Raw genomic sequence first — 56,503 nt, 5'->3', positions numbered from 1 at the left:
GCGCGGGTGGTGTAGCGCGCGACCATCGCGACGAGCGCGGCGGCCTGCGCGGCGTGCAGCGCGGCCACCGCGCCGCCGCCCGGTGCGGGAATCTTGGCGGCCAGATCGCTCAGGTACTGCGCCAGGGCGGCCCCGCCGAAGGACGGCGCAGTTTCCGTGGACGACGAGCTGGTCTGCGACACGAGGGTGTTGCCTTTCGTTTACGGCGAGGATGGTCTACGAGTAGACGCTACCCCGTGCCGCCGGTCGTACGGTCGTGACCACGCCTTGCCGGGCCTTCCCCTGTGGCCGGTGCGCGGCCCCAGCGTACCCGCCGTTATGTTGAGTGCCATGCGCATCGGATTGAGCATCAACTACTCGGGGGGCTTCAAAGAGGCGGCGGCCGAAGTCGCCGACCTCGAGCGGGCGGGCCTGGACATCGTGTTCGTGCCCGAGGCGTACTCGTTCGACGCGGTGAGCGCGCTCGGTTACCTGGCCGCGAAGACCACGCGCCTGCAGTTGGCCTCCGGCATCCTGCAGCTCTACACGCGTACCCCGAGCCTGACCGCCATGACCGCGGCGGGCCTGGACTTCGTCTCCGACGGACGCTACGTGCTCGGGCTGGGCGCGTCGGGTCCGCAGGTGATCGAGGGCTTCCACGGCGTGCCCTATGACGCGCCGATCGGCCGGACCAGGGAACTGGTCGAGATCTGCCGGAAGGTCTGGCGGCGCGAGCGGCTGGAATACCAGGGCAAGTACTACCAGATCCCGCTGCCCGCCGAACAGGGCACCGGTCTCGGCAAGCCGCTCAAGCTGATCAACCACCCGGTGCGTGAGCGCATTCCGGTGCTGCTGGCCGCGCTCGGGCCGAAGAACGTGGAACTGGCCGCCGAGATCGCCGAGGGCTGGCAGCCGATTTTCTTCCTGCCGGAGAAGGCGAAGGATGTGTGGGCGGACTCGCTCACCGCGGGTCTGGCCAAGCGCGACCCCGCCTTGGGCGACCTGGACGTGTACGCGGGTCCGGCCCTGGCCATCGGGGACAACGTCGAACCGCTGCTGCAGTTCGTGAAGCCGCATCTGGCGCTCTACATCGGCGGCATGGGCGCCAAGGGCAAGAACTTCTACCACACCCTGGCCACCAAGTACGGCTACGGCGCCGAGGCCGACCGCATCCAGGAGCTGTACCTGGCGGGGGAGAAGGAGGCCGCGACGAAGGCGGTCCCGGACCAGCTGGTCCGGGACATCTCCCTGGTCGGCTCGGCCGGATACGTCAAGGAGCGGGTCGCGGCCTTCAAGGAAGCCGGCGTGACGGTCCTGAACGTCGTTCCAATGGCGGCCACCGCCGCCGAGCGCGTCAAGCTGATCGAACAGCTGCGCGAACTGGTCTGAGAAAGGCGCTGCCGCCGTCGACGGGTGCGACGGCGGCAGCGGCGCGTCATCTCTGCCGGAGCGCCGCCAGCGCGGCGTCCAACGTCGAATGCAGCGCGAAGACCTGATCCAAACTGGTCATCTTCAGTTGCCGACTGGTCGCCGGGCCCTCGGCGACGACGGCGATCGCGGTGGTCGAGCCGGCGCGCTGGTGGGCCGCGACGAGCGTCGCCATGCCCGCCGAGGCGAGGAAGCTGACCGCGGTGAGGTCGATGATCAGGGCCGCGGGCTTGCCGCTGAGAATGGCATCGATCGCATTCTCCAGTGCGGGCGCCGTCGCGAGATCGACCTCGCCGGCCACCGTCAGCACCGTGGCGCCGTCGTGGGCCGCGACCGTGGTGGTCATCGTGTCCGCGAGGGGGTACGCGTCTCCGGAAGTGTTGGTCACAACTTCACAACACACAAATCGCGGCGGATTCGCAACCTTTGGGTGTTCATAGAGCTAACCATACCCCGTTCCGCCGATCGGCCTGCCGAGGCGACGGCTACGGTCGCAGCGCTCGCACGCCATCAGCTGGGCAGCCCCAGCCGATCGGCGATCGTGCCGAGGATGCGATGCAGATCGGCACGCTCGGCGGCGGTGAGATCCGTGGTGGTCTCGGCGTCGATCGCCCGCGCGGCGTCGAGGCATTTGCGCAGTAGTGCGCGGCCGTGCGGGGTCAGGTTCAGATTCTGACGGCGGCGATCCTTCGGGTCTCGCAACCGTTCGATGGCCCCGAGGGACTCGAGGTGGTCGGCCAGCGCGACGACCAGACTCGGCGCGACGCGCAGTAGCTGTGCCATCTCCATCTGCGATGTCGGTCCGTTGGCCGCCAACACATTCAACATCCCGGCGTGCTTCGGCTTGAGCTCGAGACCCGACACATCGGCGCTGAAGCGGTCGGTCAGGAACGCGCCCAGCAGTCCGAGCCGGAAGCTGAGGGTCTCCGGCAGCTTTTCCGCCTTGACGTTCTTCATGGCGAGCATAATACTGAACCTAAATCAGTCACGGTCTGAATGATTCTTGGAGTGAAAAATGCAGGACGAGAAGCTCAGTCGAACCGCGGTCGTTGTCAATGCGATCGGCGCGGCCACCGCCGTGGCATTCAGCGTCGCGGCACTGGTCGATCCGACCGCCGCGATCTCGATCGGCGCGGACTCGCCCGGGATCGATCTGTATGCCCAGGCGTACGCGGCCCGGGCGATCCCGCTGGGTGCCGCGCTGCTGTTCAGCCTGGCCGGCCGCCGCAAGAGGGCACTTCTACCGCTGCTCACCGTGTCCGGCGCGGTACAGCTCGGTGACGTCGCCATCGGCGCCGCGCAGGGAATTCCGGGCATGATGGCAGGCGGAAGCGCGCTCGCGCTCGTTCACCTCGCCACCGCGGGGCATTTGGTTCTCCGCAGGAGCCGCTTCGCCACAGCCGCAGCCTGAGCCGAGACTTCGGCGTGAGTCGGACATGCTCGGCGAAGCCGAGGTCGGCGACGACGGAAATCTCGGTTCGGATGGCTCGTGTCAGCAATCTCCGAGGAAACTTCTGTGGCAGGGTGGTCGGCTGTGCAGACAATCCTGATCACGGGGGCGACATCGGGTATCGGGCTGGAGTCGGCTCAGCAGCTGGCGGCGCAAGGGAATCGGCTCGTGTTGGTGGGGCGGAATCCGGAGAAGCTCTCCGCCGCGGCGAAGCTGGTCCGAGGCGCGGGGGCGGCGGGAGTCGACACGCTGGAGTGCGATTTCGCGTCGCAGTCGTCGGTCCGTCAGCTGGCGAAGGAGGTTTCGTCCGCCTACGACCGGCTGGATGTGCTGGCCAACAACGCAGGTGGCTACCACAAGGCCAGGAGCGAGACCGTGGACGGCATCGAGGCCACGTTCGCCGTCAACCATCTCGGTGGTTTCCTGCTCACCGAACTGCTGACGGATCTGATGGTGCGCAGCGCCCCGTCGCGCATCGTGTTCACCTCATCGGTCATGCAATTCGGCGCCACCATGGATTTCGCCGATCTGGAGTTCCGGGAGAGTTATTCGGGAGAAAGGGCATACAGCCGGTCCAAGCTGGCGAACGTCCTGTACGCCCGGGCGCTGGCGCGGCGTCTGGAGGGAACCGGCGTAACGGTCAACGCCTTTCACCCCGGTGCGGTGGCAACCGGGATCTGGGATTCGATGCCGTGGTTCGGGCAACCCTTCGTGGCGCTCGCCAAGCGATTGTTCATGATCTCCGCCGCGGAAGGAGGACGAGCGCTGACCTACCTGGCCGCCGACCCGGAAGTCGCCGCGGTCAGCGGCTGCTACTTCCAGAACAACCGCGTCAAGGCGCCGTCCCGCCTCGCGCAGGACGACGCACTCGGGCAGCAGTTGTGTGAAGTCAGCGCCGCTCTGGTCGGACTCACCGGGTAGGCGCACACGACCAGCGACACCGTTATCGCTGAGCAACACGACAATCGACGCCGACTGAAGCGGAAGGCAGGGGAGCATGATCCGTACTCGTTTCGAGTCGATCGGCGCGTACACGCCGACGACTGTCCGCTCCACCGAGGATCTGATCGCCGAGCTGGCCGTGCCGCGGTCGCTGGACCTGGAGCGCATCACCGGGATCAAGAACCGTCGTGTCTACGACTCGGATCCGGACCGGTACGAATCTTCCTTCGAGCTGGCGTTGCACGCGATCGAGGACTGTCTGTGGCATTCCGGGTATCGGGCCGACGAATTGGACGTCGTCATCTCGGCCTCCATCACGCGTACTCGCGGCGCGGGAATCTTCTGCTACGCACCGTCTTTCGCGCTCATGCTCGGCAATGCGATCGGCGCGAACGCGGCTCGGCACTTCGATGTCTCCAATGCCTGCGCCGGGATGATCACCGGAGTGATGGTGCTCGATCGCATGATCAAGGCCGGTGCGGTGCGCAACGGCCTGGTGGTCAGCGGCGAGCAGATCACGCCGATCGCCGAGACGGCGCTGCGCGAGATCAGCCGCCCCTACGACCCGCAATTCGCGGCGTTGACGGTCGGTGACGCCGCGGTCGCGGTTGTGCTCGACGACCGGGGCGACGACGAGGACGAACTGCACTATGTCGAGCTGATGACCGCGGCCGACGGCGCCGAGCACTGCATCGGAATGCCCAGCGACCGCACCGGCGGCATCGCGATGTACACCGACAACCGCGCCATGCAGAACGAAGCCCGGTATCGGCAGGGCATCGACCGTATGGCCGACTTCCTCGCCGAGACCGGACGCACCTGGGAGAGCGAGAAATACGACTACTGGATCCATCATCAATTCAGCGCGCCGGCCATCGAGTACATCTCGGACCTGACCGAACGGCATTTCGGCACGCCGATGCCGCAGGCCCTCAACGTGCTGCACGACTACGGCAATACCGCTTCGACCTCTCACTTCCTGGTCCTGCACGAGCATCTCGCACAACAGAAGGTTCCGAAGGGATCCAAGATTCTGATGATCCCCGCGGCATCGGGCATCGTCTCCGGGTATCTCGCCGCGACCATCTCGCGTTTGGCGGCATGAGCATGGCGACGACGATCGTCTCGGCCGCGACGAACCGCGACCTCGACACCGGCAGCTACCTCGAACTGGCCACTCGCGCGGCACTGGCCTGCGTCGAGCGCTCGGAGGTCGGCCTGCACGAGATCGGGATGCTGATCAACGGGGGCGTCTTCCGGGACAGCAATATCTCCGAGCCGGCGGTGTCGGCCCTCATCCAGAAGCGGATCGGCCTCGGGCTCACGTATGCGGCCGGGCGCGTCCCGGTTCTGTCCTTCGACCTGATGCACGGGGCCTGCGGCCTGCTGCACGCCATCGCGACCGCCGACACCTTCCTCGCCACCGGCACGGTTCGGTACGCGTTGCTCGTCGCGGGCGACACCCACCCCTCGACCGAGCGCCACGTCGCCGATTTCCCCTACAGCGCCAGCGGCGCCGCCCTGTTGCTCGGAACCTCGCCTGCCACAGGAGGATTCGGGCGGCTGCACACGCGCGACACCACCGGCCCGGTCGGCCCCATCGCCTGGGTGCCGCTGAACGATGTCGGCGCCGACGGTCGCAGCGCGATCCGCGTTCGTACCGGTGCGGAGGACCGGGTGGATTCGGCGGCCGAGGTGGTGCGTGCCTGTCTGGACTCCGAAGGGCTCGACGGCCGCCACTTCGCCGAAGGACACGCGCTGCTGCTGGCGCCCGACCAGGCCGCCGACTTCCGCGTCCGCTTGGCCGGCGCGCTCGCCATTCCGTCGCGGTCGGTCGTCGGTTTCGACGCCTCGATCGGAGATCCCTACACCGCGGGGCCGGTACACGCCTACCTCCATGCGCGGGAAACGGGCCTGCTCGACACCGCGCGCATAGTGGTCTTCCTGGCAGTGGACGGAGCATCGGCAGCCTGTCTGACCTACAGACCGCGGTCGGCGTCGCCCACGTGCGGCGAATCGGGCGGTGGAACCGCGCAGGCCGGGACACCGACCGGCTCCGGTACCGAGCCGGTTGTAGTCGCTCGGCAGTAGGACGCACATGAGCGGGTGCCGCGCCGAGCAGCGTTCGAGCGTGGGCGACGGTCGCATCCGATGCGCGGGTGTCCATGCCGTGGACGCGAGGGCGCGAACCGCTACATCCGAGGCTCGCGACGCTCGTGGGCCGCGACGGGCTCACGAATCCGCCATGCGGTGCGTCGGTGCGGCCGTCACTCCAGCCGACAGCAGTTTCTCGGCCAGCGTGCGGGCGCGGTGCGCGAGCTCGGGCGGGTCGAGTATCTCGAAGTCGTGCCCCAGCAACAGCACATGCATGAGCACGAAGTCCAGGCTGTGGTCGGCTCCGCTGCGGACCTCGCAACGCCCGCTGCCGCACGGCCGTACGACGGCCGCCGACGCCGGAATCTGCGCGCGCACCGTGTCGGCGGAGGCGTGCACGAGGAATCGGGCCCGCAGTGGGTAGACCCGGTTCGCCACGCCTTCCTGCACGTAGGCCGCCGCCTCGGGCGCCGCGCGTGGTCGGAAGCGCCACGTCCGCGCGGCCACCTCGGTCATCCGGTCGACACGGAAGCTGCGCCAGTCCGCACGATCGAGGTCGAAGGCCAGCAGGTACCAGCGCCGGTCGGAGGCGACCAAGCGGTAGGGCTCGACCCGCCGCCGGCGCACCCGGTCTCCGGCGGGATAGTCGAAACCGGCCTCGACCTCGTCGCGGCAGGCTCTGGCCAGCGTCATCAGCACGTCGGGGTCGACCGGCGGGTGACCTCCGCCGAAGGACTCCACCGAGCCGGAGAGTGCCTGCACTTCGTGCCGCAAACGGGTGGGCAGCACCCGGTCGAGTTTGGCCAGCGCCCGGAGCGCGACATCCCCGGCGCCCGCGACCGCGGCGCCCGCGCCGCCGAGGAGCGAGACCGCGGTGACGATCGCTTCCTCGTCGTCGAGCAGCAGCGGCGGCAGCTCCTGTCCCCGGCCGAGCTGATAGCCGCCGCCGACGCCGTGACAGGCGTGCACCGGATAGCCGAGCGTACGCAGGCGCTCGACATCGCGCCGTACCGTGCGCGGCGTGACGCCCAGCCGCTCCGCGAGCTCGCGCGCGGTCCAGACCTGGCGTTGCTGCAGCAGTCCGAGCAGGGTCAGCACCCGCTCGGTCGTGCCCCGCTCGGTACCGCTCGCCGCTTCCATGTCGCTCAGCCTGCCAGAAATAGCGGACCGATTCTGTCCGCTAGGGGTGCCAGGGTGGGCGGCATGAACGCAGACGCACTCGACTGGAACAGGACACTGCGCGAGCAGTGGGAAGCCCACTGGAACGATCAGCTACGCGACCGGCTCCACGGTCTCACCGACGACGAGTACTTCTGGTCTCCGGTACCGGACGCCTGGAGCGTGCGACCGCGCGGCAGTTCGACGGCGCCCGTGCAGGCGGGGGCCGGGGACTTCACGATCGACTACGCCTTCCCGAATCCGGTCCCCGCGCCGTTCACCACGATCGCCTGGCGGCTCGGTCACGTCATCGTCGGCGTGCTCGCCGCGCGCAACGCGACCCATTTCGGCGCGCCGGCGGCCGCGTACGAGACATGGGAATACGCGGGCGACGCGGCCACGGCGCTCGACCAGCTCGAAGCCCAGCTCGACGTCTGGCTGACCGGAGTGCGTGGTCTCGGCGACGCCGGACTCCGGGTCCCGATCGGCCCGAACGAGCCCTTCCCCGAGGCGCCCATGGCCGATCTGGTGCTGCACATCCACCGTGAGCTGATCCACCACCTGTCCGAGGTCTGCCTGATCCGCGATCTCTATACGCACTCCGAGGCTGTCAGGAAACCCATGATCACGAAGACGACCCACCTCGACCCCGAAGAACTGCATCACAACCCCGCCTTCACACAGGGCGTGATCGCGCCCGCTGCCCAGACGGTCTATGTCGGCGGTCAGCTCGGCACCGACAGCACGGGAGAACTGCTGGACGGCTTGGAAGCGCAGACCATCCAGGCCATGCGCAACGTACTGACCGTGCTGGCGTCTGCGAATACCGGTCCCGAACACGTCGTCAAACTCACGATCTACCTTGTCGCCGGGGTCGACGCACAGGCGGGATACGCGGCGGCGCGAAAAGTGTGGGGCGACCACCGCACCGCCATCACGGTCGTCTCCACCGCGGGACACGCTCGCCCCGGCGCGCTGGTGGAGATCGATGCGATAGCGACCATCCCCGAATAGCCGCGCCTGTGGCCGATTCGCCGCGCGGTCGGGCATCGCCGCGCGGTCTCGGGTGCCGAACCGGGTCGGGCCGGTTCGGAGAGATGGGCGGCTTCGCGGACTCCGGCGTTCAGCGGTGCGCGGCGCGGTCGGCGCTGATCTGGGACGCGACGATGCGGACCAGATCGCCCAGTGCGATCTCCACGTCCGCGAGGTGCAGGCCCCAGGTCGCGTCCGGGACGGCGTACAGCTCGGCGCTGCCGGGTTCCGGCGTCGCCAGTAGCGCCGTCGCGTCGCCGTCGCGGACGCATTGGAGCCGGTACTTCTCGGCGGGGACCAGCCACGGAGTCGGCGCGGCGACGGCGGACGGCCCGTGGCGCAGCGCCAGTTCGGCGGCGAGTGGGCTGGGCACGGGACCGGTGCGGAGCACGGTGGCCGCGGTGCGGGACTCGTTGCCGCTCAACGAAGTCGGATTGGTGCAGGCGACCTCGTAGTCCGGGCCGTACGGACGCGGCAGCGGCTCAGGGGTCGTCGGGTTGCGGCCGAATCGGCTGTCCGGGGGCGGGGTCGCGCCGAAGGTCTGCCAGGCCAGGACGCACCGTGTCTGCTGTTCGCCGCGGCACAGCGGAAGGTGCTGGAAGTCGCCGCCGACGTCACCGTTCTTCGGCACCACCACATTGCCACCCAGCAGGATCGCCGACAGGATCCGCTCGCGCACCGCCTGCTGCGGGTCGATCTCCTCCCGGATCAGTTGGCGCAGCATGCGCGCACCCTGCGAATGCCCGAGAAGGACGATCGGCCTTCCGCTTTCGCGCTCCGCGAGGAACTGCCGCCACGCGCGCAGGACGTCCTCGTACGCGATACGCGCCATCTCGGCGCGCTCGTCGGGGGAGTACGCCCGTTCCCGCGCCAGCGCGGTGAGGGTCCGCTGCCGGTACACCGGCGCGAAGACCTGACAGACCTGGGAGAATCGGGCGGCCTGCTGTTCGGCCACCGCCCGCACCTCTCGGGTCACCGCAGTGTCGGAGTTGGGTGTGGGCTCCAACGACACCGTCGGATACACATAGAAGCAGTCCACCCCGGAATCCTCAGCAGGCGTAGGGTCTTCCCGCACATCGGGTTGCCCCGCCTGCCGCACCGTGGTCGCCGAGCTGCCTCGGCAGGGGTCGTCCGCTCGATCCGGCCTGCACAACCACACGACACCGGTGTCACCGGCCGGGTCCGCCACCGCGCCGACCGACGATCCCGCCAGCACTCCGACTCCGCACACGACGGATGCGACCACCCGCCGCCACCGACTGTCCCGCATAGCGCATACCTCGCTTTTCCGCGCCCGACCGTTGAGGACGGCCTCGCCACACCGGGATCGGCCGTTCGGTCACCTTCGACGGCGTCAGCCTAATGGCGAACGCGTCGGTTCACGCACGCATCACCTCGGACGGCGGAGATCTCGCTCGCCGTGGCGGATGGCTCCGACAGCGGTCAGGCCCGCCGGGTAAGTCGGCCGCCGCCGTTGCGGAAACGCGCTCGGCCGTCACGGATGTCGTGGAAGGAGACGAGCAGCAGTCGCAGGTATCCGTCGAACGTCTCGAACGGGTATCCGGCGGGCGCGAAAAGGCCGGGCCGGATCGGCACGTACCGCTGCGGAGGGGCGGCGGTCGTGCCCCCGGCGAACTCGGTGAAGATCCGCTCCTGCGATGCGTCCGCCGGTTCGTAGGTCACGCGCTCCTCGAGTTGGCCGTCGACGACGCCGACCTCGACGCGCAGCTGATCGGAACGGTAGGTGCCCACGTAGGGTGTGAGATCGATGTCCTGCGCCGATTCGTTGATGAGGGTGGGGATCCGAACGCCGAGGTGTTCGCTCAGCAGCCAGCGCAGGATCTGGTCGTGCAGCATGATCGCCCCCGCGGTGTTGCCGAAGGCGGTGAACACGAGGTCGTGCTCGGGCACGACGCACAGAATGGACACGCCGCCGGGTGACGCGCCCGACATCGCGAGGACGATCGTGTCGCCGAACGGATACCGCACCCAACCCAGGCCCATCGGGGGGACGTTCGGGGTGGCCATGTCGTGCGAGACCTGTTGCATCAGTGCGGTCGACCCGGCCGAGAGGACGCGCGTTCCGGAAGGGGACACACCGCCCGCGAGATGGGTGCGTCCGAAGGCGAGCAGGTCGGCGACGGTGCCGATCGGCGTGCCGCCCGCCGGTCCCCAGGTGTCGGGCAGTGTGAACATTCCGGTGGGCTCGGCCGCCATGGTCTCGGGGTCCGGGAAGTGCCCGATGGCGGTGCTGCGCAGGATCGCCCGTTCGGCCGACGTGCTGGAGTCGGTCATGCCGACAGGTGCGTAGACATCGCGCTCGAGCAGGTCGGGGAAGGACAGACCGGTCACCACCTCCAGCAGGCGGCCCGCGACGATCATGCCGCCGTTGGAGTAGCTGAGCTGCTCGCCGGGCTCGAACAGGACACCGCAATTGCGCGCGAGACCCTCGACATAAGTTTTCAGGGAGTCGCGCCCTTTCGCATCGGGGAAGAACAAGTCCGCATCGATGCCGTTGGTATGCGAAATGAGGTGGCGAACCAGGATCTTCTCCGCGGCGCCCGGCGCGGTCAGGGCGAACTCGGGCAGGTACCGCACCACCGGCGCGTCCAGATCGAGCAGCCCGCGCTCGACCTGTTGGAGGACCAGCGTGGTGGTCAGCACCTTGGTCACCGAGCCGAAGAGGAACCCGGTGTCCGCGCGCATCGGCGCCCCGGTGGCGACGTTCGCGGTGCCGTGGGCGACGACGATCTGCTCGCCCGCACGGTAGACGCCCGCGACGAATCCGGGGACTTCGTTGGACAGGCAGTAGGCGGCGATCTGCTCGCGAATCCGGGCTTCGGCGGTGTGCAGTGCGTTGTTGTTCATGCGGACCACCGTCCAACCTTGCCCCAGGGGCAAGGTCAAGCCCGTGCGACGGAGTCCATTCCCGCCTCGGCCTTACGTGGCGGCGTGGCGGGGTGCGGGGCGCAGATGGCGAGGCGCTCGCGCCGGTGGTCGACGTAATCGACGACATGTGCGCCGTGTCGAAACCGAACGCCGCCAACGTAGACGTGCGTGTCGTGGCGCATCTGGTGCGGGCGCAGTGTTGCACGTCCAGAAGAATGTCCATCAACATGATCCGGGCGACAGGCTGCTCATATGGAGCTATTACCTGCTGATATCCAAGTTGCCGGTCCGCATCTCTCGATACCCCTTCCATATATGGAAGAATATCGACTAACATACGGCGCGGATCTCGTTGACTGGCGCGTGCGGCCGGACGCCGCTTCCGGTGGTGTCCGATGCGTGTGCGGAGGCGTGGATCGAATCGAAAGGATGCATCGACGCATGCTCAAGAAGCTGGACCGAATACTCGGTTACGAGATGAAGGTCTCCGAGTTCCTCGGCACTCTCATCATCATTGGCGTTCCCTACGGCCTGGCCGGGGTGATCTGGACGCTCACGCACACCGGTCATCTGCGCGATATGCACGGCATCGATCTGCTGATGTCGTTCCTGGGATCGATCGTGTGCTGGCCCGTGCTGACCTTCTCGAATGTGTGCATGACCTGATGATGGCTTTGGTGTGGCTCATCGACGTTCTCGTGATCGTGGTCAAGGTCCTCGGTGGGCGGATGAAGGTCAATCCCGTGCTCCGCTTCGGGCTGTGGGTGGCCGTACTCGGTCTTTTCCTGGCCGGCTGCGCGGTGCTCGCCGCACTCGCGGTGCTGCTGCAACGTTGGCTGGAGGCCATCGCCTAGCGGCTTCGCCGACTCGGCTCTGGTCGTCCGAGTGCAGAATAGAGGATTACTTACCATCGGGAGTCGCTTTCCGAAGCGGTCATCTATGTGCAGTGGTCGCACGTATGAGCAGGATAAAGGCGGTATCTGCCGAGGTCCTTGATATGGACCGTGCGCTTCGGCGGATGCCGATGACTGGAATAATGAATCACTTGTAACTTGTCTGACGTCTGTGAGGTGTGCAACACTTCACCCGCTCCGCGCCATCGAAGGGGCGGCCGCCGGCGCGGTGGACGAGAAATCGGAAAGGAACGGCTACCGGTGACTGCCTCGTTGCGAACGCCAGCCGACAAGCAACCGCCACTGGAACCGGGCGAGCTCGGGAAGATGATCGACAGCGCTTCGGGCTTGTGGCGGCGCCACCCCCAGCGGTCGCTGGAAACACTGGGCAGGCAGGTCACTCTGGGCCGCGAAGCCTTCGTCCAGCTGTTCGTCTCACTGGTGCGGGGACGATTCCCGTACCGGGAATTCATCAAGCAGTGCGCCTTCATGGCCAACGTGTCGGCGGCGCCGACGGTATTCGTGGCCATCCCGATCGCCGTCGTGGTCTCCATCCAGGTCGGCGCGCTCGTGAATCAAGTCGGCGCAACGACATTCATCGGCGCGGTCGCCGGATTGGGCATCATCCGCCAGGGCGCTCCGCTGGTGTCGGCGTTGATGGTCGCCGGTGCGGTCGGTTCGGCGATCTGTGCCGATCTGGGATCGCGAACCATCCGGGAAGAGATCGACGCGATGATGGTGATGGGCGTCGATCCGGTACGCCGCCTGGTCGCGCCCCGGCTCGCGGCGGCGGTGCTGGTGAGCGTCCTGCTCTGCGGATTCGTCGTGTTCGTCGGATTCGCCACCGCGTACATGTTCAACGTGTACGCCCAATCCGGTACGCCGGGCTCGTTCATCAGCTCGTTCGCGTCCTTCGCGGTGGCGGACGATCTGATCATCGCCTTGGTCAAGGCCGCGATCTTCGGGGTGCTGACCGCGGTCATCGCCTGTGATATCGGCTTGCACGCGCACGGCGGCCCTGGCGGTGTCGCCAACGCGGTGAATTCGGCGGTGGTCAGCTCGGCGCTGATGTTGTTCGCCACCAACATCATTCTCACTCAGCTGTACAACACGCTCTTCCCGGCGAAGGTGGTGTGAGCATGGCGAGCAGCTACACGCCTCCGGCGCTGCGGCCCCTGCATGCCGCCGGGAAAGTCGCGCTGGCGCCTGTGCACGCCAATCGGCGTGTGGGGCATCAGGCCATCACGTTCTTCCAGGCGCTGATCGCCATCCCGTTCGTCCTGAAGCACTATCGCCGTGAGGTGGCCCGGCTGACGGCCGATGTCGGCTGGGGCAACGGCTCGCTCATCGTGGGCGGCGGCACGATCGGTGTGGTCGTCATCCTGTGCGCGTTCGGCGGCATCATCGTCGGCATGGAGTCGTTCACGGCTCTTAATCTGCTGACGATGTCTCCGCTCACCGGAGCGATCTCCGGATTCGCGACCACTCGCGAACTCGCGCCGATCCTCGCGACCTTGGCTTTCGCCATCCAGGCGGGATGCCGGTTCACCGCTCAACTGGGCTCGATGCGCATCTCCGAGGAGATCGACGCGCTGGAATCCATCGCCATCCGCCCGCTGCCGTATCTGATCAGCACCCGCATGATCGCCGCGACCCTGACCATCATCCCGCTCTACAGCATCGGGCTCGCCACCGCCTACCTGGCCACCAAGATCACGGTGCTGTTCTTGGGCGGCACGGCGGCGGGCACCTACGATCACTACTTCTTCCAGTTCCTGATCGGCCCGGACGTCTTCTTGTCGCTGCTCAAAGTAGTGGTGTTCGTGCTGCTTTCGACGTTCATCCAGTGTTACCACGGCTACGTCGCCACCGGTGGCCCGGAAGGCGTCGGGGTCGCGGCCGGGCGCGCCATCAAGATGGTGATCGTCGTGATGGTGTTCGCGAATCTCTTTCTCACGCTGACGATCTGGGGCATCGATCCCGGATTCCGGATCTCGGGGTAAGGCCGACGATGATTCTTGACCCCAGTGGTCGCGGACCGACCGCGAGACAGCTCACCCTCGCCGGGTTGGCGGTGCTGACGACGGTCGCGGTCCTGCTGTACCTGCTCGCGCTGCGCTACACCGGCTACTTCGAGGACAAGGTCCCGGTGACCGTGGAGCTCACCAGCACCGGCGACGGCTTGCCCGGGCGGGCGGACGTCAAATTCCGCGGCATGGTCGTCGGCCGGGTGGCCGCGGTGGACGTGGTGGCCCGCGGCGCCCGGCAGCAGGCGCGCGTGGATCTGAAACCGGGTGTCGCCTCGACCATTCCGGTGAACGTGACGGCCAGGGTGATCCCGAACAACCTGTTCGGCGTCACGGCGATCGAATTCGTCGACAACGGCCCTGAACCGGAAACGCTGCGCGCAGGCGCCACCATCGCGGAGGACACCAGCAGCGAGACGGTGGCGTTGCAGACGACGTTGAATGTGCTGCGGAACGTGCTCGAGAACATCCAACCGGAGAAATTGGGCCGGGTGCTGGCCACTCTCGCGGCCGCGCTGGATCCCGCGGCGCGTGCGCCCGGCTCGACGGTGGAGCGCCTGGACAACTGGCTGACCGAAATTCGGGCGACGCCCGGCATCGACGCGCTGCTCGGTGACCTCGGGCGGGCATCGATCGCGTTGAGCCAGTCGGCTCCCGAACTGGTCGGGGTGCTGTCGGAGTCGGTGACCACCGCCCGCACGCTGGCCGAACGACGGTCGAAGCTCATCGACTTGCTGGCCACCGGTAACGCGACGGTCGACTCGGTCAACGCACTGTTCGCCCGCAACCCCGACGCGGGCAAGTTCCTCGTGTCCGGTCTGGACGATCTGTTCGGCGGGTTGGCCAAGGATCCCGAGGCCATCCCGTACACGGCCGCGAATCTGAACGTGGCCCTGCGACGGCTGGCGACCACGTTCCACTTCGGTCCGTCCAAACAGATGGTGTGGCAGATGGATGTCTCGTTCACGCCGTTCCAGCAGTACACGGCGAAGGACTGCCCGCACTACGGCGACCAGTACGGTCCCCGCTGCGGAGGCGCCACGGTGCCCGAGGTGGCGCCGGAGCAGAACTACCCGCCGCAGCTGATGCCGAAGTGGCTCGACGCGGCGGGGCCCGCACCCGTGCCGGTCGCGCCCGCGCCGCTGGGCGCAATGGGGCTGGTGCTGCCGGGCCTGCCCGCGATTCCCGGTCTCCCGTTCATCCCGGGTCTGCCGTCCGTCCCCGGCCTTTCGCCGAGCGCCGTGGCACCCGGCGAGCCCGGCCCGCGGAGTCCGGGCCCCGAGGCGCGGCCCATCGCGCTGCGCGGTTCCGACGCCGTGGCGGCGATCGTGGGAGCGCGGCCGACCGTGGCCCAGTACCTGCTGCTGACTCCGGTGCTGGCGGGCGGATCGGTCACCGTGACCGCCGCCGACGAGGGAGGGGCGCGCCGATGAGATCAGGCAAGGCGCTGGCGGGATTCAGCTTGTTCGCGGTGCTGGCGATCGCGCTCACCGTCACCATCTGGTCCACGTTGCAGCGATCGGTCACCGGGGATACCCAGCGCTACTCGGCGGTCTTCTCCGACGTGCTCGGCCTGCGCGTCGGGGACGACGTACGCATGGCAGGCGTGCGGGTCGGTCGCGTGGACAAGATCGACTTCACCGACGGCTACCGCGCCGAGGTGGAGTTCCGGATCGATGCGCGCCAGCATCTCACCACCACGACGAAGGCACTGGTGCGCTACCAGAATCTGATCGGTCAGCGCTATATCGCCCTGGCGCCGGGCAAGGAAGCCGGCGCCGTCGTCGCGGCGGGCGCGCGGATTCCGCTGGAGCGAACCGAACCGTCGTTCGACGTGTCCGCGTTGTTGTCCGGCTTCGAGCCGTTGTTCAGCGTGCTGCAACCCGATCAGGTCAATTCCCTGTCCGAGACGTTGATCCAGGCCCTGCAAGGCAACCAGGTGTCGCTCAGCAGCCTGATCACCCAAGCCGCGGATCTGGCGGGCACTTTCGGGCAGCGGGACAAGATCCTGGGGGAGGTCCTGAGCAACCTGAGCTCCGTGATCGGCGGCCTGGCCAATCGCAGCGGCGAGCTGGAGACGCTGCTCACCCAGGCCAGGGCGCTGGTCGAGGCGCTCTACTCGCAAGGCGAGAGTCTGAAGCAGTCGGTGGACCGCGTCGCGCACACGACCGACTCGCTGACCCAGCTGATCATGCAGGTCAAGCCAGGTTTGTCGAAGGCGCAGAACGATGCCACCACAGGTGTGGCGTTGCTGCTGCTCAACGGCGCTTCCTTGGACCGGGCTGCGGTCGAACTGCCCGCCGTACTCAACGGCGTCGCGCGCTTCACCAGCAACGGCGCCTACGGCAACGCGTATTTGTGCAGCCTCGACGTGTCGTTGTGGGGCGTGCTGTTGCCTCCTGGACTGTTCTCCCAGGTGGGCGGCAACTCGCATTCGGAGGTGTGCCGATGAGCAAGCGCATTCCGTGGCCGGGATTCCTGCGGAACCGGTATCTGCGACTCGGCCTGGTCGCCGCCGCGACGGTGGCCGCTCTGTTGATCGGCTCCAGTGTCCTGACCCAGGCCCGGTTGGGCGACAAGACGATTCACGCCGAATTCGCCCAGGCCGCGGGTTTGCGTCCGGGCGCGACGGTGGACGTGTCGGGGATCGAAGTGGGTGCGGTGCGCGCGGTCCGGCTCGAAGGCACCAAGGTCGTGGTCGATCTCAAAGTGCGTCGCGATCTCCGTCTCGGCCCCGACGCGCGTGCGGCGATCAAGATGTCGACGATTCTGGGCCGCCTGCACGTGGACCTGGTGCCAGGAGACGGAAAGGGCCTGCCGGGCAATCGCATCCGCATCGAGAACACGTCGGTGCCGTACAACCTGAGCAAGGTCATCCAGGACCCGAAGTACAAGAACTCCTTCGAACGCATCGAACGCCTCGATCCGCAGAAGCTACGCCAGGCGCTCGACCTGGTCGACCAGCAGATGGGGGATTCCCCGCAGCTGGCGGTCCAGGCGCTCGACAGCATCGGCGCGCTCGCCAAGGTCGTGACCGATCGCCGCGACGAAGTGGACTCGCTGCTGAAGAGCATGGACCAGGTGTCCCAGCTGGTCTCGGACAACCAGAACAGCGTGCTGTTGCTGCTGACCCGCGGCGAGGCGATCGGCAACGCCGTTCAGCAGCGACAGGAGCTGTTGAAACAGTTGCTCGACAACGTCGCGGCCCTGTCGAGATTGCTCCAGGAGATGGGTCTGGAGAACAACGGCCAGCTCGGGCCGCTGATCCACAACCTGAACACCATGTCCGAGGGATTGGTCAAGAACCGCGACAATCTGGACCGGCTCTACGAGAACATGCCGATCGCTCTGCGGCAGTTCAACAACGCCGTCGGCAACGGTCCGTACGGCGACGTCTGGGCGCCGTGGTTCTTCCCGGACAACTGGCTGTGCTTCGCTCGAGCCGTACAGGGGTGCAATTGATGAGAACACGACGATTCGCGCAGCTCGGCGTGCTGATCGTGGCCGCGCTGGTCACCGCGAGTTGCGCGCTCGTACCGGACAGCCTGACCGCGCTGCCGCGGCAGTACCTCGGCGAGCGCATCCGCATCAGCGCCGATTTCGAGAACGTCGCCGGGCTGTACGCGGGCAACGAGGTCGCGGTGCTGGGCGTTCCGGTCGGCCGGGTCGACACCGTGGAGGCCAAGGGCAGCTACGTCCAGGTCACCATGAGCCTGGAACAGGGAACCAAAGTCCCGGCCGATGCCATCGCCGCCTTGGTGTCGCCGCAGCTGATCACCAATCGGCATGTCGAACTCGCCCCCGCGTACAGCGGGGACGGGCCGCTGCTCACCGACGGGACGCACATCCCGCTGGCCAGGACGCGCACACCGGTCGAACTCGACCGCATCCTGCAGAATTTCGACCAGCTCGGCGCCGCGCTCAAAGGCGACGACCGGAACGGTCCGATGGCCAGCCGTGTCCTGTTCCCGCTCTTGGACGGCAACGGCGACAGACTGCGCGCGACCCTGGACGCGCTGTCCTCGGCGTTCGAGGTGACCTTCGCCAACAAGGACCAGATCTCGAACACGATCATCAAACTCAACGAGATCACGCAGATCATCGCCCAGAACGACCAGACGGTACGTGATTTCAGCGGCCGCCTCACCGAACTGGTGCAGCTGATGGGCGACCAGGCGCCCGGTCTGCAGGCGGTGCTGCGGCAGTTGGACCAGTTCGTCGCCAACACCGCCACGCTGGTCGGCGAGAACTCCGATCAGCTCGCCGGTGCGCTGGAGCGATTCACGACCATCACCGAACAGATGCGGGCCAACGCCCGCGGCCTCACCGAGATCGTCGACGTCGGGCCGTTGCTGTTCGAGAACTTGTCCAACGCGGTCAGCCGGGAGCACCAAGCGCTGCGCCTGCACGCGCTGACCGACAAAGTCCTGCTCGACAACGAGGTCGTGTCCCAGTTCTGCGAACGCGTCCAGATGCGCCTGGATGGCTGCCGCACCGGGAAAATCCAGGACTTCGGGCCCGACTTCGGCCTCACCGCGGCACTACTGGGGATTTCGAAATGACCGGAACGAACCCGCTTCGACGCACCGCGGTGGCGGCGGCGTTGGTCGCGGTCATGGGCACCGCGACCGGCTGCGGCGTGACGGTGGCGAATCTGCCGATGCCCAAACCGGGTATCGGAGCCCCCGGCTACACCATTCGCGCGGCCTTCCGTGACGCGCTCAATCTGCCCGATCACGCGCACGTGAAGATCGGTGGCACCGATATCGGCGTCGTCACCGCGATCAGCACGACCAACTTCATCGCGGAGGTGGAAATGCTGATCAGGGAGGACATCCAGCTGCCACGCGGTACCACCGCGGAGTTGCGTCAGGCGACGCCGCTCGGCGACATCTTCGTCGCGATGACGTTGCCCGCGGCCACATCCGGCGGCGAGAATCTGCGCGCCGGTGACGTCATCGGAACCGAGCACACGTCGGCCGCCGCGTCCGTCGAGCAGCTGATGATGTCGGTCTCGATGTTGATCAACGGCGGCGGCATCAACCAGGCCGCGAAGATCACCTCCGAGATGGATTCGATGTTCGCGGGCCGCGCGCCACAACTCGCGCACCTGCTCAGCGAACTGACCGGTGCCATCGCCGCGCTGAATCAGCGCACCGGCGACATCGACAGCGTCCTGACCGGCCTCAACGTGCTCACCGGTGAATTGGCCAGGCGGAAGGCCGAGTTGGGCGACGCCGCGGATACCTTCCCCGGGCTGCTGGCTCTGCTCGCGGAGAACAACCAGTCCATCGTGGACCTGCTCGACAAAGTCTCGACCACGATGACCGCGCTCGGCGATTTCACCGAGACGACCGGCCCGCAGGCGGTCAGCTTGTTCGACAGCATCCAGCGGTTGATGGCGGGTTTCACCCAGATGGGCGACGACCTGGACGGAACGTTGAACGGCCTGCACACCATCTATCCCTCGCTGATGGCGAGCCTCGACGGGCCCGCCCTGGCCGTCGCCGCGACGGTGTCCTACCTCAGCGTCGGGGCCTTGACCGATCCCAGCGGCAGCAGGCTGCCCGAGATCGGCGACGTGCCCGCGTTCATCGGCAGCTTGGCGCAGGTGATCGAGAAGGTGATCGGCCGGGTCACCAGCCCGCCACAGCAATCTCAGCAGCCCCAGCAAGGAGGAGAGCGATGAATCCCCCCTTGTGGCGATGGCTGGTCCGCCGCCGTGTCGCGGTGGCGAACTTCGGATTGATCGTGGTGCTGATCCTCGGCGCAGCCTATCTCGGCGCCGAAGTCCTGCGGTTCGATCCGCTACGCGACGACTACACGGTGACTGTGGAGTTGCAGTCGTCCGGTGGCTTGTCGGCGGGCAACGACGTCACCTTCCGCGGCACCAGGGTCGGCAAGGTCCGCGAGGTGAAAGTCGCGGGCAGCGGCGTCGCGGCCGTGGCCGAGATCGACTCCGCTGCCGAGATTCCCGTGGGCGGCACGGTCGCCGTCGGCCGGTTGTCGGCGGCGGGCGAGCAGTACCTGGACTTCCGCCCGGATTCCGACACCGGCCCCTACCTCACCGACGGCGCGCTGGTGGAACGCTCCCAGACGACCGTGCCGGTGAGCGTGCAGTCGGTGCTGACCGATCTCAGCGGCTTCATCGGGGGATTGAACCCGGACCGGTTGAACGTGATCGTCGACGAACTCGACAAGGCGCTGGCCGGAGGCCCCGACCAGTTGCGCAACATGGTGTCGGGCATCAGTCGCGCCATGGCCGGGCTGACCGACCTGCTGCCGCAGACACGTCAGCTGATCGAAAACCTCGAAGTGATCGCGGAGACGACCTCGCATGCGCAACCGGACCTCGCGACACTCACGCGCACGGGCGGCGTGCTGTTCGAGCAGCTGACCGCGGCGGATCTGGAAGTACGTCACCTCCTGGACGAAGGGCCCGCCCAGCTCAGCACGCTCGGCGGCTTCGTGTCCCGCACCCAGGATCCCATCACGAACCTGGTGACGAACTTCGTCGCGATCACCAAGGCGGCCAAGCTGCGCGCCCCGGCGATCGCGGCACTGTTCCCCGCGTTGCGGGTCGGCTCGGAGGCGCTGGGCATACCCGCCCACGACAACGCCTTCTACACCCTGGTCGACATCTGGCCGCGCCCCACATGCGAATACGACACCATCCCGGTGGTGCCCACGGACAAGATGACCGACACCCGAGTCCGGCTCTACAACTACTGCGTCACCAACGATCCCGCCCTGCAGGTGCGTGGTTCGGCGAACGCGCCGCGTCCCGGCATTCCGGACAACGGGGCCGCCCGGCCGCCCGGTGTCCATGGCGACGAACTGTCCCGCCCGGTCCCCGGCAACTAGGAGATTTCCGATGCAGAATGAAGACGTCGATCCGCCCGCCGAAACCGGCTCGCGCGCAACGCAAGCGGATGAGAAGGACGCCGAGTCCGTGCGCACCGGCTCCGCGGGCACGACTGCGCCGGACGCGAATCCCGCCGGAACCGGCACAGCGAAATCCGGTGATCGGTGGCGCCGGCTGCGCGGTCTGCCGATCCGCCGTCCCGGTCCGATCGCCCTGCGTTCGGCGGCCGCGATCCTCGTGGGTGTGTCGGTGGCGTCGGCCGGTTACTGGTACGTCCAGGATCACAACAGCAAGAATCTGCTGGCGGCACAGGAAGACGCACGCGCCGCGGCCTGCAGGTACGCGCCCGTCCTGGCGAACTACGACTCGAAGAATCTCGACGCCTACTTCGCCGCCGTCAGCGACGGCGCCACCGGCGACTGGAAGAAACAATTCGAGTCCACCAGCACGGAGCTGCGTACGGTGCTCGGCGAAGGCCAGGTCACTTCGGCCACGCGCGACGTGCAGTGCGCGATTCGCGCCGGTGACGAACACTCCGCCGAAGCGATCGTGGTCATCGGCCAGACCATCACCAGTCTCGGCACCAAGGGCAAGCCCGCGCCGGGGCAATTGTCGATGGTGATGCGCTTGGAGAAGGTCGGGGACAGGTGGCTGGTGAACAAGGTCAACTCGCCGTTGACATTACCCGCGCAACCGTGACGCCGGTGCCGTGAAAAGCGCGAGAACAGAATCCGCCGAGCCCAGCTCGGAACGGGTGGTGCGCAGGCGCCCGCGCAACCGGCGGGCGCAGATCGCGGCCACGTCCGCCGCCGCGTTCGGGGCCCTCGGCTATCACGGCGTCAGCATGGAGGAGATCGCGGCCAAGGTCGGGATCAGCTCCGCGGCGCTGTATCGCCACTACCCCAGCAAGTATTCGCTGTTCCGCGAAGAGTTGCTCCGCTTGGGCCAGATCACCGTCGACGCGGTGACACTTCCCGCCGAGGCCGAGGCCGAGGCCGAGGCCGAGAGCTGGAGCGCCGAGGCTCGATTGCGATACGTCATCGATGCCTTGATCGCCCAGGCCGTCACCAATCGCCCGACCGTGACTCTGGCGCGCTGGGAAGGCCGCTATCTGGATGACGAAGACGGCAAGACCCTCACCGATCAATTCGCGACCTCGATCACCGCGCTTCGCCGGCTGATCGCTGCGGTGCGCCCAGGGTTGAGCAAGCGAGACGAATTCGTCCGTGCGGTGGCGATACTCAGCATCGTCAGCAGCATCGGTGATCACCACGCCGCCCTGCCGACGAAATCCCTCGCGGTCCTGCTGGCCTCCGCCTGTTGGACGGCGGTGCACGCGGTGTTGCCGACTTTCGCCGAATCCCCCGTCGCGCAGCCGTCGACGGACCCGCCGACCCCTTTCAAACATCAGTTGTTGCTGGCGAAAGCCGTGGAACTGTTCCATGAGCGCGGATATCCGAATGTCAGCGTCGAGGACATCGCCGCCGCGGCGGACCTGGCCGCCGCGTCCGCGGTCTACCGCTACTACCGCAGCAAAAGCGACCTGTTGACCGCCGCTTTCCGTCGCGCCGCCGACCAGGTGGCGGACGCCATCGGTCCCGTCATCGCGTCTTCGGCCACTCCCTCCGCGGCGCTGACAGAATTGATCGAACTCTACGTCGCGGGCTCCTTCGCCGAGCGGGAACTGACATTCGTCTACTACACGGAGTTCTCGCACGTCCCGGCCGAAGACCGAGTCGTGTTGCGCAACATTCAGCGTCTGTCGGTGGCCGAGTGGGGCAAGCTGCTGGTCGCCGTGCGCTCCGATCTCTCCGCAGCGCAAGCGCGAATTCTCGTGCACGCCGCGTTCGGTCTGGTCGTCGACCTCGGCAGGGCCCTCGGCGACGGCGGGCACGGCTGTCCGCAGGATGCCGTGGCGCGCTTGATGCGGGTCATCTTGTTCGATACGGCGACACGACCGCCCGGCGTGCGGAAATGAGCGACCTGGCACGGCCATTCCGACGGCCTGGCGATCGGTGCGAGACTCAGAACATAGGACCACATATGATTCTATGCGCCCAGTAAATATCGCCTTGGTTACTAGTTTTATTGCGTCAGTAACTCGGAGTCGAGTAGAATCATCAGTAACATAAGCACGGGTGACCGGTCCAGGTCATCGAACGCAGGAGAGTCCGATGCCCGCCGATGTTCTCGTGGAGGAGCGACCGAAGTGGGAACGCGCCGGAGTCGGGCGTACCCCGGCTTCGGAGTCCGCGGGGTGGCGCGACACGGTCGGGTCCGGACCGTCGACCGTCAGTCGGGTGCTGGGAGCGGAGTTGACCGTGTTCGAGTTCCTCGTCGTGCTCTCCGCCGCCGGGCTGGTGTTCGGCGGTGTCCGGCTGACGTCGGCGCGACTGGTTCGCCTGGTCGCGCGACGTATGAACGCAGATGGAAGGACATCCCGATGACCGCAGTCGCTCATCAACCCGATCGCGAACACAGTGCGTCGCTGACGAAGGATCGCACCCGCATCGGTATCAGCGTCACGCATCGGCCGTACACCAAGCGGCCGATCAAACTCACCGACGCTCTGGACTTCTGGTCCTTCGCCGGCGCCGCGGCCAACGTCGTCATGCAGATGGCCCGGCCGGGCGTCGGCTACGGCGTGGCCGAAAGCAAGGTGGAGTCCGGCTCGCTGATGAAGCACCCGTGGAAACGGGCGCGTACGACCACGCAATATCTCGCGGTCGCCATCCTCGGTACCGACGAAGAGCGCGCGGCATATCGCGAAGCGGTGAATGTGGCGCACCGGCAGGTGCATTCGGCCCCGGGCGCCGCCGTGAAGTACAACGCCTTCGACCGCAACCTCCAACTGTGGGTCGCCGCCTGCCTTTACATCGGTTTCGAGGATACCTACCAGCTGTTACACGGTAGAATGAACGACGAGCAGGCCGAAGCGTTCTACACCTCGTCCTCCACTCTGGGCACCACCTTGCAGGTCACGGAGGACATGTGGCCCGCCACCCGCGCGGAATTCGACGAATATTGGAACACCGCGTGCGAGCAAGTCGTGCTGGACGACTACGTCCGAGGCTACCTCGAGAGCCTGCTGAATCTTCGCATGATCCACTGGTACCTGCGGCTGCCTTTCCGGAACCTGCTCCGGTTCCTCACCATCGGATTCCTGGCCCCGATTTTCCGGGAACAGCTCCGGGTCGAGTGGACCGACGCCGACCAGCGGAGGTTCGAGAACCTGTTCGTATTCGTTTCCTTTGTCAACCGCTTCATTCCGCGCTTCGTGCGGCACGGCGGATCGCACGCGCTGATGGTCGATCTGCGTCGGCGAATCCGCAAGCAGAAGAACCTCATATGAGTCCGAACAAGTTGCTCGTTGAACCATTCCGCCCCCGCGGAACCCGGGTTTGGTGATTTCGCGTACAGCCCGGTACATTCGTCTTGTCAAACTACCGAGCGATCGGTGGATAGGCGCGAATACCCCCGAGCGAGCCCCGAACCGATGTATATCGGTTCGGGGCTCGGTTGGTTTGTCCGCGCTTTCCCGTCAATCCGGCCGTAGTGCGGCCCCGCGGTCGGCGGCAAGAAAATCGCTGAGCAGCGACACCAGTTCCGTCGGTGCGTGCAGCGGGATGATGTGCCCGCAACCCGGAATCTCATGGTGGATCAGCACATCGGTGATGGGAGCCAATTGCCGGGCCAGCGCGTCACCCACCGGGTGTGCGCCGACGGCCATGGTCGGCACCGTGAGCCGTGCGGTGGCCGCCGCGTCGTGTATCTGCCGGGCGCTGGCCGGCATCGCACGGTAGTAGGAGAACGCGCATCGCAACGCCTCCGGGTTGCCGTAGGCCTCGACGAAGGCGTCCCGAATCGGCCCGGGGACACCGTGGCCCAAAGTGCCCGCGTCCAGAAACCAGTCGATATACGCCGCCTCGTTTCCGGCGACGACCTTCTCCGCGAGGCCCGGCACCGCATGGAACCCGAACCACCAGGGCGGCCCGGCGGACAGGAAATCCTCGGCGCCGGGCAGCGTGCCCAGCAGCGATTCCATCAGCACCAGTCGCCGCACCCGGTGCTGGTGCCGCATGGCCAGCAGAAAGGCGGGTGGCGTGCCCGCGTCGATTCCGACCACCGCCGCGGTCGGCTCGCCGACCGCGTCCAGCAGTCCTGCGGCGTCGACGGCCAGATTCCCCGCGTCGTAGCCGTCGGCCGCGCGCGTGCTCGCCCCGAGGCCGCGCAGGTCCGGTGCGATCACTCGGTGCCCTCGCGCGAGCGGCCCGATCACCTCGGACCACAGCTGCCAGGTGTGCGGGAACCCGTGCAACAACAGGACCGCGGGCCCACGTCCGGCGATCGCGACGTTCACCTCGATGCCATTGGTCGCGATGCGGCGCAACGAGATCTCGGAAGACAAGGTGGTCATCACCTACTCCTGGTCACTATTGGTTATCAGGTGACCGTAGGTAAGCTGAGCGGCGCTGCCAAGACCGCACCTTCGAATCAGGTGGTGAGCCCGAGGTGACTACCGATCCCCTGCGTAAGCACGTCGAAGCCGCCGGTGACCTGTTCGATCCCGCCTGTCCGACCCGGCGGCTGCTCGACCGCATCGGCACGAAATGGGTCTCCATGGTGGTGAAACTGCTCGCCGAGGCCGCGCCCGGCGAGATTCGCTTCGCCGAACTCCAGCGCCGCATGCCCGGTGTCTCGCAGAAGATGCTCTCCGTGACACTCCGGAATCTGACCGGGGACGGCCTGGTCGCACGGCGCGTGGAACCCACCGTGCCGCCGCGCGTGTACTACCGGCTCACCGAACTCGGTCTGTCGCTGGAAGTTCCGCTGGCGGCGCTACGCGCGTGGGCCGAAGCGCACATGGCCGAGATCGACCACGGCCGTCCGGACAACCACTGACACGACGGGGGAGCCGAGACCCCGACGACATCGGGTCAAGGGCAGCCCTGCACACGACGTTCGTCCGCGGTGAGCAGCACGTGGTCGAAGCGCGTGCGGGTCTGCACATCCGCACCGCCGAAATCGATCAGCGCGGCCACGAGTTCCTCGGCCAGAACACGCAGTTTCGTATTCGTCTCTTGTGATCGCCAGGTGAGCACACGGAATGCCTGATCGGCCGAAATCCCGTACACCAGCATCAAGGCGCCCTTCGCCTGCTCGATCACTTCGCGGGCGGCGACCATCTCCGGCAGCGTGGCGTCGATGATCTCCTGGCGCTCCTCGTCGACGGTGTCGGTGACATCGATGTAGTACCCCGCCGTGCCGACCACCGCACCGGTGGCGTCACGCATCTGATCGCCGACGACCAGCACGTGGTGCGTCACTCCCACGGTATCGACGATGCGGTGGCGGCCGCTGAACGGCAGCCCGGTCCGCACCGCCGTCGCCAAAGTGTCGGCGACCTCCGCTCGGTCGTCCGGATGCTTGTGCGCCAGGACCAGTTCCGTCGTCGGTGTCACCTCACCCGGTGCGTACCCGTGCAGGGCCGCGACCTCCTCCGACCATTCCCAGCGTTGATCGGCGAACCAGAATTGGAAACTTCCCGTTCTTTTGGAGACGGGGACCGTGGGCACGGCCCCCGATGGCGCATTGTCGTTCACTGGTCCGGCATTCCCCGCCGCGTAATGGGTATGCGTGTGTACCGCGCAGGCGTGAACCGCCTCACGACGCCGCGACGCATCCGCGGGCGGCCGGGCTCACAGCTGTGGAAGCGCCTGCGCGACCATCGTGCCCTGGTGCGGGAAGACCGACCATGCGCGTCGTGGCTCCGGCAGCAGGCACACTGTGCGAGGCATTCGCGAATGTCACAGTGGCGTGGTCTGCTCCGTCTGCTCGGAGAGAACGCGGGGCGTGAGCGGCGAAGCAAGGAGCGGGAAGTGGACCATCTGCCGTCGCCGCTCCGGCTGGCCTGTATCGTGCCGGTCGCGGTGGCCGCGATGGTGTGGGTGATCATGCCGCTGCTGTCCCGGTGGTTCGCAGGGTGGTTGTCCCGCTGAGGATGTCGGTACCCATCGTCCGAATGTGATCGGCGCGCTTGTCGCTGCGGAATTATGCTGGGGCCGTGCGGATCGGACTGCGGCGTCGGGTGTACCTGGGCGCCGAGTACGCGACACTGTTCTTCGGCGGAGCGACCGTCTACAACGCGGTGTCGCGCGGCAAGTCGCCGATTCCCGCACTGCTCGCGCTGGCCGCGGGCGCGGCGGTCTATCTGCGGCGTTCCTCCGATTTCGATCGCGCCGCGTTCTGGCGCAGCGAGGCACTGCGCGCCCAGGCGCGGTCGATGGCGGCGGGCGCGGCAGCGAGCGCGGTGGCGCTCACCGCGGCGGTCGCGGTGGTGCGGCGGGAGGATCTGTTCGATCTGCCCCGGCGGAATCCCCGGATATGGCTCGCGGTGACGGTGCTGTATCCCGTGCTGAGCGTGTACCCGCAGGAATTGATCTTCCGATCGTTCCTGTTCCACCGGTACGCGCCCGTCTTCGGGGAAGGCGCGAGGTTGGTGATCGCGAGCGCGGCCGCGTTCGGCTTCGTGCACATCGTCTTCGGCAGCTGGTTCTCGGTCGCCGCCAGCGGCGTCGGTGGCTGGATCTTCGCCTCGCGGTACTCGCGGACCCGGTCGCTGTTCACCGCGTCGGTGGAGCACTCGGTGTACGGAATCCTCGTGTTCACGGTCGGTCTGGGCAGGCACTTCTATCACGGCGCCGTGCAGGCGGTCCCCACCCGGATGATCGCGGCGACGCCGGCGTGACACGGCGCGAGCTTCGGCGTCGATGACGCGGGTATCCGCCGCCCTGTGGTGGATACTCTGCGACGGGCGGTGAGCACGCCTCTGCTGTACTTCTTCATTCTCGGTGACATCCTGGGCGCGGGCGTCTACGTGCTGGTCGGCAACATCGCGCGGGAGTCCGGTGGTGCGATCTGGTTACCGCTTCTGGTGGCCCTCGGTATGTCCTGCCTCACTGCCGGTTCCTATGCCGAGTTGGCGACGAAGTATCCCAAGGCGGGCGGCTCGGCCCACTACGCTCGCCGTGCGCTCGGGCCGGCCGCGGGATCGCTCGTCGGCTTCTGCATGCTCGCGGCCGGTGTGGTGTCGGTGGCCGCGCTGAGCAGGGCGTTCGCCGCGGACTACCTCCGCGCCTTGGTCACATTGCCGACCGCGCTGGTCGTGGTGGTGTTCATCGGCGCGTTGGCGCTGCTCAACATCTATGGCATCAAGGAGTCGCTCGGCGCCAACGTGGCCGCGACCGTGGTCGAACTCGGCGGGCTCGTCGTGGTCATCGGGCTCGGCGCGTGGGTGATCGTTCGGGGAGACGCCGAACCGGCCCGGCTCGCCGACGTGGGGACCGAACAGCACGGCGTCGTCGGCGCGACCCTGGCGGGCGCGGTGCTGGCCTTCTACTCTTTCGTCGGGTTCGAGACCTCGGTGAATCTGGCGGAGGAAGTCGCCGAGCCGCGCAGGTCCTATCCGCGCGCGCTGTTCGGGGCGCTGCTTACCGCCGGTGGCGTGTACCTGCTGATCGGCTTCGTGGCCGGCGCGGCGGTGCCCACCGATCGGCTGGCGAATTCGAGCGGTCCGCTGCTGGAGGTGGTGCGCCTGGCCGGTGGCGTCCCGGACGAGTTGTTCGCCGTGGTCGCCCTGGTGGCCGTCGCGAACGGGGCGCTGCTGACCGGCATCATGTCCTCGCGGCTGGCCTACGGCATGGCTCGCGAGGAGCTGCTTCCGCGCGCGCTGGGCCGGATTCTGCCGGGCCGCCGGACGCCGTGGGTGGCGATCGCCGTGACCGCGGCGGCGTCGTTGTCGCTCGCGCTGACCGGCGAGGTGGCCTCCCTCGCCGAGACATTGGTGTTGTTGCTGCTGGTCGTTTTCGCGGCGGTCAATGCGTCGGTGCTGATCCTGCGGCGGGAGCCCGACGTGGCCGAGCATTTTCGCGTGCCCCGCGTCGTGCCTTGGCTGGGACTGGCTTCCTGTCTGTTCCTGTTCACCCGGATCGACGGGGTCGTGTGGTTGCGGGGCTGCATTCTGATCGGAATCGGATTGCTGTTCGCCGCCGTGAACGCGGTTCGCGCGCATCGGTCCCAGCCGGACGGCCATAACGCTTTCTCGGCCGGGCGCGGCGCATGACGATTCGCTCTCCATTGCGCGGCGACACGGACAGGTCGTTGCACCTGGATGCGCCCGGTGGTACTTCTTCACGGCGCCACAGCGCCGATCGCAGTACGGAGATCGGATCGGTACCCCCTGAACTCGCCCCTGTCCCGGAGGTTCCACGCGATGACTTATCCAGTGCACGGCGGCTCCTCGCTCCGCAGCAGACTCCGCGGCTACACCCCGCGGCGGTACAACCGGCTCCCGGCGGCGCATCGCGTTCTCGCCGTCCCGAATCGTCCCAGCGAATGGCATCCGGGGATGCTGTGGTGGGATGCGAGCACAGTGCGCGTGACGTACCCACGGCCGGAGGCCACGGGGCGTTGGAACACCGTGCCGCACCTCGTGTTACCGGTCGACCACGGGCGTCTGGCCTTCTGTATCTCGTCGCATTCCAGCGAGGCTCGGCATCTGGCCCGCGAACCTCGGGTCATCGTGCAGGCCGCGGACTGGCGAGGTGCGCCGGCTCTCGGGTCGCGGCAGCATCAGGGCACGGCCGAATTGCTTCGTACCGGGCCACTGTTCCACCAGGTGCGGACCGGTATGCAGACCAAATACGGACGATGGCTCGGTCTGGCGCGTCTGGGCCACAGACTGGCCATGGGCGCGGCGCCCTACGGCGACATCGTGGTCGTCGTCACCGTGAGCGAGAACTCGCTGCTCGGTACGTGACCTCACCCCTCGGGAGTTCCGCGGTACGGCGGTGACATCGCGCGAAGCCGATCCGAGAGCGGTTCGCTCGAACTGGACACGTGCACAGAGCGCTGTCCATACGATGGGGTCGTCGTGTCGCGGAAAGCGTGACGCACCGAGACCGGCGGAGGTCGGCGTGAAGGTTCATGTGCAGGTCACCGGAGCGCCACCGCACGTCGCGGCCGACGCGCGAGCGCTGGCCGAGACCGGGGCCGACGGCCTGTTCACCTTCGAGGGCCCGCACGACGTGTTCTTTCCCCTCGTCGTCGCAGCCGGAGTGACATCCCTGGAACTGATGACGAACGTGGCGATCGCCGGGCCGCGTAGCCCGATGCATCTGGCCCACGCTGCCTACGATCTGCGGCTCTACAGCGAGGGACGGTTCCGGCTCGGGTTGGGCTCGCAGATCCGCGCCCATATCGAGAAGCGTTACGGCAGCAGTTGGGGCGCGCCCGCGGAGCGCACCGCGGAGAGCGTGGCGGCGGTGAAAGCGATCCTCGCCGCGTGGGAAAGGCAGGGCCCGTTGAACTTTCGCGGCAAGTACTACACGCACACGCTGATGCCGCCCACCTTCGATCCCGGGCCGAACCCGTTCGGTCCGCCTCCGGTGCTGATGGGCGCGCTCGGACCGGTGATGACGCGCAAGGCCGCGGAGGTCGCCGACGGACTGCTGGTGATGCCGTTCAACAGCGGTCGCCATTTCACCGAGCGCACACTGCCCGCCGTCGCCGAGGGCCTGCGCCGGGCCGGGCGGACCGCGGACGGATTCCCGGTGATCGCTCAGGTCATGGTCGCGCTCGGGCGCACCGAGGAAGCTCTGACCGCCGCGATGGGCGGCGTGGGCTCGCTGATCGCGTTCTACGGGTCCACGCCCGCGTATCGTCCGGTCCTCGAAGTCGAGGGATGGGCGGCGCTGCATCCCAAACTCAACGCGCTGTCCAAGACGGGCGATTTCGCCGAGATGCGGGCGGCGGTCACCGACGAAATGGTGCGCACGATCGGGGTGGCAGGCACACCGGAAGAGTGCGCGGCGCAGATCAGCGCCCGCTTCGGCGCCGGGATCGAAGAGGTGTGCTGCTACTTCCCCGGTTACACACCGGATGCGGCGGACGTCGCAGACTTGGTGCAAGCATTGCACCGGAGCGGTGAGGTGCGCCCGTCGCTCGACGCGGCCCAGGGCCGACAGCGAAGTTAGCAACCGCGGACCACCGGGTCATCCGTTCGGCGCACGATGCGCGAAAGAGTGGTGACCCGGGCGAAGGTGGCTTTGACTGCACGAATGCCTGTTCCACCCCATGCTCGCGGCTATGACGACTTCGGCGGCTCCGTCGGCCGCACCACGGCAGATTCGACACCGGAGTGGAGCTATCCGCCCACCGCTCCCGAGGGGGCTCCGAACATCGTCGTGGTGCTGATCGACGACATGGGGTACAGCGACATCGGCCCGTTCGGCTCCGAGATCGAGACGCCGACGCTGGACCGCCTGGCCGCCGACGGTCTCCGGCTGACCAACTACCACACCACTCCGCTGTGCTCGCCGTCGCGCGCGTCGCTGCTGACCGGCATCAACGCCCACCGCGCCGGCTTCGGCTTCGTCGCCAACGCCGATCCCGGATATCCGGGGCTGCGCCTGGAACTGGCGGACGACGTGCTGACACTGCCGGAGATCCTGCGCGGCAACGGTTACGCCACCTATGCCGTCGGCAAATGGCACCTGGTGCGCGACGCCACGATGAACCCGGCCGCGCACCGGGATTCCTGGCCGACCCAGCGCGGCTTCGACCGCTACTACGGCTCGCTCGAGGGCCTCAACTCCTTCTACTACCCGAACCAGCTGGTGTCGGACTCCTCGGTCGTCGACATCGAGGAGTACCCGGAGGGGTACTACCTCACCGACGATCTGACCGACAAGGCCATCGCCTACATCAAGGATCTGCGCGCGCACGACGCCACCAAGCCGTTCTTCTTGTACTTCGCGCACGTCGCCATGCACGGTCCGTTGCAGGCCAAGCCCGCGGACCTGGCCAAATACCGCGGCCGCTACGCGAAGGGGTGGGACGATCTGCGCAGGAGCCGGTTCGCCGCCCAACTCGCCCAGGGCCTCTTTCCCGCGGGCACGCAGCAGAAGCCCCGCAACACCGAGCCGGGTTACGAAGCGGCGGAGTGGGATTCGCTGACTCCCGCACAGCAGCGGCGATTCGCGCGGTACATGGAGGTGTACGCGGGCATGGTCGACAGCATCGACCAGAGCCTGGGGCGCCTCGTCGACACGCTCGAACAACTCGGCGAGCTCGACAACACCATCGTGGTGTTCACCTCGGACAACGGCGGCACCGCCGAGGGCGGGCCGGAAGGCACCCGCAGCTACTTCGCGGAGTTCGCCCACATCACCGATCCGGACTGGATCGGCGACGTCCCGCACGACGAGGAGCTGATCGGCACCGCGAAGCTGGGTGTCCACTATCCGCGCGGGTGGGGCCAGGCGTCCAATACGCCGTTCCGCTTCTACAAGGGCCAGACCTTCGCGGGCGGCGTACGCGTGCCGTTCGTGATCTCCTGGCCCAAGGGGCTGCCGCGCGGCACGGGCGACAACGGCATCCGGCACGAGTACACCTACGTCACCGATCTCGCGCCGACCTTGCTGGAACTGGCCGGATTGCGGCGGCCGGGCGTACGCAACGGGCTGCCCGCCAAGGAGTTCGACGGCGTCTCGGCCGTGCGGACGCTGCGTGACCCCCATGCGGTGTCCGAGCACACCGAGCAGTACTCGGAGATGGTCGGCAATCGCGGCTTCTATCGCGACGGATGGAAACTGCTGTCGCTGTACGAGCCCGGGACCGATATCGATGAGCCGAGATGGCAGCTGTTCGACGTTCGCGCCGATCCGACGGAGCTGCACGATCTTTCCGAGCGGTTCCCGGAGAAGGTCGCGGAACTGGCCGCCGCATGGGACGAATCCGCCTGGGCGAATACCGTGTTCCCCTTGCTCACGCGCCAGGATCTGGCACGGCGGCGGCCGGAGGAGGATCGATTCTCCGCGCCGGTCCGGCTGCTGCCGGGCACCCCGACCCTGGAGCGGTATCGCTCGCAGCGACTGATCGCCTATCGGGACTTCGTCATCGAGGCGGAACTCGCCGGGTACGCGTCCGGCGACGAAGGGGTTCTCGTCGCGCACGGCGACCCGCTGGGCGGCTATGTGCTCTACCTCGAGAACGGCCGGGTGACGTTCGGTGTCAACAGCTACGGCCGCTACGACAGCGTCACCACGCGCACCCTCGCGGAAGGAACGCGGCACATCACCGTGCGCGCCACGGTGCGGCCCCGGCTGCGGTGGGATTTCGTCATCGAGCTCGATGGCGTCCAGGTCGCGCGGCTGGTGGATCGAGTCCAGCTGGTCGGTATGTCACCGTGGACCGGGATTTCCGTCGGCGTCGACGCTCGCGGTCCGGTGGCGTGGGAACTGCGCGAACGCCGCGGCACTTTCCGCTACACCGGCGCGCTGCGAGCTGTCACCTACACGCCCGGTCCGATCCAGGTGCCGCGCCGGACCATCGAGGCGGTGGAGCGCGAGGCGGAGTTCGTCGCCGAATGAACCTTTGTGACCGGGCGTTGGTGCACCGGTTCGATCAACTGGCAGCGGCGAGCATGTGCTCGGGGAAGGTGGGTGCATTTGGAGGGGATCGAGCGCACCCACCCTCGCGCCTCGGCGACAGCTGAGCAGCGGGCACAGCCGACGCGGGCAGCGTCGGGACTGACCGACGGAAACGAATGCGAAAACCCCCGGAAACCCCGACCCGTCACCGACCTTAACGCCGTCGGCCCGACAATGACAGAGAAACGCTTGCCTGAAACGGTTTTCAGGCGACTTCAGGCTGTCTTAAGCCAACGCTTGCGAAGGTGATCGTCGTCTTCGAGATGACGATTCCCGCAGGAGGTTTTCCTATGAAAGTCGCTATTCGCCGCGTACTTCCCGGTCGGCGCGGGCTGCTCGCGGCCGCCGTCGACGCGAACAGCAGGGCCGTGCTGGGCACGGTGCGGCAGGACTGACGGACATGGTTGTGCGCAAGATCGCCACGATATCGACGCTCGCTGTCGCGATTGCCTGCGTTCCGGCCGGAAACGTAGGCGCCGCACCACCGGAAGCCGGTGGGCAAGCCGTGAACTACACCGCGACCGCTTCCGCCGAGAGCGTGGTCGTCCGGATCGACTCCGGCTCGCTGCAGGCCGAGAACGGAGTGTTCGCGATCGCGGCGAACGACGGCACCGTGCTCGCGGGCACGCCGCTGCAATTCCGGGTCGACGACTTCGTTTTCCCGATCGCGGCCGACATCGGCGGCCGGACCGCCACGCTCACACCGTTGTTCGACCTCGAGCACGCGGCGTACCGCCCGGTCGCCCTGCCGTTCGAGGACTCGGCGCGTTGGCGCACGCCGTATGAGCGGGAGGTCGCGGCATTCACCCGGCTGAAGGACACCATCGCGACGGGCGCCGCGATCGGCACCGTCGCCGGTGGCCTCGGTGGCGGCCTGGTCGGCTGCGTGCTCGGCGGCATCGCGGGAGCGACCGTCGCGGCCGCGACGATCGTCGGCATGTTCGGCCCGTTCATCCCGGCCGCCGCCGTCGGCTGTCTGGGCGGAATCCTGGCCGTGGGGGCTCTGGGCACACTCGCCGGTCAGCTTTTCGTCACCGCGCCGATCGCCGTCGCCGCTCTGGTGCAGTACTTCACCACCGTCAACCAGCCCTTCGTCCCGTCGGCCCCGTAACTCTCCGGCTGGATCACCGAACACGTGCCGCGCCGGGTCGTCCTGCCGGGTCCCGGCGCCTCGAACTGTTTCGCCCGTCCAGGACAGGGCAGCTATGTGATGTGAGCATGCGATTGCGTCGTAGCCGACCGTACGACGGCGGACTCCGACGCGTCCGGCGTGGACGCGGGTTCGGCTATCGCACCGTGCACGGCGAACCGGTGCGGGACGACGCGACACTGGAGCGCGTCCGCGGGTTGGCGATTCCGCCGGCCTGGCGAAAGGTGTGGATCTGCGCGCAGGAGAACGGTCACATCCAAGCCGTCGGCGTCGATGCCGCGGGCCGCCGCCAGTACCTGTACCACGAGCAGTGGCGCAAGGAGCGAGACGAGGAGAAGTTCGACCGGGTCCTGGCCTTGGCGGGCCGCCTGCCGGAGGTCCGCGCGCAGGTCCGGGAGGATCTGGCCCTGCGCGGCTCGGCCCGGCGGCGGGTGGAAGCGGTGGCCATCGATCTGGTGGATCGCGGAGTGTTCCGGGTCGGGGGCGAGGAGTACGCCGAGGAGCACGGCACCCGGGGAGTCGCGACATTGCTGCGCGAGCAGGTCCGGGTGTCGGGGGAGCAGATGCTCTTCGACTATCGCGCCAAGGGCGGTATCCGGCGACGAGTGAGCGTCCGAGACCCATTGCTGGCCAAAGCCGTTCGATCACTGCAGCGCGGCAGGACGGAATCCGATCGGCTCTTGGTGTACCGGGACGGCGACCGCTACGGCGAACTGCGCGCCGACGACATCAACGCGCGCTTCCAAGAACTCGCCGCCTGCGAGTGCAGCGTCAAAGACCTGCGCACCTGGCAGGCGACCGTCCTGGCCGCGGCCGCGCTCGGTTCGATGGAACGGCCGTCGAACCTCCGTGCGCGCAAGCGTGCGGTCCGGGAGGTCATGGACGAGGTCGCAGCCGCACTCGGCAATACCCCGGCCGTCGCCCAGGCGTCCTATGTCGATCCACGGGTGGTGACCGCCTTCGAGAACGGTACGACTGTCGCCGCGGCGCTGCGGCGCGCGAAGCGGGCCGGATCCGCCGACGCGGAGCGGGCGGTCATCGACAGCGCCGTCATCCGCATGCTGCGCCGGACACGGTGATACCGAGGTACCGGGAATGTGGCCGCCACCCGGTCTCGCTCATCGCTCGTCGAGTGAGGGCAGGACGGTCTCGCGCATGATCAACAGGACGGCCGCGGCGACAGGGATGGCCAGCAACGCCCCGATGATCCCGAGCAACGCGCCACCGAGCAGCACCGCCACCACGGTCACGAGCGCGGGTACGTGCACCGCGCGGCCGATGATGCGTGGCACCAGAACGTAGTCCTCGAACAGGCGCAACGCGATGAAGAACGCGACGGTCGCCACCGCGACCGGCAGGGAGACGGTCAGCGCGACCAGCGCGACGATCACCCCGGCAAGCGTAGAACCGACGATCGGGATCAGGTCGAGCACAGCTACCAGCACCGCCAGCAGCAGTGGGTACGGCACGTCGAAGATGAGCAGCCAGATGCCGGTCAGGACGGCGGTGATCAGCGAGATGACCAGGTTGCCCAGGATGTAGCCGCCGACCTTGGCGAAGATCTCGTCGCCGATCAGAATGGCGCGGGAGCGGCGCGAGTGGGGGAAGAGCCGGTAGACCGAAGCGCGCACGCGAGTGAAGTTCGCCATGAAGTAGGCGGTCAGCACCGCGATGATGACCGTGCTGCTGAGAATCGAGAACACCGCGCGCCCGGCGTCCAGCACCCCGGTGGTCAAGCCGGAGGAGTCCGATTCGAGTGTTCGCCGCAGCCGGTCTTGCAGGTGGAATCGCTGGTCGAGGCTACCGATGTAGGGATAGCGGTCGGCCAGATGAGTGACGTAATCGGGCGCGTTGTGCGCGAGCGCCTCACCCTGCGTGACCAGCGGTGGTATCGCCGCGGCGAGGAATCCGGCGAACAGGCCGAGCCCGACCAGGTAGACGGTCGTCACCGCGGCCCAGCGCGGGAACCGGGGCCGTACCAGCCGGGACACCAACGGCTCCATCCCGACAGCCAGGAACAACGCCACCACGATCAGGATCAGCGTCTGGCCCGCCGCGAGCACGGTGCGAATGGCGGCGTAGGTCACCGCGACACCGGCGGCTCCGGTCATCCCGATCATGAACGGCGAGCGCCGATCGAAGGGACGCCCGGGTCGGCCCAGGGGGAACTCCGCACTGCGCGCACGGGCGGCTTCGGCCTCGGCGGCGACGATCGGACCGGATTCGTCGGTGCCGTGGGGTTGTGCGATGTCGCCGCTGTGTCCGCTGTCCGCGGCATCGGGGGCGGGATGTTCTTCGTCGGGAGTGTCTCTTTCGGACATACCTTCCGTCCGATCCGTGGGTGTGCTGGCCCGGTATGGCAGTGCGCGATTTACCCGCTGTACGGCCGCCCAAACACGGCGTCCGGAGCGGTGATGGCCGGTCTACGCGCCGAGGGTGTCGCACCGGCGCGGAATCGCACCGCGGCGACGGCACGCCCGCACGTCATCGGGGGTCCGCGGCCCGATGGAATCGACACCGTCGGGTCGTTCGATCGGCACCAGCTGATCCCGCGCGTTCCCAGCCGTCGGCGAACACCGTGCACATCCGAAGCGGCACCCGAAAAGCGGCCTAAGCCACCGCTATAGCGCGGCCTGTCACCGCATCGAGCTGCCGGAATACAAGCTGCACAGTCGGTTTCCGCATTCTCGCGTGCCCTCATCCGCCCGAATCAGCAACGTCGCAGCCATCGGCAGCCGATACTGGTGAACAGCCCGTGCACACTCGCGGTGATCCCTACGAGCCGATCCATCAGCGACGCTCCGAGAATCGACAGGATCCGGCGATGCCCAAGATCGCAAACCTGAACCCGCTGCCGATGGCCGACATCGGAGGGTCGGATCTGTTCATCCCCTTCCGCATGCCGAGCGGTGAGATCGGGTACCTGCTCGGTGACACGTTCTCCGGCGCCGAACCCGCGGTGGGAGGGCCGAATTGGCGTTCCCCGATGCTGTTGCGCAGCGGCACCCACGACATGTCCGCACCGATCGAATTCCGATCGGCGGCGCGGGATGCCCGGCAACTCTGGGACTACCCGCACGACAATCCCCAGTACTCCACGGTTCTGCCCTGCGACGCCATCACCATCGGCAGCCGGATCTATCTGTGGGTGATGGTCACCCAGGGATTGGCGAACGAGCGGTGGTGCGAGATCCGGTATTCCGACGACAACGGCGAGAGCTGGACCGATACCGCCGTGCGGTGGTCGACCAGCGCCTACGGCGGCAAACGCACGATGATCTCGTGGGAACGCGGTGGCGACGGCTACGTCTACGTCATCTCCACCGGCGGACTGGCCAGGAACAAGAACATGCTGCTGTGGCGAGTACGCGAGAGCCATGCCGCGCTCATCGACCCGGCGGCCTGGCAAGGATGGGGCTGGAACGGACAGGATTGGGGCTGGGGCCGGGATCCGGGCGGCGATCCGCGTTTCGGCATCCTGGCCGACGACACGAAACTGGGCGAGATCGGATTGCGGCGGATCCAAGGGTATTGGGTGATGTCGGGATTCGACGCCGGGGCCTACGGTGCCTTCGTCAAGGTGGCCAGGAGGATCACCGACAACTGGCGCACAGCCTGGACCTACCGCCCGGTGAAAGGATCTTTCTGGGCGCCGGGCGGTCCCGATATCGTGCCGCGCCTCTATGGTTGTTATGTCCACCCGGACAGCAGGTTCGACGGCGGGTTCTGCATGATCGTCAGCGAATGGGCGGAATCCGGTAAGCCGTATCGGGGTATGCAATACCGGATCTACGGAGTTCGGCCCGCCGCTGCGCTCAGCGCAAGGCGGGTCCTCAGCCGGGAACGCGCCGGTTCGTCCCGCGCAACGGATTGGCCACCGGGAAGGTGATCGCGGGCAGCGTCACCGACATCCGCACGGTCGTCCCCGATTCCGAGTGGTCGATGTCGAGTTCCTCGGTCAGGGCGCGCATCATGTCGATACCGCGGCCGCGATACCCCGGATCGGATGCCCGTGGCTTCCAGCCGCCCGCGTCGGCGACCACGATGACGACGGTGTCGATGTCGCAGGTGGCCGACATCCGCACCCGGCCGGTGTCGTCGTTGCGGTAGGCGTGCTCGATGCTGTTGCTACACGCCTCGTTGGCCGCCGCGACCAGGTCGGCGGCCAGGTCGTGCGGCACCGCCGCGGCGGCCAGCCAGCCCTTCAGCGTGCGCCGCAGGGCCGCGAGCTCGTCCGCGCGCGCGGGCACGTCCAGCCGCAGCGGCGCGGGCGGCTGGCGGTAGACCACCATGGCGACGTCGTCGTCGTACCCCGCGGACGGCCGCAGGCGCGACAGCACCGCGTCGGCCACTTCGCGCGGCAGCCGTCCCGAGGTGTCGGCGAGGACCGCGGCGATCTTGGCGAACCCCTCGTCGATGTCGACGCCGCGCTGTTCGACCAAACCGTCGGTGAACAGCACCAGGGTCGAACCGGGTGTGAGCGCCGTGGTGGCCTCCGGCCTGCGCGGCGGATCGAAGGTCGCCAGCGGCACCGAGCGCCCGCCTTCCAGCAGCCTGCCGGTCCTGGCGACGTCCGCGAGGATCGGTGGCATGTGACCGGCGCTGCTGTAGCGGACCAGACCGCGCACCGGGTCCAGCACGGCTGCGCAGACGGTGGTGCACATGGCGCCGGGGATGCGAGCGGCGACGGTGTCGAGTTCGGCGAGCAGCTGCGCAGGTCCCGCGCCGCGCAGCAGCAGCGCACGGGCGGCGGTTCGCAGCTGTCCCATCACGACCGCGGCGGACAAGCCACGACCGACGCAGTCGCCGACCACGACGCCGATGGTGCCGTCGCGCAGCGGCACCACGTCGTACCAGTCGCCGCCGATCTCCAGCGGCGGCAGCGCCGGCTCGTAGTGCACCGAGAAACGCGGCGGCAGATCGATCGGGCCGAGCATGGCGCGCTGGAGGGTCAGCGAGGTGGCGCGGGCCTGGTCGAAGTTGCGCGCCCGCTGCACGGCGAGACTGAGATGACCGATCAACAGGGAGAACAGCGTCCAGTCCGCGGCACTGATCGCCCGGGGTGCGGCGAAGCGCAACCACACCGCCGCGTCGCCGGTCTCGCCGAGCGGAGCGACGATGCCCTCGGAGCTCTCGGCTCCATCCGGAATGGCCAGCAGGCTGCGTGGCGGCCTGCGTCTGGCCCGCTCCAGCAGGGCGCGCGACCCGTCGTCGAGGGACGCGGCGCCGTCGTGCGAAGTGCGGTCGGCGCCCGTGCCCGAGACGTACACCTCCGGCACGGCGTTGCGGCTGGGCCACACCGCCACCACCGCCGTTTCCGCGCCCACGGTACGGCGCAGCTCGTCGAGCCCGACGGCGAGCACTTCGACCACACTGGTGGCCGCGCCGACAGCCGTGGCGAGCCGGGACGCGGCCTGGTCGCGCGCCTGCGCGTCGTGTTCGGCGGTGATGTCGCGGAGCGTGCCGACGAAGATCCGCTCGTTGTCCTCCGGCTTGATCAGGGCGCTGGTGCTCACCGCGAGCCATACATTGCGCCCGTCGCGGTGCCGGATCGGGATGACGAAGCGCTGTGCCTCGGTACCGAGGTCGGGATAGCGCGGACCGTCCGGGCTCGACCACGGATGCGGCAGCGGATAGGGGATGCCCGCGGCGCCGTAGCCGGTCAAGGCGCCGAAGGCGGTGTTGACCTCGATGATGGTGCCCTGCGCGTCGGCGACGAAGAAGCCGTCCTGCAGCGATTCCACCAGCGCCGTGCGGAACGCGTCGCGTCCGGCCAGATCGTCGGCGCGGGTGCGCTGCTGCTCGTAGCGGCGGGTGCCGTCCAGATAGCCGCGGGTCGCGATGTCCAGCGGAACCAGGGTCTGCAACAGGAATTCCAGCGCGGTTTCCGGTAGGCGTGCCGCGAGTTCGCGGCCCTCGGTGGCCGCGTCCTTCTGTCGCTGTTCCTCCGCTTCCTGGACCACGCGGAAGTGGTTCTCCGTGAGGTCGAGCAGGCTGATGCCTTCGACCAGGGCCCGCCTGCCCAGCTCGTAGCCCTCGGCGAGACCGGCCTGGGTCGGCGAATCCATGTGCCGCCGTAGCGCATCGCCATAGTCGTCCAGGAAGTCGGCCAGCAGGGCGCTCATTTGGCCGTCCCCCCCGCACCGCGGTGCCGCGCCGCGAGCACCAGCGCGTCGTCGGTGTCCTTGGCGTGCCGGGCGAGCATGTCGGCGGTGATGTCGGCGGTGGACTTGGAAAGGTCGATGGCCGAGGCGGATTCGGTGACGATACCGTCGGTGGACATCAACAGCAGGTCACCGGGACGGACCGCGACCGACTGCGGCTGGAGGTTGGCCGGAAGGCGATAGCCGACGATGCCCGCGGTCAGCAGGACGGTGGCGTGCACCTTCAGGCTGCCCGCCGGACCCGCGGTGAGCACCTGCGATTCGACATTGCCGACGCCGAGCCAGCGCACCGTGTCGCCCTCGTCGAACAGGGCCAGCGAGATCGCCGCCCCCCGGGTGTCGGCCATCGCCCGATGGCACAACACCATCAGCACGTCCAGCGGTTCGGCGCGGTTCTCCGACAGCACCCGCGCGGCGCGATCGGCCGCGTCCGCCGCGGCGGCGCCGTGCCCGAGCCCGTCGAGGACCGCGAAGAGGACGGTGCCGCCACCGGCGTCGAGGACGACACCGCGGTCACCGGAGACCTGTTGACCCGGCAGTGCGCGTCCGGCCACCGCCCACTCGATCCGGCCGATGAACCCGTCCTCATGCACCGTTCGGTACCCACTTCCACATCTCCACCAGCGTGCCGCGACCCGGCGCGGAATCCACGGTCAGCCGGTCCATCAACCGCCGGGCGCCGGGCAGACCGAGCCCGAGCCCGCGTCCGGTGGAGTAGCCGTCCTCCAATGCTCTGGCGATGTCGATGATGCCGGGCCCCTGGTCCTCGGCCTGCACCACCAGGGCCTGACGGCCCTCCCGGTCGTCGACGAGCAGACGGATCTCGCCGCTGCCCGCGTAACTGGTGATGTTGCGGGCGATCTCGGAGATCGCCGTGGAGATCATCGTGCGGTCGGTGAGGGTGAATCCGAGTTTCGCTGCCAGTTCGCGTCCGGCTTGACGTGCGGTCACGATGTCTCCGGACACCCTGACCGCGATCACCACGTTCTCAGCGGCCACTGTCACGACCGTCTCGCTGGCGACGGGCTGGGATCTTGCGGTCCAACCAGGCGAGTCCCTCTTCCAGATCGAGGGCGGTGTGCATGTCCTCGAAGGTGAGACCGAGCTGCACCATGGCGAACGCGACTTCCGGTTGCAGACCGACGATCACCGTTTCGGCGCCGCGCAGCTGCGTCATGTGCGCGATGGTACGCAACGATCTCGCGGCGAACGAATCCATCACGTCGATCGCGGTGACATCGACGATGATGCCGTGTGCCCGGTATTTGCTGACCTGTTTCATCAGGTCGTCCTGCAGGCGCTCGGTATCGGCGTCCGTCAGCGCCGACTGCACCGACGCGATGAGATACGTCCCTTGTTTGAGAATCGGAACCGGCATGTGGCGCGCCCGATCAGCGGCCGTCGCGTTCGGTGACCCGTTCGGTCACGCGGGAAACCTCGTAGCCCAGCAGCCGTTCCGCTTCTTCGATACCGCCCTGCAGGTCGCCGACCGCGTTCATCTTCGACAGATCCAGGCCGATGGTGACCAGGGTGAGCGCGATCTCCGAGGACAACCCGGTGATGATCACGTTCGCGCCCATCAGGCCGGACGCGTCGACGGTCTGCACCAGATGGTTGGCCACGGTGGAGTCGATCTGGGGCACACCGGTGATGTCGATGACGACGACCTTCGCGCGGTTGGCCCGGATGGCGCGCAGCAACTGCTCGGTGAGCTGGCGGGCGCGCTGACTGTCCAGCACGCCGATGATGGGCAGGATCAACAGCTGTTCGCGTACCTGCAGCACCGGCGTGGACAGCTCGCGAATGGCTTCCTGCTGCTGCCGGATGACGCGCTCGCGCTCCTGGACGAAGGACACGGTCACGGTGTTGGCGATGCGGTTGGCGGCCGGTTCGTAGGCGTCGAGCACCTTGTTGAGGAGTTCGAAGTCCGACTGGTACTTCTCGAAAAGGCTGCGTGCGAGCACGTCGCGCAGCAGAAGCACGATGCCGATGACCTCGTCGGTCTCGACGCCTCTCGGGATGATGCGTTCGGACAGGTCCCGCGCGTACGCCTGCAGCGCTTCGACGCTACCGGTCTCGAGCACGTCGACGTAGCCGTCGTAGATCGAGGTCGCCTCGGAGAAGATCTCCTCCGGGGTCATGGCGGTGAGCAGTTGGGCGTCGGCGATGCGGCGGGCCCACTCTTCACGCAGCGCGGTGCGGTTCTGGCGCAGGTGCTCGACGAGTTGCGGGAGCAATTGATCGATCGGTCCCGCGGTCAGGGAATCCGCCGAAAGGCTCATGGACACCTCGGACATGGACTCCTGCCCCTTTCGACGGTTCAGTCGGGATCTGTGTGCATTCGGCGCGTGCCGATTCCGAGCCTAGTCATACCCCACCCGAGTCGCCGACGAAACCTGCCGGTTGTTCGCCTGATGTTCGAGTGCGGGAGTGCCTCACGGCACCGTAGCGAATCCGCGTTCCAGCGCTGCGAGCGCCTCGTCCAAATACACCGTGAGGTCCGCGTCCGCGCGGGTCAGCCAGGCGTCGAACGCGGCGCGCGCCGCCGCCAGCGTGGTCCGGCCGACGGCGAGCGGGATGAGCCCGTCCTCGGGTTCGCCGAGCCGGCTCGCAGCGAACGCGCTCACGGCGCGCTCCCAGGCGTCGTAGTGCGCGCCCGCGGTGGCGGCCAGCGCGGGGATGTTCGCGACCAACTGCATCCGGGTGCGCAGTTCCGGAACGTCCTCGGCGCGATACTTGTTGGCTTCGACCACGACTCGGCGCACCGCGGTCATCATCGGAACGTCGTCAGGCACCGTCGCGAACGCGGCGCGCAGTGCGGCGACCTCATCGTCGAACTGCGACCAGAGCACCTCCGCCTTGGTGGGGAAGTACCGGAAGAAAGTGCGTCCACTGATGCCGGCGGCGACGGCGATCTGCTCGACGGTGGTCTCGTCGAAGCCCTGTTCGCTGAACAGTCGCATCGCGATCAGTTCGAGTTCGCGTTTGGTGGTGCCGCGTGGGCGGCCGCGCCTGGCCCGGTTCTCCAGCATTGTTCGATTGTGCTCGGCCGCCACGGCCCTTGATTTTGTCAGTGACTGACGATAATCTCGCCGCATGTTGGCGGATCTCACCTGGCCCGAGGCGGGCGTGCGCGCCACCGCGGGTGCGATCCTTGCCGTCGCGGTCGGCGCGACCGAGCAACACGGCCCGCATCTGCCGCTGTCCACCGACACCGACATCGCCGCGGCATTGTGCGCCCGGCTGGCCGCGGCGCGCGCGGACGTGCTCGCCGCACCGGCGATCCCGTACGGCGCCAGCGGCGAGCACGCGGGCTTTCCCGGCACGCTGTCGATCGGGCAGGCGGCGCTGGAACTGCTGGTGGTCGAGCTGTGCCGCTCGGCGACCGAAGCCTTCGAGCGGATCCTGCTGGTCAACTGGCACGGCGGCAACATCGAACCGCTGCGCCGGGCCGAGGATCTGCTGCGCGCCGAATCGCGTGACGTGCGCGTGTACCTGCCGCGCTTCGACGGCGACCCGCACGCGGGCCGGTCGGAGACGGCGCTGCAACTGGCCCTCGCGCCCGAGCGAGTGCACGCCGACCGCGCCGCGGCCGGGGACACCCGCCCGCTGGCCGAACTGCTGCCGCTGCTGCGTAGCGGCGGAGTGCGCGCGGTCAGCGCCAACGGCGTGCTCGGCGACCCGGCGGGCGCGACCGCCGCCGAGGGCGCGGCACTGCTCGATCACCTGAGCACCGACCTGCTCGACCGAACCCGGCACTGGTGGCCGGAGAACTCCCCGGAAAGGACCGCAACATGAACCCGTGGTTCGAGACCGTCGCCGAAGCGCAGCGGCGGGCGAAGAAGCGCCTGCCGAAATCGGTGTACGGCGCGTTGATCGCAGGCTCCGAGCGCGGCCAGACCATCGAGGACAATCAGCGGGCGTTCACCGAACTGGGTTTCGCGCCGCACGTGGCCGGGCCGATCGGCGCGCGCGACCAGTCCACGACCGTACTGGGGCAACAGCTTTCGATGCCGGTGCTGATCTCGCCGACCGGTGTGCAGGCGGTGCATCCCGACGGTGAGGTCGCCGTCGCCAGGGCGGCCGCGGCGCGCGGCATCGCCATGGGCCTGAGTTCGTTCGCCAGCAAGCCGATCGAACAAGTGATCGCGGCCAACCCGACGACCTTCTTCCAGTTGTACTGGTGTGGCGGCAAGGACGCGATCCAGCAGCGGATGGACCGGGCAAAGCGGGCCGGCGCGGTCGGGTTGATCCTGACGCTGGACTGGTCGTTCTCGCACGGGCGGGACTGGGGCAGCCCGGTCATCCCGGAGAAGCTGGACCTGCGCACGATGCTGAAGTTCGCGCCGCAGACCCTGGCGCGTCCCCGGTGGCTGGCGACCTATGCGCGGTCGGGCAGCATTCCGGATCTCACCGCGCCCAACATGGCCATCGGCGACGCGCCCGCGCCGGGTTTCTTCGGCGCCTACGGCGAATGGATGGGCACGCCCGCGCCGGACTGGGCCGATGTGCGCTGGATCTGCGAGCAGTGGGAAGGCCCGGTGCTGCTCAAGGGCGTCATGCGGGTGGACGACGCGCTGCGTGCGGTCGACGCGGGTGTGGCGGCGATCTCGGTGTCCAACCACGGCGGCAACAATCTCGACGGCACCCCCGCCGCGATCCGCGCGCTGCCGGTGCTGGCGGACGCGGTGGGCGCGCAGATCGAGGTGCTGCTCGACGGCGGCATCCGGCGCGGCAGCGACGTGGTGAAGGCCGTGGCGCTGGGTGCGCGGGCGGTCATGATCGGGCGCGCCTATCTCTGGGGTCTGGCCGCGAACGGGCAGGCCGGCGTGGAGAACGTGCTGGACATCCTGCGCGGCGGCATCGATTCCGCGCTGCTGGGTCTGCGCAAGACGAGCGTCGGCGATCTGGACCGCTCGGACGTGGTGGTGCCCGCCGGGTTCGAGCGAGCGCTCGGGCTGCCCGAAAACCGCTCCGCGGCAAGCGGTCCGGCGGACCACGCGGCCACGCCCGCCTGAGCGGTCAGTTCTCGGCCGCCGCCCGCCGGTGGTGCGCGAGCAAGGTGTCGTAGATGTCGGCCAGGGCGGCGAGCTGCTGACGATCGAGGATGTCGATCATGTGCCTGCGCACGCTCTGCACGTGCGCGGGCGCGGCGTCGGTGAGCACATCGGCGCCGAACGGGGTGAGCTTGGCGGCGGTGCGGCGGGCGTCGTCGGGGATCGGCTCACGGACGACCAGCTCCCGTTTCTCCATCCGGGTGATCTGGTGGGAGAGCCTGCTCTGCGACCACTCGAGCTTGGCCGCCAGATCGGCGAAGGTGAGCCGGTGGTCCGGCGAGTCGGCCAGATAGGCCAGCACCGAGTATTCGACGTAGGTGAGGTTGGACTCCTTGGTGGAATCCCGCCCGACCGCCGCGGCGATGAGGTCGCGGGTGCGCACGAAACCCAGCCAGGCGCGCATCTCGACGTCATCGAGCCATTGGGGATCGGTCACGACAGCGCTCCAAACTCCGATTTGTCCCAAGATCGTTCCGTGTCGCGATGTGCGGCGCGGAACGGTCCGCGCGCGGCCGGACTCGGCCGCCCGAACGCTTTCTCAGAGATGAGAGGTAGCATCACCGGGGTTGAACGTGCAACCTTTGCTGGCCAACTGTCCGAGATAGGGTTGCCTAACCAGCAGGGGCGTGCGCGGCGGTGACTAGGCTCGCTGTGCTCGTGACCAGCCCGGCCGTTCGCGGTGTTCGGGCCCGTTCGAAGGAGTGCGACTGGTGACCGCGCCGGAGTTCCGTTATTCAGACCTGCTGCCCATCGGCGCGGACGATACCCCCTACCGGTTGCTCACGACGGAGGGCGTCAGCACGTTCGAGCACAACGGGCGCACCTTCTTGCAGGTCGCCCCGGAGGCGCTGCGGCTGCTCACCGAAACGGCGATGCACGACATCAGTCACTTCCTGCGTCCGGCGCATCTGGGCCAGTTGCGCAAGATCATCGACGACCCCGAGTCCAGCGGCAACGACCGCTTCGTCGCGCTGGATCTGCTCAAGAACGTCAACATCTCCGCGGGCGGCGTCCTGCCGATGTGCCAGGACACCGGCACCGCGATCGTGATGGGCAAGAAGTCCGAGGGCGTGCTGACCGGCGCCGACGACGCGGAATGGATCAGCAGGGGCGTGTTCGACGCCTACACCAAGTTGAATCTGCGGTACTCGCAGCTGGCGCCGATCACCATGTGGGAGGAGAAGAACACCGGTTCGAACCTGCCCGCGCAGATCGAGCTGTACTCCACCGCGGGCGATCCGGCGAACCCCGCCTACAAGTTCCTGTTCATGGCCAAGGGCGGCGGGTCGGCGAACAAGTCGTTCCTGTACCAGGAGACCAAAGCCGTCCTGAACCCCGCGCGGATGCTGGAGTTCCTCGACGAGAAGATCCGCTCGCTCGGCACCGCGGCTTGCCCGCCGTACCACCTCGCTGTCGTGATCGGCGGCACCAGCGCCGAGTTCGCTTTGAAAACGGCGAAATACGCCTCCGCGCACTACCTCGACAACCTGCCCACCGAGGGCTCGCTGTCGGCGCACGCCTTCCGTGATCTGGAACTGGAGGAAGAGGTCTTCAAGCTGACCCAGTCCTTCGGTATCGGCGCCCAGTTCGGCGGCAAGTACTTCTGCCACGACGTGCGGGTCGTGCGCCTGCCCCGGCACGGCGCCAGCTGCCCGGTCGCCATCGCGGTGTCCTGCTCGGCCGACCGGCAGGCGCTGGCCAAGATCACCGCCGAGGGTGTGTTCCTGGAGCAGCTCGAGCGCGAGCCCGCGCAGTACCTGCCCGAGCAGACCGACGCGATCCTCGGTGGCGACGTGGTGCGCGTGGACCTGAACCGGCCGATGGACGAGATCCGTGCCGAATTGTCCAAATATCCGGTGAAGACCAGGCTTTCGCTGACCGGTCCGCTGGTCGTCGCCCGGGACATCGCGCACGCCAAGATCAAGGAGCGGCTCGACGCGGGCGAGCCGATGCCGGACTATCTGCGCGACATGGCCGTCTACTACGCGGGCCCGGCCAAGACGCCGGAGGGTTACGCGTCCGGCTCGTTCGGCCCGACCACCGCGGGCCGGATGGACTCCTACGTCGACCAGTTCCAGGCGGCGGGCGGCTCGTTCGTCATGCTCGCCAAGGGCAACCGTTCCGCGCAGGTCACCAAGGCGTGCAAGGAACACGGCGGCTTCTATCTCGGTTCGATCGGCGGGCCCGCGGCGCGGCTGGCGCTGGACTGCATCAAGTCGGTCGAGGTGCTCGAATACCCCGAACTGGGCATGGAAGCCGTCTGGAAGATCGAGGTCGAGGACTTCCCGGCGTTCATCGTCGTCGACGACAAGGGCAACGACTTCTTCGCCGAAACGCAGAAGCCGATCGCGCTGCGCGTGCGCACCCGCTCCAAAGAGCGCGTCTGAGTCGTTCTCCGGGCCTGCCTCGGCAGGCCCGGACACGACGATGTCACCCCGATCACCGGGGCGGTGGTGCGGTCGCAGCGGGCACGCTTAGCGAAGAACTTCGTCGATTTCCGCACCGATGCAGGTCGAGGAGAGCTATGAGCACGTCCAGGCCAGTACCGACGGCGTTGTGTATCACCGAGTCGGCCGCCTCCCGGTTGGCCGATCGCGCTGCCCGTGAGGGAACCAGCTGTACCACACTGCTCGATCGGCTGATCCACGAAGGCGTCGACCAGCTCGACCACCCCGGAATCGTTTTCCGCGGTCCGCTGCACGACCGGCGCGCCGCGCTGACGGCCGGTCCGGAGGTTTGGGAAGTCGTTGCGCGCCTGCGCGAATTGGACGGACCGCTGGAACGCCGGATCGCCGTGCTCAGCGCCAAATCGGACCTGCACGCGAGCAAGATCAGGCTGGCGCTCGCGTATGCCCGCGCACACGGCGGCGAGATCCTGGAGCGGATCGCGCGCAACAGGGAAGCGGCGGAGTCGATTCGCCGGGCAGGTGTGCGGATGACCGCGCCGCCGTCGCGTCCGAGCGCGCTGGGCGGCCCGCCGGGAGTGTGGCCGGTCCGTATCGTCTGATGCGGCCGATCTTCACATGACTGGGGAGGGAATGTGAAATTCCCGACATCTGTGGATGATTCACCCGATTCACGGGCGGCTGGCGGCGCGAGCCACGGCCGCCCGCGGTGTGTCTACGGCTCGAAATGGTTCGCCGCGCCCGGATCGCGGGGATTCGCGGAATATGTCCGTGCTGATGTCTTGGTCCGGGTATGCCTGACATACCGGCCGAAAGGGACACATCGCCTCGCGAAAGTTTCTCGCGGAGGCTCGATCTCATCCCTCCGGTTGTCCACGACAGGGCACAAATCACCCAAAAGTCGCTTATCGGCGACCAATTCGCGATTGGTAGCAGGTTGAATGCCGTAGTGATCCACAACACATCCACAGATTGTGGACATCACTCGTTCCAGGATGGGCGAAATGTTTGCCGCAAGAGGGCAATTGGCCGCATAACGGACATAGCAGATGGACATTATCCCAAGTTGTGGAGTTTTCTGTGGAATTCGCTGACTGTTGTCCACACGTGCAGTGCGCTGCATGTGGAGTAGTGCGCTAGTTGGATGCCCCGGCTGAAGTCGATCTTGTGTCTCACAACACGCCGAGGCGGAAGCGGACGTTTTGTCCGCCCACGCACCGTTCGAAGCCGGAATGAACTTGTTCGCCTACCCTGAACCGTACGACTATGGCAGTAGATCGATATCTGCTTCATCGGTCGGACACAGGGGGGTGAAGTGTCGGAATTGCGGCGCGAAGACCGAGTTCGGTATCGCGATCTGGTCGCTCTACTGCGGCGGCACGCAAGGGAAGTCGGTGCCGGTGCCGTGCTGCTGTTGGCGGGTACCGGCGCGGGCCTCGTGCAGCCTTGGGTGACCATGCGGATCATCGACGCGGTAGCCGGTCGGCACGCGATAGCCGGGCTCGTGGCATTGCTCATCGTGGTGTTCGTCGCACAGGCGCTATTCGAGACCTGCGGCGACTTTCTCGTATCGCGCACCAGCGAACGAGTGGTATTCGATCTGCGTGCGCGTGTCGTCGAGCGCTTGCTGCGGGTGCGAATGCCGGCACTGGACCGTATGCGGATCGGGGATCTGACATCCAGACTGGGCGCCGATACCTCGGCGATGCGCGAGCACGCGGTGACGAGCGTGGTGCAGTTGGGAATATCGGTGGTCTCGGCGATCACGGCGTTGGCGGCCATGGTCTGGCTCAGTCCGTTCATGACCGTGGTGACCCTGGTCACCATCGCCACGGCAGGATTGCTGGTGGCGGTTGCTCTGGCGGGGATCAGAACCGCCTCGGAGAGCGCGCAGACCGGTGTCGGAGAACTCGCCGCCGACACCGAACGAGCCCTGAGTTCACTGCGAACGGTGCGCGCGAATTCGGCTGAGGACCGGGAAGCGGCTCGCCTCACCGCGAAGGCGGCCGAGGCGTTGCACAGCGGTGTCCGCGCCGCGCGCATGGAGGCGATCATCCGCCCGGCGAGTTCGGCGGCGGTCAATGGGTCGTTCCTCGCTCTGCTGCTGATCGGTGGTATTCGCGTGGCAGGCGATCGGATGGAAGTCGGTGAACTGGTCGGGTTCTTGCTGTACGCCACATTTCTGGCCACACCGCTCGCCGGCGCCATCTCGCTGCTGGGATCGATACAGAAAGGGATGGGTGCGTTCCAGCGCGTCGCCGAAGCGCTTCGGGTCGCCGTCGAAGACGACACCGGTACCGAGGATCCCGCCCCGCTGACCGGTCTCGGGAAAGTGGTGCACGATGGGCGGCGCAGACCGGCCACGGTAGAACTCCGTACGCTCACCTTTTCCTATGAGTCGTCCCGCCGAGCGCTCGACGAAGTGTCTTTCACGGTGCCGGGTGGCGAACAAGTCGCGTTGGTCGGTCGATCCGGCAGTGGTAAAAGCACGGTGTTGTCCCTGATCGAGCGTTTCTATGAGCCCGATGGTGGTGTGATCCTCCTCGATGGTCACGACGTGTCTCGCCTCCATCTGCCTCCCTATCGGCGTCGTATCGCCTTCGTGGAGCAAGGCGCTCCGATCCTGCACGGTTCGGTGCGGGAGAACCTCACCTACGCTCATCCGCACGCCACCCAGCGGCAGGTCGAGCGCGCGGTCGAGCTCGCTGGTTTCGAGGATGTCCTCGCCCGGCTCGACGGCGGCATGGACGCGCAGGTCGGCGAGCACGGACAGTCCCTGTCGGGCGGCGAGCGGCAGCGTTTGGCGATCGCGCGCGCGTTGCTGACCGAGCCCGACCTGCTTCTGCTGGACGAACCGACGTCGAACCTGGACCCGATCAGCGAGGCGGCTGTCTTGCGGACGTTGCGCGAACTGCGCGGACGTTGCACCGTTCTCGTGGCCGCCCACCGGTATTCGACGATTCGGGACGTGGACAGTGTCGTGGTGCTCGACGGCGGACGTGTGGAAGCGATCGGAACCCATGACGAGCTGATGGCCTCGAGCGAGTACTACCGCGAGCTCGCGAAGGACACGATCACCGCATCCGCGTGAAGCTCCCGCACCGCCCGGGCTGCCGAGCCGGCTCCGGTGCGGCGGCGACCTGCCTCCTGCCGTGCGCCGGTCACCGCGAAAGTCCTGCGCCGGTAGCGCGGGAGCGCGTTGCGATCGGGGCATATCCGGCATAGGTGATCGCAAGCGATAGCATCGGCGCATGGTGTTCGGGAATGCTGGGCGGAGTCGGGTGGCGGCGGGACTATCGGTGGCAGTGCTTCCGGCGCTGGTCGCGGTCGGTTTTTCGGCGGGGGAGGCGCAGGCCGACATGGCAGTCGCCATCGAGCAGCGCGAGTCGGTGGGTTCGGCGACGGGGACCGAAGGGCTCGATCCCAAGCTGGCGCTGGCCTACACCTTGGCCGAACGCGAGGCGCACGCGCAGGGGGTGCCGCTGTCCATCACGTCCGGGTACCGGACGCCCGCCGAGCAGCAGGCGCTGTGGGAGGACGGTGTGGCGACCTACGGGCCGGACAACGCGCGCCGCTGGGTCCTGCCGCCGGAGGAGTCCACCCACGTGTCCGGAGACGCCATCGATGTCGGTCCGCAACAGGGCGCGCGGTGGCTCGAAACGAACGGCTACCGATGGGGGCTCTGCCGCTCGTTCGAGAACGAGTACTGGCATTTCGAGCTGCAGACCGCGCCGGGCGCACCGTGCCCGCCCATGCTCCCCGACGCCAGCGTGCGGTGATCGGGCCGAACACTCAGCCGTCAGCCGTGGGTTCGTATCAGCGCGTGGTGCCCGCCACCCCTGTACGCGCGAAGTGTGGAGTTCGAGCCGGCGCGGCGCGTTGCCGATAGGTCTGCACCGCAGCGTCTTCCACCCAACGATCGTCGAGTCACGGTGTGAAGTACCGCTCGTATGGCTGAAGTCCAATCAATCGCCCGTCGGGGTCGAAGCAAGCGGCACGTAGATAACGCCAAGCCTCCGAGGTCGCGAAATGCAGTCGGTTTTCGAATCGCGACCACGCGGCCGACTCGTTCTCGGGCAGCACGACTATTCGGAGAAGTTCGACGCCGTCGAGATCTCGGACACTGACGAACCCGTCGCCCTCACTCGCGAGAAGTCGTGTCCTGTCCAGGGACCACGCCAGCGCTTCGATGCGCTGATCACTGCCCTGGATTGCCTCGAGTGGGTCGCCGGTGTTCGCGTCCCACACCCGGGCCGGGCTGTTCTCACCCCGAGTGAGAAGTTTGGTTCCGTCGGGCGACCATGCCACGGCGGAGATCGGACCGCCATGCGGACTGAAGGTGACCAGTGGTTCGTTACCCCTGCTGTCCCATACTGTGGCAGTCCCCTCCCTGCTGCCGACAAGGTAACGGGTACTGTCCGGGGCCCACTCCATGGCTGATATAGAGCCGGTCTGATAATTCCATACCAACCGTCGCACCAATGTTCCTGTACCCGCGTTCCAGATGGTGGCGGTCCCCTCGCTGTCCCCAGTGAGGAGGCGGGTACCATCCGAGGACCAGCTCACCGCGGATATCGGGCTGCTGTGGCTGGTCAGATTGCGAACAATCGCGCCGCTCTGGGCATCCCAGATGGTGGCGGTCCCTTCGCTGTCCCCGGTGAGAAGCCGGGTGCTGTCCGGTGACCACGTCGCTGCGGATATCGGGGTGGTGTGGCTGGTCAGATTCACCAAAGGGACGCCGGTGTCGGCGTTGCGCACGCTGACGGTTCCTTCGCTGGTTCGGATCAGAAGCCGGGTGCTGTCCGGTGACCACGTTGCTGCGGATATCGGGGTGGTGTGGCTGGTCAGATTCACCAAAGGGATACCCGTGTCGGCGTTGCGCACGCTGACGGTTCCTTCGCTGGTTCGGATCAAGAGCCGGGTGCTGTCCGGTGACCACCCCGCGGCTACGACACCGCTCCAGCGATACCGAGATCTCGCCAGCGGCTCACTGGTCTCCGCATCCCACACCTGAATGGCCCCGTCACCACTTCCCGTGACCAGCCTGGTCCCGTCTGGTGACCAGGCCATGGCCGGCTCGGCGGCACGACGGAAGTCGAACGCCATGACCTGTGTCCGATAGTTCGTTTTCGAATCCCAAATCAATACGGAACCATCCCGGTTGCCGATGAGGAGACGACTGCCGTCCGGTAACCAAGCGGCCGCCCCCACACCGCTGTCGTGGCTGTTGGGCGGGGTGCGCAACTGTACGCCGCTGTCGGCATCCCAGAGTCGGACGACACTGTTGCTTCCTCCCGTCAGGAGTTGCCGACCATCCGGCGACCATGCAACTGCTGAAATAGATCCGATGTTTCGGGTCAACGTCAGTAATGGCGCCCCGTCGTCGGCGTTCCAAGTTCGCGCTGTTCCCTCGAGATTGCCGGTGAGAAAACGCTTTCCATCCGGCGACCACGCCAGCGCTTGAACCCTGCTGCCCTGCCGGTTGGCAGGAGCCGGCAGCTTCGCACCGTTACGGGCGTTCCAAACCTGTATGGCGCCCTTGCTGTCGCCCGTGAGGATTCTGGCTCCGTCCGGCGCCCACGCCACGGCTGAGACGGAGCCGGCGTGTGGGGTCAGGACCAGCAGCAAAGAGCCGGTACCACTGTCCCAGATCCGTGCTGTCCCTTCGCTGTCGCCGGTCAGAATGCGAGTACCGTCCGGCGACCACGTAACGGACGAAACCTTGCCGAACGGTATGCGGAAGGTGGAGAGCGGCTCACCGGTATCGGCATCCCAAATCCGTATCGCGCCATTGGCGTCACCGCTGAGCAGTCGAGCTCCGTCAGGAGCCCACGCTACCGCGCCAGGGCTGAAGCCGCCCGCTCGGACCAGAGAGGAAGTGAGAGTCTGTCTATGGGACGGAGGCGGATCCGGCAACGCGGCGTCGTCACCTACATGGCGAAGGCCACGAAGATCAGCACCCGAGAGATCAGCGTAGGTGAATGTGCAGTGGTGCAGGAAACCCCCGACGATCTGTGCTCGCGAGAGGTCGCAGTGTTCGAAGCGACAGCCGTGCGCGGTAGCCCTGTCCAGCCGAACCGCCGTCAGATCGGCGTGTGAAAAATCGACGAAGTCGATGCGAGAATCTCGCAAATCAGCCGTCGACAACCTGGCGCCAGTGAGATCGATAGGGTTCTGCTCAGTCCCGCAGATCTCCCAGTACCGCAACGCCGCACCGCTCAAATCCATGCCGGTGGTTCTCGGCGCGGGCAGGTTGTGCTTCGCGGCATGTAACGCGTAGCGCAGCAGTAATTCGCTGGCGCGCCGTTTGTAAGTGATACGCCAACCGGAAAGTGTATCCAGCAAAGTCTCGCGATCCTGATGGTCGTGAATCAATTGGCCCAAGAAATCCAGGGTTTCGTCGCTGGGTTCGAGGCTCCAGTCGTCCATTCGACGATGCTCGATGGCGTCGAGGAGAAATCGGGCTACAAAAAATTCTTGGAACGAGGTGTGCGCGAAACGAAACCCTTTGGTTTGTGTGCCGTTGTAGGTATCCTGACGGACCAGGAACGTCGCCGTGCGCAAGTCTTCTTCGAGTACGTCCGGGTGGACTCGGCCGTACCTCCGATGAAGAGCTTGATCTGCCTCCAGTTGCTCGTGCAGCCAGTCCTCGATGACTCCGATATCGAGGATCCGGTCGTTCCTCTGCCACATCCACGCCGCCAGCCGAGCCGTGAGTGCCAGTTTGTCCCGGGCTCGGAGTTGCTCTTTGCCTCCATCCCGCTCTACCCAGGTTTCTACAACCCTCTGATAGATATCGGCGGCGTGTGTAGGTTCACCCTTGAGCCGGCGCTGCTCGATGAACGATACCTGCTGAGCTACGAGCTTCAATGTCACAGGTCTGCTCGTCAGGTCACTCAAATCGTGCAGACTTGCCAGCATTTCGTAGACCTGCCCCGAGTCGCGATCCGGGACAGCGCGCGCCAGATAGGCGCGAACCTGATCTTCCGTGAAGGGAAGCAGTAGCAACGCCTCGAAGTCACCGCGATCCGCTGTTTCGCGATGCTGGCCGAGGAAATGGCCATACTGTTCTGCAACCGACCGAAAATAGTGCGTTCTGCATGACAGCAGTATCTTTGTGTCTCTGCCTGCAACCGGATCCCGCTCCTTTCCTGGTGGACGCAGAGACAAAAGCTCTCTGGTGAATACATTTCCGTCGCTACGATTCAGATGAACCAGCGCTTCGTCCAACCCGTCGATGATGAAAAGCGCGGGATTGCGTTTCGATCGGTCCAGCAAGTCGTTCGTGGTCGGACGGCCGGATTCGCCGGCGCTCCAGCCTCGCGCTATACATTCGTCGAGTATTTCTTGCAGAGTGGGAACCATTTCGCGTTGCCGCAATCTGCTCACGTGGCGCAGATCGAAGTACATGGGTTCCGGCAAACCCAATTCCCCGCCTTCCCGTCTGCGGTGCAGCTCACGGACGACGGCTTGGCAAGTTATCGTTTTCCCGGTGCCATACTCACCCAACACCGCGGCGAGCGGCGCAGCGCCTGCTCGTGCCCACTCGACGAGATGTTCTACCGCGTCGACTCGCGAACCACCCTGCGGTATCGCCGCGTCCGGATCGCCAGGAAGGCGACCGGGCCGTCCATAAAGTGGTTCGAAATACTTGACGGCGTCGAGATCTAACAATTGTGGCCGAGCTCGTCGTTGTTCCCCCACGATTTCCGGCGCGGAGCTACCACGTCGTTCGAGAACCTGGTGGATACTGTCGCGGAGCGCCTCTACCCAGGCATTCTTCGCTCGCTCCCCCCGCATGCTGTCGAACGATCGGCCATCGGGTCGGAATATCTGGCGCCCCTCGAGGCCTTTCAGATCCACCATGTCGAGATCGAATTCTTCGAGCAGCACCGGCACGGCCGCGTGACGGGAGACGAAGTCGGGCAGCTCGTACTGGTGAATATATTCGCTATTCAAGAAGTGATGACTGACGGCGAATATTCCGATATCCCCTTGCGCGATCGCCGCCAACACGCGTTGGTGCCAATCATCTCCAGGAAGAAGGCTTTCGGATGCGAAATCCCAGAATTCGAACTGGTAGGTGCGATCGATAGACGCGAACTCGCGCAGCCTCGTCCATAATTCGGCGGCCTTGGTCGCATCTTTTGCGTTATAACTCAAGAAAACGCGGACCAACGGCTTGCCGTTCCGCTGCACCGTCGCGACCTGGTGGCCGACAAAAGTCTCACCGACCGTCCCCAATTCGGTCAATCGCGGTTCGGATTCTGTCACCCGCTCCGCTGAGAATCCGACACGACGAGAGCCGGACAACTGTTTTGCTCCGATGATCTCCAGGGTCACATCGGCGCCGCACGCACCTACGCTCTTGGCGACTTGGTCGAGAGTCCTATGTTTGACCGCATAGTTACCGCCCGGCAAAAGTACTTCCAGCGCTTCCTCGACGGTGATCTCGATGCGGTCGGCCATATGGACGGCG

53 protein-coding genes and 1 pseudogene (2 of these 54 only partly in view) are annotated in these 56,503 nt (G+C 67.1%); 37 read left to right on the top strand and 17 right to left on the bottom strand.

Translation table 11 applies throughout. From position 1 onward, the window contains the following. On the bottom strand, positions 1 to 182 hold the 5' portion of the coding sequence (locus ACL03I_RS09550) for a cyclodeaminase/cyclohydrolase family protein (protein WP_355077416.1). The gene continues 478 nt to the left of window position 1, outside the view; 182 of the gene's 660 nt are visible here — the first part of the coding sequence; the start codon lies at positions 180 to 182; its stop codon lies off the left edge, out of view. Positions 183 to 330: 148 nt separating this feature from the next. Here ACL03I_RS09550 and ACL03I_RS09545 point away from each other — a divergent pair, with 148 nt between their 5' ends. Next, the gene (locus tag ACL03I_RS09545; RefSeq protein ID WP_356961954.1) at positions 331 to 1,368 is read left to right on the top strand and encodes an LLM class F420-dependent oxidoreductase; all 1,038 of its coding nucleotides are present in this window, start codon (positions 331 to 333) and stop codon (positions 1,366 to 1,368) included. Positions 1,369 to 1,414: 46 nt separating this feature from the next. Here the strand turns inward: ACL03I_RS09545 and ACL03I_RS09540 are convergent, their stop codons facing one another. Together ACL03I_RS09540 and ACL03I_RS09535 are read right to left on the bottom strand one after the other, a co-directional pair. Next, positions 1,415 to 1,753 (bottom strand): STAS domain-containing protein, encoded by a 339-nt coding sequence (locus ACL03I_RS09540; protein WP_355077676.1) that lies wholly within the window; start codon positions 1,751 to 1,753, stop codon positions 1,415 to 1,417. Positions 1,754 to 1,917: 164 nt separating this feature from the next. Next, positions 1,918 to 2,364: a MarR family winged helix-turn-helix transcriptional regulator gene (locus tag ACL03I_RS09535; protein WP_355077420.1), complete on the bottom strand. Its 447-nt coding sequence runs from the start codon at positions 2,362 to 2,364 to the stop codon at positions 1,918 to 1,920. A gap of 58 nt (positions 2,365 to 2,422) precedes the next feature. Here ACL03I_RS09535 and ACL03I_RS09530 point away from each other — a divergent pair, with 58 nt between their 5' ends. The 4 genes from ACL03I_RS09530 to ACL03I_RS09515 all read left to right on the top strand — a co-directional run bounded on the left by ACL03I_RS09530 (position 2,423) and on the right by ACL03I_RS09515 (position 5,890). Further along, positions 2,423 to 2,818: a hypothetical protein gene (locus ACL03I_RS09530; RefSeq protein ID WP_412805685.1), complete on the top strand. Its 396-nt coding sequence runs from the start codon at positions 2,423 to 2,425 to the stop codon at positions 2,816 to 2,818. Between the two features lie 123 nt (positions 2,819 to 2,941). Then, positions 2,942 to 3,778: an SDR family oxidoreductase gene (locus tag ACL03I_RS09525; RefSeq protein ID WP_355077423.1), complete on the top strand. Its 837-nt coding sequence runs from the start codon at positions 2,942 to 2,944 to the stop codon at positions 3,776 to 3,778. A 76-nt stretch (positions 3,779 to 3,854) separates the two neighbouring features. Continuing rightward, on the top strand, positions 3,855 to 4,904 hold the full coding sequence (locus tag ACL03I_RS09520) for a 3-oxoacyl-ACP synthase III family protein (RefSeq protein ID WP_355077425.1): 1,050 nt from the start codon (positions 3,855 to 3,857) through the stop codon (positions 4,902 to 4,904). Continuing rightward, complete coding sequence (locus tag ACL03I_RS09515) at positions 4,901 to 5,890, top strand: hypothetical protein (protein ID WP_355077426.1); 990 nt, start codon at positions 4,901 to 4,903, stop codon at positions 5,888 to 5,890. Before ACL03I_RS09520 ends, ACL03I_RS09515 begins: the two co-directional genes overlap by 4 nt. Positions 5,891 to 6,031: 141 nt before the next feature. Here ACL03I_RS09515 and ACL03I_RS09510 read toward each other — a convergent pair whose 3' ends face one another. Then, the gene (locus ACL03I_RS09510; RefSeq protein ID WP_355077428.1) at positions 6,032 to 7,033 is read right to left on the bottom strand and encodes a helix-turn-helix transcriptional regulator; all 1,002 of its coding nucleotides are present in this window, start codon (positions 7,031 to 7,033) and stop codon (positions 6,032 to 6,034) included. Between the two features lie 63 nt (positions 7,034 to 7,096). Between ACL03I_RS09510 and ACL03I_RS09505 the strand changes: the two are divergent. Together ACL03I_RS09505 and ACL03I_RS09500 are read left to right on the top strand one after the other, a co-directional pair. Continuing rightward, positions 7,097 to 7,660 (top strand): annotated as a pseudogene (locus tag ACL03I_RS09505) (DinB family protein); the annotation flags it as partial. 12 nt (positions 7,661 to 7,672) lie between these two features. Continuing rightward, the gene (locus ACL03I_RS09500; protein WP_412805738.1) at positions 7,673 to 8,065 is read left to right on the top strand and encodes a RidA family protein; all 393 of its coding nucleotides are present in this window, start codon (positions 7,673 to 7,675) and stop codon (positions 8,063 to 8,065) included. 109 nt (positions 8,066 to 8,174) lie between these two features. Here the strand turns inward: ACL03I_RS09500 and ACL03I_RS09495 are convergent, their stop codons facing one another. After that, a complete protein-coding gene (locus tag ACL03I_RS09495; RefSeq protein WP_364428483.1) occupies positions 8,175 to 9,353 on the bottom strand; it encodes a DUF3089 domain-containing protein in 1,179 nt (392 codons plus the stop codon). A 173-nt stretch (positions 9,354 to 9,526) separates the two neighbouring features. Further along, positions 9,527 to 10,951 carry a serine hydrolase domain-containing protein gene (locus tag ACL03I_RS09490; RefSeq protein WP_412805684.1) on the bottom strand — a complete coding sequence of 475 codons (1,425 nt, stop codon included), beginning with the start codon at positions 10,949 to 10,951 and terminating at the stop codon, positions 9,527 to 9,529. 462 nt (positions 10,952 to 11,413) lie between these two features. Between ACL03I_RS09490 and ACL03I_RS09485 the strand changes: the two genes are divergently transcribed. The 14 genes from ACL03I_RS09485 to ACL03I_RS09420 all read left to right on the top strand — a co-directional run bounded on the left by ACL03I_RS09485 (position 11,414) and on the right by ACL03I_RS09420 (position 24,109). Further along, positions 11,414 to 11,638, top strand: coding sequence for a hypothetical protein (locus ACL03I_RS09485; RefSeq protein WP_195080102.1), 225 nt, complete (start codon positions 11,414 to 11,416; stop codon positions 11,636 to 11,638). Beyond that, the gene (locus tag ACL03I_RS09480) at positions 11,638 to 11,826 is read left to right on the top strand and encodes a hypothetical protein (protein WP_355077433.1); all 189 of its coding nucleotides are present in this window, start codon (positions 11,638 to 11,640) and stop codon (positions 11,824 to 11,826) included. The genes ACL03I_RS09485 and ACL03I_RS09480 overlap by 1 nt, the downstream gene beginning before the upstream one ends. Positions 11,827 to 12,192: 366 nt before the next feature. After that, positions 12,193 to 13,002 (top strand): MlaE family ABC transporter permease, encoded by an 810-nt coding sequence (locus ACL03I_RS09475; RefSeq protein WP_412805737.1) that lies wholly within the window; start codon positions 12,193 to 12,195, stop codon positions 13,000 to 13,002. A gap of 2 nt (positions 13,003 to 13,004) precedes the next feature. Beyond that, entirely contained in the window at positions 13,005 to 13,868 is an 864-nt protein-coding gene (locus tag ACL03I_RS09470; RefSeq protein WP_412805683.1) for an ABC transporter permease, read from the top strand. Between the two features lie 8 nt (positions 13,869 to 13,876). Further along, positions 13,877 to 15,325, top strand: coding sequence for an MlaD family protein (locus ACL03I_RS09465; protein WP_412805682.1), 1,449 nt, complete (start codon positions 13,877 to 13,879; stop codon positions 15,323 to 15,325). Next, positions 15,322 to 16,344: an MlaD family protein gene (locus ACL03I_RS09460; RefSeq protein WP_355077439.1), complete on the top strand. Its 1,023-nt coding sequence runs from the start codon at positions 15,322 to 15,324 to the stop codon at positions 16,342 to 16,344. The genes ACL03I_RS09465 and ACL03I_RS09460 overlap by 4 nt, the downstream gene beginning before the upstream one ends. After that, positions 16,341 to 17,354 (top strand): MCE family protein, encoded by a 1,014-nt coding sequence (locus tag ACL03I_RS09455; protein WP_412805681.1) that lies wholly within the window; start codon positions 16,341 to 16,343, stop codon positions 17,352 to 17,354. Before ACL03I_RS09460 ends, ACL03I_RS09455 begins: the two co-directional genes overlap by 4 nt. Beyond that, positions 17,354 to 18,454, top strand: coding sequence for an MCE family protein (locus ACL03I_RS09450; protein WP_355077443.1), 1,101 nt, complete (start codon positions 17,354 to 17,356; stop codon positions 18,452 to 18,454). The genes ACL03I_RS09455 and ACL03I_RS09450 overlap by 1 nt, the downstream gene beginning before the upstream one ends. Continuing rightward, positions 18,451 to 19,581, top strand: coding sequence for an MCE family protein (locus ACL03I_RS09445; protein ID WP_412805680.1), 1,131 nt, complete (start codon positions 18,451 to 18,453; stop codon positions 19,579 to 19,581). Before ACL03I_RS09450 ends, ACL03I_RS09445 begins: the two co-directional genes overlap by 4 nt. Continuing rightward, complete coding sequence (locus ACL03I_RS09440) at positions 19,578 to 20,756, top strand: MCE family protein (RefSeq protein WP_397077253.1); 1,179 nt, start codon at positions 19,578 to 19,580, stop codon at positions 20,754 to 20,756. Before ACL03I_RS09445 ends, ACL03I_RS09440 begins: the two co-directional genes overlap by 4 nt. Positions 20,757 to 20,766: 10 nt before the next feature. Then, entirely contained in the window at positions 20,767 to 21,456 is a 690-nt protein-coding gene (locus tag ACL03I_RS09435; protein ID WP_412805679.1) for a hypothetical protein, read from the top strand. 10 nt (positions 21,457 to 21,466) lie between these two features. Continuing rightward, positions 21,467 to 22,735 carry a TetR/AcrR family transcriptional regulator gene (locus ACL03I_RS09430; RefSeq protein ID WP_412805678.1) on the top strand — a complete coding sequence of 423 codons (1,269 nt, stop codon included), beginning with the start codon at positions 21,467 to 21,469 and terminating at the stop codon, positions 22,733 to 22,735. Positions 22,736 to 22,931: 196 nt separating this feature from the next. Then, on the top strand, positions 22,932 to 23,204 hold the full coding sequence (locus ACL03I_RS09425; protein WP_356961984.1) for a hypothetical protein: 273 nt from the start codon (positions 22,932 to 22,934) through the stop codon (positions 23,202 to 23,204). Next, positions 23,201 to 24,109, top strand: coding sequence for an oxygenase MpaB family protein (locus ACL03I_RS09420; RefSeq protein WP_364428447.1), 909 nt, complete (start codon positions 23,201 to 23,203; stop codon positions 24,107 to 24,109). Before ACL03I_RS09425 ends, ACL03I_RS09420 begins: the two co-directional genes overlap by 4 nt. 189 nt (positions 24,110 to 24,298) lie before the next feature. Here the strand turns inward: ACL03I_RS09420 and ACL03I_RS09415 are convergent, their stop codons facing one another. Next, positions 24,299 to 25,174 carry an alpha/beta fold hydrolase gene (locus tag ACL03I_RS09415; protein WP_412805677.1) on the bottom strand — a complete coding sequence of 292 codons (876 nt, stop codon included), beginning with the start codon at positions 25,172 to 25,174 and terminating at the stop codon, positions 24,299 to 24,301. Positions 25,175 to 25,269: 95 nt separating this feature from the next. Between ACL03I_RS09415 and ACL03I_RS09410 the strand changes: the two genes are divergently transcribed. Continuing rightward, entirely contained in the window at positions 25,270 to 25,659 is a 390-nt protein-coding gene (locus tag ACL03I_RS09410; protein ID WP_356961988.1) for a winged helix-turn-helix transcriptional regulator, read from the top strand. A gap of 35 nt (positions 25,660 to 25,694) precedes the next feature. Here ACL03I_RS09410 and ACL03I_RS09405 read toward each other — a convergent pair whose 3' ends face one another. Further along, positions 25,695 to 26,333, bottom strand: a complete 639-nt coding sequence (locus ACL03I_RS09405) for a PAS and ANTAR domain-containing protein (RefSeq protein WP_412805676.1) — start codon at positions 26,331 to 26,333, stop codon at positions 25,695 to 25,697. Positions 26,334 to 26,561: 228 nt separating this feature from the next. On the opposite strand from ACL03I_RS09405, the gene ACL03I_RS09400 reads away from it, so the two are divergent. From ACL03I_RS09400 to ACL03I_RS09365, 8 genes are all read left to right on the top strand, one after another. After that, the gene (locus ACL03I_RS09400; RefSeq protein WP_412805675.1) at positions 26,562 to 26,756 is read left to right on the top strand and encodes a hypothetical protein; all 195 of its coding nucleotides are present in this window, start codon (positions 26,562 to 26,564) and stop codon (positions 26,754 to 26,756) included. Positions 26,757 to 26,821: 65 nt separating this feature from the next. After that, positions 26,822 to 27,505, top strand: a complete 684-nt coding sequence (locus tag ACL03I_RS09395) for a CPBP family intramembrane glutamic endopeptidase (protein ID WP_412805674.1) — start codon at positions 26,822 to 26,824, stop codon at positions 27,503 to 27,505. A 69-nt stretch (positions 27,506 to 27,574) separates the two neighbouring features. After that, positions 27,575 to 28,879 carry an APC family permease gene (locus ACL03I_RS09390; RefSeq protein WP_412805673.1) on the top strand — a complete coding sequence of 435 codons (1,305 nt, stop codon included), beginning with the start codon at positions 27,575 to 27,577 and terminating at the stop codon, positions 28,877 to 28,879. Positions 28,880 to 29,029: 150 nt separating this feature from the next. Next, positions 29,030 to 29,575, top strand: coding sequence for a hypothetical protein (locus tag ACL03I_RS09385; RefSeq protein ID WP_355077465.1), 546 nt, complete (start codon positions 29,030 to 29,032; stop codon positions 29,573 to 29,575). A 157-nt stretch (positions 29,576 to 29,732) separates the two neighbouring features. Next, positions 29,733 to 30,791 carry a TIGR03617 family F420-dependent LLM class oxidoreductase gene (locus ACL03I_RS09380; RefSeq protein ID WP_412805672.1) on the top strand — a complete coding sequence of 353 codons (1,059 nt, stop codon included), beginning with the start codon at positions 29,733 to 29,735 and terminating at the stop codon, positions 30,789 to 30,791. A gap of 84 nt (positions 30,792 to 30,875) precedes the next feature. Continuing rightward, entirely contained in the window at positions 30,876 to 33,188 is a 2,313-nt protein-coding gene (locus ACL03I_RS09375; protein WP_412805671.1) for an arylsulfatase, read from the top strand. Between the two features lie 460 nt (positions 33,189 to 33,648). Further along, positions 33,649 to 34,359 (top strand): hypothetical protein, encoded by a 711-nt coding sequence (locus ACL03I_RS09370; RefSeq protein ID WP_355077470.1) that lies wholly within the window; start codon positions 33,649 to 33,651, stop codon positions 34,357 to 34,359. 107 nt (positions 34,360 to 34,466) lie between these two features. Continuing rightward, positions 34,467 to 35,477, top strand: a complete 1,011-nt coding sequence (locus tag ACL03I_RS09365) for a DNA topoisomerase IB (protein WP_355077472.1) — start codon at positions 34,467 to 34,469, stop codon at positions 35,475 to 35,477. Positions 35,478 to 35,516: 39 nt separating this feature from the next. On the opposite strand, the gene ACL03I_RS09360 is transcribed toward ACL03I_RS09365, so the two are convergent. Next, positions 35,517 to 36,719, bottom strand: a complete 1,203-nt coding sequence (locus ACL03I_RS09360) for an AI-2E family transporter (RefSeq protein ID WP_355077474.1) — start codon at positions 36,717 to 36,719, stop codon at positions 35,517 to 35,519. Between the two features lie 503 nt (positions 36,720 to 37,222). On the opposite strand from ACL03I_RS09360, the gene ACL03I_RS09355 reads away from it, so the two are divergent. Then, a complete protein-coding gene (locus tag ACL03I_RS09355; RefSeq protein WP_412805670.1) occupies positions 37,223 to 38,287 on the top strand; it encodes a DUF4185 domain-containing protein in 1,065 nt (354 codons plus the stop codon). On the opposite strand, the gene ACL03I_RS09350 is transcribed toward ACL03I_RS09355, so the two are convergent. From ACL03I_RS09350 to mftR, 6 genes are all read right to left on the bottom strand, one after another. Next, positions 38,232 to 40,523 (bottom strand): SpoIIE family protein phosphatase, encoded by a 2,292-nt coding sequence (locus ACL03I_RS09350; RefSeq protein ID WP_355077478.1) that lies wholly within the window; start codon positions 40,521 to 40,523, stop codon positions 38,232 to 38,234. The two genes, ACL03I_RS09355 and ACL03I_RS09350, sit on opposite strands and share 56 nt — an antisense overlap. Then, positions 40,520 to 41,155: a SpoIIE family protein phosphatase gene (locus ACL03I_RS09345; RefSeq protein WP_355077479.1), complete on the bottom strand. Its 636-nt coding sequence runs from the start codon at positions 41,153 to 41,155 to the stop codon at positions 40,520 to 40,522. The genes ACL03I_RS09350 and ACL03I_RS09345 overlap by 4 nt, the downstream gene beginning before the upstream one ends. Beyond that, the gene (locus ACL03I_RS09340; RefSeq protein ID WP_051020806.1) at positions 41,148 to 41,561 is read right to left on the bottom strand and encodes an ATP-binding protein; all 414 of its coding nucleotides are present in this window, start codon (positions 41,559 to 41,561) and stop codon (positions 41,148 to 41,150) included. The genes ACL03I_RS09345 and ACL03I_RS09340 overlap by 8 nt, the downstream gene beginning before the upstream one ends. Next, complete coding sequence (locus tag ACL03I_RS09335; protein ID WP_039798459.1) at positions 41,551 to 41,940, bottom strand: STAS domain-containing protein; 390 nt, start codon at positions 41,938 to 41,940, stop codon at positions 41,551 to 41,553. Before ACL03I_RS09335 ends, ACL03I_RS09340 begins: the two co-directional genes overlap by 11 nt. Before the next feature lie 13 nt (positions 41,941 to 41,953). Further along, positions 41,954 to 42,859, bottom strand: a complete 906-nt coding sequence (locus ACL03I_RS09330; RefSeq protein ID WP_039798458.1) for an STAS domain-containing protein — start codon at positions 42,857 to 42,859, stop codon at positions 41,954 to 41,956. A gap of 138 nt (positions 42,860 to 42,997) precedes the next feature. Then, positions 42,998 to 43,594 carry a mycofactocin system transcriptional regulator gene (gene mftR / locus ACL03I_RS09325; protein ID WP_412805669.1) on the bottom strand — a complete coding sequence of 199 codons (597 nt, stop codon included), beginning with the start codon at positions 43,592 to 43,594 and terminating at the stop codon, positions 42,998 to 43,000. Positions 43,595 to 43,658: 64 nt separating this feature from the next. On the opposite strand from mftR, the gene mftE reads away from it, so the two are divergent. Both mftE and mftD read left to right on the top strand, forming a co-directional pair. Then, complete coding sequence (gene mftE / locus ACL03I_RS09320; RefSeq protein ID WP_364428402.1) at positions 43,659 to 44,360, top strand: mycofactocin biosynthesis peptidyl-dipeptidase MftE; 702 nt, start codon at positions 43,659 to 43,661, stop codon at positions 44,358 to 44,360. Then, positions 44,357 to 45,580 (top strand): pre-mycofactocin synthase MftD, encoded by a 1,224-nt coding sequence (gene mftD / locus ACL03I_RS09315; RefSeq protein ID WP_412805668.1) that lies wholly within the window; start codon positions 44,357 to 44,359, stop codon positions 45,578 to 45,580. Before mftE ends, mftD begins: the two co-directional genes overlap by 4 nt. A 4-nt stretch (positions 45,581 to 45,584) precedes the next feature. On the opposite strand, the gene ACL03I_RS09310 is transcribed toward mftD, so the two are convergent. Further along, positions 45,585 to 46,055: a MarR family winged helix-turn-helix transcriptional regulator gene (locus ACL03I_RS09310; RefSeq protein WP_412805667.1), complete on the bottom strand. Its 471-nt coding sequence runs from the start codon at positions 46,053 to 46,055 to the stop codon at positions 45,585 to 45,587. Positions 46,056 to 46,329: 274 nt separating this feature from the next. Here ACL03I_RS09310 and ACL03I_RS09305 point away from each other — a divergent pair, with 274 nt between their 5' ends. From ACL03I_RS09305 to ACL03I_RS09290, 4 genes are all read left to right on the top strand, one after another. Further along, positions 46,330 to 48,006 carry a fumarate hydratase gene (locus ACL03I_RS09305; RefSeq protein WP_356962016.1) on the top strand — a complete coding sequence of 559 codons (1,677 nt, stop codon included), beginning with the start codon at positions 46,330 to 46,332 and terminating at the stop codon, positions 48,004 to 48,006. A 137-nt stretch (positions 48,007 to 48,143) separates the two neighbouring features. Further along, entirely contained in the window at positions 48,144 to 48,626 is a 483-nt protein-coding gene (locus ACL03I_RS09300; protein ID WP_355077488.1) for a hypothetical protein, read from the top strand. 713 nt (positions 48,627 to 49,339) lie between these two features. Further along, positions 49,340 to 51,115, top strand: coding sequence for an ABC transporter ATP-binding protein (locus ACL03I_RS09295; RefSeq protein WP_412805666.1), 1,776 nt, complete (start codon positions 49,340 to 49,342; stop codon positions 51,113 to 51,115). 268 nt (positions 51,116 to 51,383) lie between these two features. Continuing rightward, positions 51,384 to 51,803 (top strand): M15 family metallopeptidase, encoded by a 420-nt coding sequence (locus ACL03I_RS09290; RefSeq protein WP_412805736.1) that lies wholly within the window; start codon positions 51,384 to 51,386, stop codon positions 51,801 to 51,803. Between the two features lie 148 nt (positions 51,804 to 51,951). On the opposite strand, the gene ACL03I_RS09285 is transcribed toward ACL03I_RS09290, so the two are convergent. After that, positions 51,952 to 56,503: the 3' portion of a WD40 domain-containing protein gene (locus tag ACL03I_RS09285; RefSeq protein ID WP_412805665.1), read on the bottom strand. The gene runs 89 nt beyond the window's last position; only the last 4,552 of its 4,641 coding nucleotides appear in the window; the start codon falls outside the window, past its right edge; its stop codon occupies positions 51,952 to 51,954.

The organism is Nocardia sichangensis, assembly GCF_047200615.1.
Lineage (GTDB): Bacteria > Actinomycetota > Actinomycetes > Mycobacteriales > Mycobacteriaceae > Nocardia > Nocardia sichangensis.
This window is presented reverse-complemented; position numbering and strand designations above follow the sequence as displayed.

Excerpts from the sequence above, each read along its gene's own strand:
- ACL03I_RS09465 (WP_412805682.1), top strand. The coding sequence starts at position 13,877 with ATGATTCTTGACCCCAGTGGTCGCGGACCGACCGCGAGACAGCTCACC.
- ACL03I_RS09420 (WP_364428447.1), top strand. The coding sequence starts at position 23,201 with ATGACCGCAGTCGCTCATCAACCCGATCGCGAACACAGTGCGTCGCTG.
- mftR (WP_412805669.1), bottom strand. The coding sequence starts at position 43,594 with ATGCTGGAGAACCGGGCCAGGCGCGGCCGCCCACGCGGCACCACCAAA.
- ACL03I_RS09290 (WP_412805736.1), top strand. The coding sequence starts at position 51,384 with ATGGCAGTCGCCATCGAGCAGCGCGAGTCGGTGGGTTCGGCGACGGGG.
- ACL03I_RS09535 (WP_355077420.1), bottom strand. The coding sequence starts at position 2,364 with ATGAAGAACGTCAAGGCGGAAAAGCTGCCGGAGACCCTCAGCTTCCGG.
- ACL03I_RS09440 (WP_397077253.1), top strand. The coding sequence starts at position 19,578 with ATGAATCCCCCCTTGTGGCGATGGCTGGTCCGCCGCCGTGTCGCGGTG.
- ACL03I_RS09540 (WP_355077676.1), bottom strand. The coding sequence starts at position 1,753 with ATGACCACCACGGTCGCGGCCCACGACGGCGCCACGGTGCTGACGGTG.
- ACL03I_RS09530 (WP_412805685.1), top strand. The coding sequence starts at position 2,423 with ATGCAGGACGAGAAGCTCAGTCGAACCGCGGTCGTTGTCAATGCGATC.
- ACL03I_RS09385 (WP_355077465.1), top strand. The coding sequence starts at position 29,030 with ATGACTTATCCAGTGCACGGCGGCTCCTCGCTCCGCAGCAGACTCCGC.
- ACL03I_RS09360 (WP_355077474.1), bottom strand. The coding sequence starts at position 36,719 with ATGTCCGAAAGAGACACTCCCGACGAAGAACATCCCGCCCCCGATGCC.
- ACL03I_RS09480 (WP_355077433.1), top strand. The coding sequence starts at position 11,638 with ATGATGGCTTTGGTGTGGCTCATCGACGTTCTCGTGATCGTGGTCAAG.
- ACL03I_RS09435 (WP_412805679.1), top strand. The coding sequence starts at position 20,767 with ATGCAGAATGAAGACGTCGATCCGCCCGCCGAAACCGGCTCGCGCGCA.
- mftD (WP_412805668.1), top strand. The coding sequence starts at position 44,357 with ATGAACCCGTGGTTCGAGACCGTCGCCGAAGCGCAGCGGCGGGCGAAG.
- ACL03I_RS09490 (WP_412805684.1), bottom strand. The coding sequence starts at position 10,951 with ATGAACAACAACGCACTGCACACCGCCGAAGCCCGGATTCGCGAGCAG.
- ACL03I_RS09375 (WP_412805671.1), top strand. The coding sequence starts at position 30,876 with ATGCCTGTTCCACCCCATGCTCGCGGCTATGACGACTTCGGCGGCTCC.
- ACL03I_RS09520 (WP_355077425.1), top strand. The coding sequence starts at position 3,855 with ATGATCCGTACTCGTTTCGAGTCGATCGGCGCGTACACGCCGACGACT.
- ACL03I_RS09370 (WP_355077470.1), top strand. The coding sequence starts at position 33,649 with ATGGTTGTGCGCAAGATCGCCACGATATCGACGCTCGCTGTCGCGATT.
- ACL03I_RS09450 (WP_355077443.1), top strand. The coding sequence starts at position 17,354 with ATGAGAACACGACGATTCGCGCAGCTCGGCGTGCTGATCGTGGCCGCG.
- ACL03I_RS09445 (WP_412805680.1), top strand. The coding sequence starts at position 18,451 with ATGACCGGAACGAACCCGCTTCGACGCACCGCGGTGGCGGCGGCGTTG.
- ACL03I_RS09455 (WP_412805681.1), top strand. The coding sequence starts at position 16,341 with ATGAGCAAGCGCATTCCGTGGCCGGGATTCCTGCGGAACCGGTATCTG.
- mftE (WP_364428402.1), top strand. The coding sequence starts at position 43,659 with ATGTTGGCGGATCTCACCTGGCCCGAGGCGGGCGTGCGCGCCACCGCG.
- ACL03I_RS09425 (WP_356961984.1), top strand. The coding sequence starts at position 22,932 with ATGCCCGCCGATGTTCTCGTGGAGGAGCGACCGAAGTGGGAACGCGCC.
- ACL03I_RS09350 (WP_355077478.1), bottom strand. The coding sequence starts at position 40,523 with ATGAGCGCCCTGCTGGCCGACTTCCTGGACGACTATGGCGATGCGCTA.
- ACL03I_RS09470 (WP_412805683.1), top strand. The coding sequence starts at position 13,005 with ATGGCGAGCAGCTACACGCCTCCGGCGCTGCGGCCCCTGCATGCCGCC.
- ACL03I_RS09510 (WP_355077428.1), bottom strand. The coding sequence starts at position 7,033 with ATGGAAGCGGCGAGCGGTACCGAGCGGGGCACGACCGAGCGGGTGCTG.
- ACL03I_RS09485 (WP_195080102.1), top strand. The coding sequence starts at position 11,414 with ATGCTCAAGAAGCTGGACCGAATACTCGGTTACGAGATGAAGGTCTCC.
- ACL03I_RS09300 (WP_355077488.1), top strand. The coding sequence starts at position 48,144 with ATGAGCACGTCCAGGCCAGTACCGACGGCGTTGTGTATCACCGAGTCG.
- ACL03I_RS09415 (WP_412805677.1), bottom strand. The coding sequence starts at position 25,174 with ATGACCACCTTGTCTTCCGAGATCTCGTTGCGCCGCATCGCGACCAAT.
- ACL03I_RS09495 (WP_364428483.1), bottom strand. The coding sequence starts at position 9,353 with ATGCGGGACAGTCGGTGGCGGCGGGTGGTCGCATCCGTCGTGTGCGGA.
- ACL03I_RS09515 (WP_355077426.1), top strand. The coding sequence starts at position 4,901 with ATGAGCATGGCGACGACGATCGTCTCGGCCGCGACGAACCGCGACCTC.
- ACL03I_RS09545 (WP_356961954.1), top strand. The coding sequence starts at position 331 with ATGCGCATCGGATTGAGCATCAACTACTCGGGGGGCTTCAAAGAGGCG.
- ACL03I_RS09330 (WP_039798458.1), bottom strand. The coding sequence starts at position 42,859 with ATGTCCGAGGTGTCCATGAGCCTTTCGGCGGATTCCCTGACCGCGGGA.
- ACL03I_RS09365 (WP_355077472.1), top strand. The coding sequence starts at position 34,467 with ATGCGATTGCGTCGTAGCCGACCGTACGACGGCGGACTCCGACGCGTC.
- ACL03I_RS09355 (WP_412805670.1), top strand. The coding sequence starts at position 37,223 with ATGCCCAAGATCGCAAACCTGAACCCGCTGCCGATGGCCGACATCGGA.
- ACL03I_RS09500 (WP_412805738.1), top strand. The coding sequence starts at position 7,673 with ATGATCACGAAGACGACCCACCTCGACCCCGAAGAACTGCATCACAAC.
- ACL03I_RS09335 (WP_039798459.1), bottom strand. The coding sequence starts at position 41,940 with ATGCCGGTTCCGATTCTCAAACAAGGGACGTATCTCATCGCGTCGGTG.
- ACL03I_RS09475 (WP_412805737.1), top strand. The coding sequence starts at position 12,193 with ATGATCGACAGCGCTTCGGGCTTGTGGCGGCGCCACCCCCAGCGGTCG.
- ACL03I_RS09400 (WP_412805675.1), top strand. The coding sequence starts at position 26,562 with ATGTCACAGTGGCGTGGTCTGCTCCGTCTGCTCGGAGAGAACGCGGGG.
- ACL03I_RS09460 (WP_355077439.1), top strand. The coding sequence starts at position 15,322 with ATGAGATCAGGCAAGGCGCTGGCGGGATTCAGCTTGTTCGCGGTGCTG.